The sequence below is a fragment of the uncultured Jannaschia sp. genome (assembly GCF_947494025.1).
Lineage (GTDB): Bacteria > Pseudomonadota > Alphaproteobacteria > Rhodobacterales > Rhodobacteraceae > Jannaschia.
In genome coordinates this window covers 1-48,380 of the sequence record NZ_CANLTQ010000022.1, presented here as the reverse complement: position 1 = coordinate 48,380, position 48,380 = coordinate 1, and the positions used below count along the sequence as shown (strand labels likewise).

49 protein-coding genes and 1 pseudogene are annotated in these 48,380 nt (G+C 67.2%); 35 read left to right on the top strand and 15 right to left on the bottom strand.

Features of this window, described 5'->3' with window-relative positions; translation table 11 throughout:
- The first annotated feature begins 298 nt into the window (after positions 1 to 298).
- On the top strand, positions 299 to 487 hold the full coding sequence (locus Q1B08_RS16885) for a hypothetical protein (protein ID WP_299821504.1): 189 nt from the start codon (positions 299 to 301) through the stop codon (positions 485 to 487).
- A 356-nt stretch (positions 488 to 843) separates the two neighbouring features.
- Here the strand turns inward: Q1B08_RS16885 and Q1B08_RS16880 are convergent, their stop codons facing one another.
- On the bottom strand, positions 844 to 1,137 hold the full coding sequence (locus Q1B08_RS16880) for a hypothetical protein (protein WP_299821502.1): 294 nt from the start codon (positions 1,135 to 1,137) through the stop codon (positions 844 to 846).
- 153 nt (positions 1,138 to 1,290) lie between these two features.
- On the opposite strand from Q1B08_RS16880, the gene Q1B08_RS16875 reads away from it, so the two are divergent.
- Positions 1,291 to 2,583, top strand: coding sequence for an IS256 family transposase (locus tag Q1B08_RS16875; protein WP_299821500.1), 1,293 nt, complete (start codon positions 1,291 to 1,293; stop codon positions 2,581 to 2,583).
- On the opposite strand, the gene Q1B08_RS16870 is transcribed toward Q1B08_RS16875, so the two are convergent.
- Positions 2,568 to 2,924 (bottom strand): hypothetical protein, encoded by a 357-nt coding sequence (locus Q1B08_RS16870; RefSeq protein ID WP_299821498.1) that lies wholly within the window; start codon positions 2,922 to 2,924, stop codon positions 2,568 to 2,570. The two genes, Q1B08_RS16875 and Q1B08_RS16870, sit on opposite strands and share 16 nt — an antisense overlap.
- 70 nt (positions 2,925 to 2,994) lie before the next feature.
- Entirely contained in the window at positions 2,995 to 3,186 is a 192-nt protein-coding gene (locus Q1B08_RS16865) for a hypothetical protein (protein ID WP_299821496.1), read from the bottom strand.
- Between the two features lie 255 nt (positions 3,187 to 3,441).
- Here Q1B08_RS16865 and repA point away from each other — a divergent pair, with 255 nt between their 5' ends.
- The 5 genes from repA (at position 3,442) to Q1B08_RS16840 (ending at position 9,176) form a co-directional block, all read left to right on the top strand.
- The gene (gene repA, locus Q1B08_RS16860) at positions 3,442 to 4,761 is read left to right on the top strand and encodes a plasmid partitioning protein RepA (protein ID WP_299821494.1); all 1,320 of its coding nucleotides are present in this window, start codon (positions 3,442 to 3,444) and stop codon (positions 4,759 to 4,761) included.
- Positions 4,761 to 5,747, top strand: coding sequence for a ParB/RepB/Spo0J family partition protein (locus Q1B08_RS16855; protein WP_299821491.1), 987 nt, complete (start codon positions 4,761 to 4,763; stop codon positions 5,745 to 5,747). Before repA ends, Q1B08_RS16855 begins: the two co-directional genes overlap by 1 nt.
- Positions 5,748 to 5,990: 243 nt before the next feature.
- A complete protein-coding gene (locus Q1B08_RS16850; RefSeq protein WP_299821489.1) occupies positions 5,991 to 7,214 on the top strand; it encodes a helix-turn-helix domain-containing protein in 1,224 nt (407 codons plus the stop codon).
- Between the two features lie 441 nt (positions 7,215 to 7,655).
- Positions 7,656 to 7,958 (top strand): WGR domain-containing protein, encoded by a 303-nt coding sequence (locus tag Q1B08_RS16845; protein ID WP_299821487.1) that lies wholly within the window; start codon positions 7,656 to 7,658, stop codon positions 7,956 to 7,958.
- A gap of 57 nt (positions 7,959 to 8,015) precedes the next feature.
- Positions 8,016 to 9,176 carry a tyrosine-type recombinase/integrase gene (locus Q1B08_RS16840; protein WP_299821484.1) on the top strand — a complete coding sequence of 387 codons (1,161 nt, stop codon included), beginning with the start codon at positions 8,016 to 8,018 and terminating at the stop codon, positions 9,174 to 9,176.
- A gap of 153 nt (positions 9,177 to 9,329) precedes the next feature.
- Here Q1B08_RS16840 and Q1B08_RS16835 read toward each other — a convergent pair whose 3' ends face one another.
- The 4 genes from Q1B08_RS16835 to Q1B08_RS16820 form a co-directional block, all read right to left on the bottom strand.
- Positions 9,330 to 9,866, bottom strand: a complete 537-nt coding sequence (locus tag Q1B08_RS16835) for a thioredoxin domain-containing protein (RefSeq protein ID WP_299821482.1) — start codon at positions 9,864 to 9,866, stop codon at positions 9,330 to 9,332.
- 222 nt (positions 9,867 to 10,088) lie between these two features.
- Positions 10,089 to 10,613 carry a hypothetical protein gene (locus Q1B08_RS16830; protein WP_299821480.1) on the bottom strand — a complete coding sequence of 175 codons (525 nt, stop codon included), beginning with the start codon at positions 10,611 to 10,613 and terminating at the stop codon, positions 10,089 to 10,091.
- Positions 10,610 to 11,194 carry a hypothetical protein gene (locus Q1B08_RS16825; RefSeq protein WP_299821478.1) on the bottom strand — a complete coding sequence of 195 codons (585 nt, stop codon included), beginning with the start codon at positions 11,192 to 11,194 and terminating at the stop codon, positions 10,610 to 10,612. The genes Q1B08_RS16830 and Q1B08_RS16825 overlap by 4 nt, the downstream gene beginning before the upstream one ends.
- A 231-nt stretch (positions 11,195 to 11,425) precedes the next feature.
- Positions 11,426 to 11,653 carry a hypothetical protein gene (locus Q1B08_RS16820; protein WP_299821477.1) on the bottom strand — a complete coding sequence of 76 codons (228 nt, stop codon included), beginning with the start codon at positions 11,651 to 11,653 and terminating at the stop codon, positions 11,426 to 11,428.
- 206 nt (positions 11,654 to 11,859) lie between these two features.
- Between Q1B08_RS16820 and Q1B08_RS16815 the strand changes: the two genes are divergently transcribed.
- The 3 genes from Q1B08_RS16815 to Q1B08_RS16805 all read left to right on the top strand — a co-directional run bounded on the left by Q1B08_RS16815 (position 11,860) and on the right by Q1B08_RS16805 (position 17,071).
- Positions 11,860 to 13,140 carry a hypothetical protein gene (locus tag Q1B08_RS16815; RefSeq protein ID WP_299821475.1) on the top strand — a complete coding sequence of 427 codons (1,281 nt, stop codon included), beginning with the start codon at positions 11,860 to 11,862 and terminating at the stop codon, positions 13,138 to 13,140.
- Positions 13,141 to 13,413: 273 nt separating this feature from the next.
- Complete coding sequence (locus Q1B08_RS16810) at positions 13,414 to 13,614, top strand: hypothetical protein (protein WP_299821473.1); 201 nt, start codon at positions 13,414 to 13,416, stop codon at positions 13,612 to 13,614.
- Between the two features lie 109 nt (positions 13,615 to 13,723).
- The gene (locus Q1B08_RS16805) at positions 13,724 to 17,071 is read left to right on the top strand and encodes a DEAD/DEAH box helicase (RefSeq protein ID WP_299821471.1); all 3,348 of its coding nucleotides are present in this window, start codon (positions 13,724 to 13,726) and stop codon (positions 17,069 to 17,071) included.
- Positions 17,072 to 17,363: 292 nt separating this feature from the next.
- Here Q1B08_RS16805 and Q1B08_RS16800 read toward each other — a convergent pair whose 3' ends face one another.
- The 3 genes from Q1B08_RS16800 to Q1B08_RS16790 all read right to left on the bottom strand — a co-directional run bounded on the left by Q1B08_RS16800 (position 17,364) and on the right by Q1B08_RS16790 (position 21,126).
- Entirely contained in the window at positions 17,364 to 18,260 is an 897-nt protein-coding gene (locus tag Q1B08_RS16800; RefSeq protein ID WP_299821469.1) for a hypothetical protein, read from the bottom strand.
- Positions 18,261 to 18,596: 336 nt separating this feature from the next.
- Positions 18,597 to 19,304, bottom strand: a complete 708-nt coding sequence (locus Q1B08_RS16795) for a hypothetical protein (protein ID WP_299821467.1) — start codon at positions 19,302 to 19,304, stop codon at positions 18,597 to 18,599.
- 16 nt (positions 19,305 to 19,320) lie between these two features.
- On the bottom strand, positions 19,321 to 21,126 hold the full coding sequence (locus tag Q1B08_RS16790) for an N-6 DNA methylase (RefSeq protein ID WP_299821465.1): 1,806 nt from the start codon (positions 21,124 to 21,126) through the stop codon (positions 19,321 to 19,323).
- A gap of 386 nt (positions 21,127 to 21,512) precedes the next feature.
- Between Q1B08_RS16790 and Q1B08_RS16785 the strand changes: the two genes are divergently transcribed.
- From Q1B08_RS16785 to Q1B08_RS16765, 5 genes are all read left to right on the top strand, one after another.
- Positions 21,513 to 22,370 carry a hypothetical protein gene (locus tag Q1B08_RS16785; RefSeq protein WP_299821463.1) on the top strand — a complete coding sequence of 286 codons (858 nt, stop codon included), beginning with the start codon at positions 21,513 to 21,515 and terminating at the stop codon, positions 22,368 to 22,370.
- A 404-nt stretch (positions 22,371 to 22,774) separates the two neighbouring features.
- Positions 22,775 to 23,071 (top strand): hypothetical protein, encoded by a 297-nt coding sequence (locus tag Q1B08_RS16780; protein ID WP_299821461.1) that lies wholly within the window; start codon positions 22,775 to 22,777, stop codon positions 23,069 to 23,071.
- Between the two features lie 175 nt (positions 23,072 to 23,246).
- On the top strand, positions 23,247 to 23,456 hold the full coding sequence (locus Q1B08_RS16775; protein WP_299821459.1) for a hypothetical protein: 210 nt from the start codon (positions 23,247 to 23,249) through the stop codon (positions 23,454 to 23,456).
- A gap of 203 nt (positions 23,457 to 23,659) precedes the next feature.
- Complete coding sequence (locus tag Q1B08_RS16770) at positions 23,660 to 23,863, top strand: hypothetical protein (protein WP_299821457.1); 204 nt, start codon at positions 23,660 to 23,662, stop codon at positions 23,861 to 23,863.
- Between the two features lie 134 nt (positions 23,864 to 23,997).
- A complete protein-coding gene (locus Q1B08_RS16765) occupies positions 23,998 to 24,426 on the top strand; it encodes a hypothetical protein (protein ID WP_299821455.1) in 429 nt (142 codons plus the stop codon).
- Positions 24,427 to 24,600: 174 nt separating this feature from the next.
- On the opposite strand, the gene Q1B08_RS16760 is transcribed toward Q1B08_RS16765, so the two are convergent.
- A complete protein-coding gene (locus Q1B08_RS16760; protein WP_299821453.1) occupies positions 24,601 to 25,104 on the bottom strand; it encodes a hypothetical protein in 504 nt (167 codons plus the stop codon).
- 294 nt (positions 25,105 to 25,398) lie between these two features.
- Here Q1B08_RS16760 and Q1B08_RS16755 point away from each other — a divergent pair, with 294 nt between their 5' ends.
- Both Q1B08_RS16755 and Q1B08_RS16750 read left to right on the top strand, forming a co-directional pair.
- Positions 25,399 to 25,896, top strand: a complete 498-nt coding sequence (locus Q1B08_RS16755) for a hypothetical protein (protein WP_299821451.1) — start codon at positions 25,399 to 25,401, stop codon at positions 25,894 to 25,896.
- Positions 25,897 to 25,941: 45 nt separating this feature from the next.
- Complete coding sequence (locus Q1B08_RS16750) at positions 25,942 to 26,394, top strand: hypothetical protein (protein ID WP_299821449.1); 453 nt, start codon at positions 25,942 to 25,944, stop codon at positions 26,392 to 26,394.
- Between the two features lie 70 nt (positions 26,395 to 26,464).
- On the opposite strand, the gene Q1B08_RS16745 is transcribed toward Q1B08_RS16750, so the two are convergent.
- Positions 26,465 to 26,953, bottom strand: coding sequence for a hypothetical protein (locus Q1B08_RS16745; RefSeq protein ID WP_299821447.1), 489 nt, complete (start codon positions 26,951 to 26,953; stop codon positions 26,465 to 26,467).
- Between the two features lie 878 nt (positions 26,954 to 27,831).
- Here Q1B08_RS16745 and Q1B08_RS16740 point away from each other — a divergent pair.
- A pseudogene (locus tag Q1B08_RS16740) lies at positions 27,832 to 28,477 on the top strand (integrase core domain-containing protein); the annotation flags it as partial.
- A gap of 15 nt (positions 28,478 to 28,492) precedes the next feature.
- Here the strand turns inward: Q1B08_RS16740 and Q1B08_RS16735 are convergent.
- Complete coding sequence (locus Q1B08_RS16735; RefSeq protein WP_299821445.1) at positions 28,493 to 28,792, bottom strand: hypothetical protein; 300 nt, start codon at positions 28,790 to 28,792, stop codon at positions 28,493 to 28,495.
- A 222-nt stretch (positions 28,793 to 29,014) separates the two neighbouring features.
- Between Q1B08_RS16735 and Q1B08_RS16730 the strand changes: the two genes are divergently transcribed.
- The gene (locus tag Q1B08_RS16730) at positions 29,015 to 29,854 is read left to right on the top strand and encodes a hypothetical protein (RefSeq protein WP_299821443.1); all 840 of its coding nucleotides are present in this window, start codon (positions 29,015 to 29,017) and stop codon (positions 29,852 to 29,854) included.
- A gap of 200 nt (positions 29,855 to 30,054) precedes the next feature.
- Positions 30,055 to 30,633: a hypothetical protein gene (locus Q1B08_RS16725; RefSeq protein ID WP_299821441.1), complete on the top strand. Its 579-nt coding sequence runs from the start codon at positions 30,055 to 30,057 to the stop codon at positions 30,631 to 30,633.
- 244 nt (positions 30,634 to 30,877) lie between these two features.
- Here the strand turns inward: Q1B08_RS16725 and Q1B08_RS16720 are convergent, their stop codons facing one another.
- Together Q1B08_RS16720 and Q1B08_RS16715 are read right to left on the bottom strand one after the other, a co-directional pair.
- On the bottom strand, positions 30,878 to 31,081 hold the full coding sequence (locus Q1B08_RS16720; RefSeq protein ID WP_299821439.1) for a hypothetical protein: 204 nt from the start codon (positions 31,079 to 31,081) through the stop codon (positions 30,878 to 30,880).
- Positions 31,082 to 31,471: 390 nt separating this feature from the next.
- Positions 31,472 to 31,786, bottom strand: coding sequence for a hypothetical protein (locus tag Q1B08_RS16715; RefSeq protein WP_299821506.1), 315 nt, complete (start codon positions 31,784 to 31,786; stop codon positions 31,472 to 31,474).
- 355 nt (positions 31,787 to 32,141) lie between these two features.
- Here Q1B08_RS16715 and Q1B08_RS16710 point away from each other — a divergent pair, with 355 nt between their 5' ends.
- The 15 genes from Q1B08_RS16710 to Q1B08_RS16640 all read left to right on the top strand — a co-directional run bounded on the left by Q1B08_RS16710 (position 32,142) and on the right by Q1B08_RS16640 (position 48,346).
- The gene (locus tag Q1B08_RS16710; protein WP_299821437.1) at positions 32,142 to 32,708 is read left to right on the top strand and encodes a hypothetical protein; all 567 of its coding nucleotides are present in this window, start codon (positions 32,142 to 32,144) and stop codon (positions 32,706 to 32,708) included.
- Complete coding sequence (locus Q1B08_RS16705) at positions 32,705 to 33,151, top strand: hypothetical protein (protein WP_299821435.1); 447 nt, start codon at positions 32,705 to 32,707, stop codon at positions 33,149 to 33,151. The genes Q1B08_RS16710 and Q1B08_RS16705 overlap by 4 nt, the downstream gene beginning before the upstream one ends.
- Before the next feature lie 480 nt (positions 33,152 to 33,631).
- On the top strand, positions 33,632 to 34,687 hold the full coding sequence (locus Q1B08_RS16700; protein ID WP_299821433.1) for a hypothetical protein: 1,056 nt from the start codon (positions 33,632 to 33,634) through the stop codon (positions 34,685 to 34,687).
- A gap of 320 nt (positions 34,688 to 35,007) precedes the next feature.
- Positions 35,008 to 35,514 carry a type II toxin-antitoxin system PemK/MazF family toxin gene (locus Q1B08_RS16695; RefSeq protein WP_299821431.1) on the top strand — a complete coding sequence of 169 codons (507 nt, stop codon included), beginning with the start codon at positions 35,008 to 35,010 and terminating at the stop codon, positions 35,512 to 35,514.
- Positions 35,515 to 35,794: 280 nt separating this feature from the next.
- Positions 35,795 to 36,418: a hypothetical protein gene (locus tag Q1B08_RS16690; protein ID WP_299821429.1), complete on the top strand. Its 624-nt coding sequence runs from the start codon at positions 35,795 to 35,797 to the stop codon at positions 36,416 to 36,418.
- Positions 36,419 to 36,503: 85 nt separating this feature from the next.
- Complete coding sequence (locus Q1B08_RS16685; protein WP_299821427.1) at positions 36,504 to 36,926, top strand: helix-turn-helix domain-containing protein; 423 nt, start codon at positions 36,504 to 36,506, stop codon at positions 36,924 to 36,926.
- A gap of 233 nt (positions 36,927 to 37,159) precedes the next feature.
- On the top strand, positions 37,160 to 38,836 hold the full coding sequence (locus tag Q1B08_RS16680) for a hypothetical protein (protein ID WP_299821425.1): 1,677 nt from the start codon (positions 37,160 to 37,162) through the stop codon (positions 38,834 to 38,836).
- Between the two features lie 8 nt (positions 38,837 to 38,844).
- Positions 38,845 to 39,039 carry a hypothetical protein gene (locus tag Q1B08_RS16675; protein ID WP_299821423.1) on the top strand — a complete coding sequence of 65 codons (195 nt, stop codon included), beginning with the start codon at positions 38,845 to 38,847 and terminating at the stop codon, positions 39,037 to 39,039.
- Entirely contained in the window at positions 39,036 to 40,484 is a 1,449-nt protein-coding gene (locus tag Q1B08_RS16670; RefSeq protein WP_299821421.1) for a hypothetical protein, read from the top strand. The genes Q1B08_RS16675 and Q1B08_RS16670 overlap by 4 nt, the downstream gene beginning before the upstream one ends.
- A gap of 614 nt (positions 40,485 to 41,098) precedes the next feature.
- Positions 41,099 to 41,500, top strand: coding sequence for a hypothetical protein (locus tag Q1B08_RS16665; RefSeq protein WP_299821419.1), 402 nt, complete (start codon positions 41,099 to 41,101; stop codon positions 41,498 to 41,500).
- A complete protein-coding gene (locus Q1B08_RS16660; protein WP_299821417.1) occupies positions 41,500 to 41,874 on the top strand; it encodes a hypothetical protein in 375 nt (124 codons plus the stop codon). The genes Q1B08_RS16665 and Q1B08_RS16660 overlap by 1 nt, the downstream gene beginning before the upstream one ends.
- Before the next feature lie 596 nt (positions 41,875 to 42,470).
- A complete protein-coding gene (locus Q1B08_RS16655) occupies positions 42,471 to 42,818 on the top strand; it encodes a hypothetical protein (RefSeq protein WP_299821415.1) in 348 nt (115 codons plus the stop codon).
- 484 nt (positions 42,819 to 43,302) lie between these two features.
- Positions 43,303 to 43,818 carry a hypothetical protein gene (locus tag Q1B08_RS16650; RefSeq protein ID WP_299821413.1) on the top strand — a complete coding sequence of 172 codons (516 nt, stop codon included), beginning with the start codon at positions 43,303 to 43,305 and terminating at the stop codon, positions 43,816 to 43,818.
- Between the two features lie 1,078 nt (positions 43,819 to 44,896).
- Positions 44,897 to 46,090, top strand: a complete 1,194-nt coding sequence (locus tag Q1B08_RS16645; RefSeq protein ID WP_299821411.1) for a helix-turn-helix domain-containing protein — start codon at positions 44,897 to 44,899, stop codon at positions 46,088 to 46,090.
- A gap of 1,215 nt (positions 46,091 to 47,305) precedes the next feature.
- Positions 47,306 to 48,346, top strand: coding sequence for an IS110 family transposase (locus tag Q1B08_RS16640; protein ID WP_299821409.1), 1,041 nt, complete (start codon positions 47,306 to 47,308; stop codon positions 48,344 to 48,346).
- Positions 48,347 to 48,380: the final 34 nt, after the last annotated feature.

The following is a 48,380-nucleotide window of genomic DNA, read 5'->3' as shown; positions in this document are numbered from 1 at the left end:
GAAACGACGCCGGCCGCGCTCAAGGCGCTTCATGAGCTCGGCTTCCGGATCGTCATGGCGACAGGCGACAACGAGCGTTGTTGCACAAACCAAGTTAAGTACTTGAATTAAAATAACTTTATGGAAGACGACGATTATGAAGAACTCAATAGTGTCAAAGCCTTAGGCGGAGGTGTGCAACAACACCGATAGCCGCCGCCATCCCGGGCAGGTGCTCGCGCGGCGCAGGGCCCTGGGGGCATCGAGTCCGGGCGAGCGGGGCTGGTGAGCGGACCGGCCGGGCACGGATGTCTGGCTGATGCCCCTCGATGAGGCCGAGCGCGTGCGCGCCGACTACGCCTACAATAACCCGCGGATCGTGCGCGCCGAGAAGGCGCTGGCGGCCCTGGCCTTGCAGAGAGGCATCGCGCCGGAGGTGGTCGACTGGCCCGATCCGACGCCCCTGCCCCGCGCCGAGGACGCGCTGGACGAACCCTCCCCCTTCTGAAGGGATCGACCCCGCGACGACAGGTGCCCCAAGGATCTGAACGATGCTCCCCAGGCGGGACCTGATCCCCGCTTCAGCCCCTTGGGGCCTACCGTCATGTCGCAGACTGCCTTTCCCCCGCTCCCTGGGGAAGCGAGGCTGGGGCGCACGGGATACCCGGCGGAAGGCGCCCGATCAACAGGTCCGCGCGCTGTTTCGCGCGCCCGACCAGGCTCCGGCCTCCTGCTCCCGCAGAGGCCTGATGTAATCCCTGTGTAACGTTACGGGGCATTGCGTTCGCGTGGCGTAACACAAACCTGCGCCACCGGCGGTGCGAGGCCAGGGCTCAGGCATGCATCCGGCGGGCATTGCCCGCCTCAGGGCTCGAGATCGTCCCCGCGGTCGGCGAGCGGATCGTCCTGTCCGGAGAAGGCGAACATCGCGGCGCGGTCGAGCCGACCGATCTCCTCGCGGAAATCCGTCGACATGAGCGTGACATTGCCCGCGCCGTCGACGCGGACGGCCTGGATCCCGTCGGGATCTCCCGTATCCTCGAGATCGCCCCGCGCCACGGCATCCGCGCGCGCCGCGGCGTCGTCGCGAGCCTCCGCCAGGGCATCGCCTTGCGTGGCGTGGAGGTGGTGGGCCTCCGCCCAGTCGGCGGAGGTCATGCCCTCCCGCACGACATCCGGGTCCGCGGCGTAGGAGGGGTGGACACTGCCATGCTCCGAGAAACGCGCGAAAGTTGGTGATGCCCTGAGGGGCGGCATATCATGGCGGTGTTCAGACGCCGTCAATTCTCAGCCGAGAAAGGGATATGCCACATGTCAGTCGATACCATTACCCCGCTGCCCGATCGATCGGGATTTGGCTCCGATCCATTCACCAACGTCCTACGCGATGGCGCGCGCAAGCTGATCGAACAGGCGATCCATGCGGAGTTGACCGCGCTGATGGCCTCCTTCTCGGGAGAGAAGCTCGAAGACGGTCGCGCGCGGCTGGTGCGCCATGGTCACCTACCCGAACGCGAGGTGATGACCGGAATTGGACCGGTGCCAGTGAAGGTGCCGCATGTCCGCGATCGAAAACCTGGCGCGGACAGGATCACCTTCACGCCCAGCATACTGCCGCGATACCTGCGCAAGGCGAAATCGGTCGAGGAGCTGTTGCCCTGGCTCTACCTCAAGGGCGTGTCCACCGGCGATTTCAGCGAGGCGCTGGCCGCCCTGCTGGGGCCGAACGCCCAAGGCCTGTCCGCCAAGACCATCACACGGCTGAAGACAGATTGGTGGAAGGACTATGAGGCTTGGCAGAAGCGCGACCTCGGCGCGCGGCGGTTCCTCTACATCTGGGCCGATGGCGTTTACTTCAAGCCGCGAATGGCCGAGGAAAAACAATGTATTCTGGTGGTCGTGGGTGCTGATGAATACGGCCGCAAGGAGCTTCTGGCCATGACCCCTCTCGTGACATTGCCTACGGCAATGCACTGCCGGGCAAGGGACGGCTTCCGCGAAAGCACCCAGAGCTGGCGCGAGGTGCTGCTCGACCTCAAGCGCCGGGGCCTGACGCAGGACCCGAAACTGGCCATCGGTGATGGTGCCTTGGGGTTTTGGACGGCCCTGCGCGAGGTGTTCGCCACGACGCAAGAGCAGCGGTGCTGGCTCCACAAGACCATGAACGTGCTGAATGCGACGCCGAAATCGGTGCAGGCCAAGGCCAAGGCGCATCTGCACGATATCTGGCAGGCCGAGACAAAGGCCGAAGCCAACGTCGCCTTCGATTTCTTCGTCGAAGCCTATGGGGTGAAATGGGACAAGGCGGTGGCCAAGCTGGCCAAGGACCGGGACGCGCTACTGACCTTCTACGACTACCCGGCCGAGCACTGGAAACACATCCAGACGTCAAATCCGATCGAGAGCACATTCGCCACCGTCCGCCACCGAACGAAACGCACCAAGGGCTGCCTCAGCCGCAAGACCGGCTTGGCCATGGCGTTCAAGCTGATGATGTCGGCGCAAAAGAAGTGGCGCAAACTCGATGGTCAGAACCGCCTTCCAGAGGTCATCAGCGGGATTGAGTTCCGCGACGGCGTCCGTCAGCTTCAAACTACCGCCTGATCACGCGTCACCAACTTCTGCGCATATCTCCCATGCTCCGACAGGACGAGGATGAAGCCGCGCGTCTCCGCGGCGGGGGCGACCTCGGCCCTCCGGGCCTCGACGATCCCCTGAATGTGGGACAGGACATCCGGGAAGATGTCATGGGCCTCGAAGAGCGCGGTAGCAATGTGTTCGAGATCGGCGCAGCGCGCCTCGATCTGGCGGATATAGGCCTCGCGGTCCGCCTCGTCGGCCGGGTTAGGCCGAACCTGTCGCGCGCGCCGCTCACGGCGCGAGCTCCGCGTCGTCGTGGTCGCGCCAAGCTGCGAGCGTGTCGAGCGCGATTGTGGTCTTGGCATAGGGCTGCATGCGCCGCGTGATCACCCTGTCGGAGCTCCAGGGGACGATGCCCTCGGGCCCCTGGGCGTCCTAGCCTACGAGGTCGACATAGAGCCATCCTTCCTCCGCCATCTCCTCCTCGTCCATGGAGATCCCCTCGTCGAGGACCTCGCGCAGATAGGTGTCGACCGCGGCCGCGGGGTTCGAGGCCACGACGTAGTATTCGCTGTCCTCGGTGCTGCGGGGGACGCGGACGGAGTAGAGTTGCAAGCCGGTGCTCATGGATGGGTCTCCTTTCGTCGGAGATCCTACGGATGGCGGGCGAAAGCCCGAAGCGTTCCGGAAGCCCGGAGGCCTCCCACCGGACAAGAATCGCCGCGCCTCACGCGAAGCAGCCTCGCGGGCACACTACCCCCCGAACCTGGGAAGACAGATCACGATCAGCCGTCGATAGTTCGATCGTGGCGATAGAGGCACAGGGCCGGGAGCTATCTGATTTTTCTTCAACATACTGATACAAGGCTCTTTTGCGTCACCATGTGCAGAATTCGGCAAGCGGCCCTCCACCTGCTGCAAGTGGCGCATCAAAGTTATCTGGATATTCGGCTAAAGTCTGATGTAGGGTCGGAAAAAATGATCGAGGCAGTTATGCACCCATTCGTCGGATCCGAAAGGCTCAGCGCCCAAGGTCAGGTTCTCAGCGACGCACTCGAGCAGCAGGCCGCGCGTTTCCTCGCTCCCGATACGCGGAAGTCCGACAAGCCCCTGCGACGGTTCTTGATCCGGGAGGCTGCGACAGCCCTGCGATTGAACTACAACTCCTTCCGACACTACCTGAAGACCGTCCCCGACCTTCCGGCTGGAACGATCGAATCGGGAAATCGTCGTACCTTCTCTCTCGAAGAAGTCCATGAGATTCAGAGCAAGCTCTACACGGCCGGGAAGATCCCCGTCGATCTGTTTCCGCGAAGGGGGCCCGACGATCAGCTGAGTGTCATTTCCGTCTTCCAGCTGAAAGGTGGCGTCGCGAAGTCGACCTTGGCCGTGAACTTGGCGGCCTTCTTGGCATGGCGGGGATACCGGGTCCTGGCGATCGACGTGGATCCGCAATCATCCCTCTCGGACGTCTTCGACGTGAAGCCGGACCTCGACGGCAGCGCATCGCTCTACGACGTCATGCGGACCGTCGATCCGATCCCCATCACCGACGCCATCCAGTCGACCTACTATCCGAACCTGGACATCCTGCCCGGCTCCCTTTCGATGACGGAGTTCGAGTACGAGACGGCCGCCTCGTTCCGGAAGGTAAAAGGCCAGGGTGGAGCGCCTTGGCACAAGAGGTTCACCCAGGCTCTCGATCTCGTCGATTCCTCCTACGACGTCGTGATCGTCGACACGCCCCCTCATCTCAGCTTCAGCGTCCTGTCCGCGGTGCATGCCTCGACGGGGCTGCTCATGCCGTTCAGCCCCGGCATGCTGGACATCGTGTCGCTCCAGAAGTTCCTCTTCCTCGCCTCTGACACGCTCGCCGCGATCGAGGCGCACGAACCCGATAAGCGCTACGATTTCATGCGCTACGTGATGACGCGCTACAATCCGAACGACGCGGCACAGCTCCAAATCTGGACCTTCATGAAGGCCCATTTCGGAAGCAGTCTCATGGACACGCCCTTCCTGCAATCGACCGCAATCGCGGATGCGGGAAACACGACCGAAACCCTGATCGAGGTCCGGCCTTCCGAATTCAACCGGAAGACCTACGATCGAATCTTCGAGAGCTTGCAGTCCATCGTCCACGACCTGGAGGACGACATCATGCGAGCTTGGGGACGCATTGATAACGAGGAGGCTGCGTGATGGCACGGAAGGCTTTCTTCACGCCGGCCGAGACCGATGATCCCTCGAAGTCCGTTGACCCGGCATCGCCGGTCAAGCCGAAGCGACGCCCTCCGATTGCCAATGGTGGCGCCACGGCACCTCACTACATCGCCAATGCGATCAAGTCCCAGGAAGGCCGGACCTACCAGGATATTCCAGTCGAACGGATCTCCGCATCGGCGATCTCGGACCGGCTGGACGTAACCGAGGACATCGCGTCCTTGATGGGCAGTATCGAAGCCAACGGCCAGCAGGTCCCGATCGTCGTCCGCATCGTCGAAGGGGAGAACCCCTACGAGATTGTGGTCGGTCGGCGCCGTCTCGAGGCGATGAGACGGCTCGGACGCAAGACCATCCGCGGCTTCGTCTCCCGAATGACCGATCGTGACGCCTTCATCGCGCAGGGTATCGAGAACAACGGACGGCTGGAGACCAGCTATATCGAGAAGGCCCGGGCCGTGTCCCTCGCGCGCGATGCGGGTATCGAGCAGACGGAGATCGGACAGTTTCTCGCCACCTCGGCTCCGAACATCTCCGTTATGGAGAGGATCTACCGCGGTCTTGGAGAGGAGATCGTTCAGGCGATCGGGCCCGCCCGGGGCGTTGGTCGCCGCAAGTGGGATGCGGCCGAGAAGGTTGCCGCGGCTCTCAGGTCGCTGGGCGAAGAGCCGACATCCTTCGTCGACAGCGGCGTCGAGGACAGCGTGGAGCGTTTCGAGGCCTTCGTCTCCAGGGGCGAAGCGGCTCTGGAGCCGTCCAGCCCTGCCCCGGCCGCAGCCGCGCCGCGTGGTGTGAAGCCGGAACGCCGAAAGCATCTCGACGGCCGCCTGGCGAGCCTGAGAAAGCCCGGCCAACTGACCCTGAAGGCGACGGGGCCTCTCGATGAGCGGTTCCTGACATTCCTCGAAGAACGGCTGCACGCTCTGCATGAAGAATTTGAAAACGAGCCCGATGTCGAGGACTAGCGCCGCAACCATAAGGTTCCCGACAAGAATAGTCGGGTATCCCCACTTATCCGCGGATAAGTGGATGTCTTTCCCCACCAACCAATAGAGGAGCAGACCCGGAAAAAGTAGTAGCCCCCCGAAACCGAAGTAACGAAGGGCCCCCACCGAAGACTAAGCATCTTCTCGGTAGCGGTATTTCGATCGAATTACAACGCCGGTTTTGGCGGCCGCTACATTTTTGCCGTCTGAAACGATGCCATGATGACACAACTGCCCGCGGCAACGCCGCGCCGGCAGCAGGCCTCCGCATGCCTGCCGCAGACTATCTCCGGACCGATCGACCGGTGGTATGCCTTGGACCTCGTGCGCCAGAACCGATGTGACCTCGGCCTGAACGATCGCGATATCGCCGTTCTCCAGGCTCACCTCAGCGTCCTCCCCAAGGGTCCGCTTGACCCGAGGCGCCTGAACGTCAGCTACGCGGGGAAGCCCGAGATTTCCCGGCGCTCCAACCACGTGCAGGAACGGACGATCACGCGCTGCGAGACCCGCCTAGAGGAGGCCGGCCTTGTCCAGCGCAGAAGGAGCGCAAACGGCCGCAGGTTCCCCGTGCGCATCGCCGGCAACATCGTGGACGCATTCGGGATCGATCTCGCCCCCCTCCTCAATTGTTTGCCGGAGCTCGAAGCGATGTCGAATGCACACATCGTTCGCGAGGAGAAGCAGCGCTACCTGCGCACGAGGATCTCCAATGCTGCCGCGGCATTGGCGCGACACGCGAGGCGGGCCGCACAGATCTGCGCCTCGTCCCTCGAAGGCCTTGTGCGGACCGGGCGCAACCTCGCCCGCAGGACAGCGGTATCACGCGAAGATGTCGAGGACTACGAGGGCCGTGTCGACCAGCTCCTCGCCACTCCAGATCCGTCCCCGGAGGCGGCCCCCGAAGACCTTGCCGCAGGCAGCACGAAAGAAGACAGCGCCTCGGAAAACGCCCTGACGCCACTGAAGCTTGCCCCGGACGGGGGCCCCTCTTGCCATGACACGGCCTCCGCCAGGCGGGTTTTGCCAGACAGACGTGCCGACGATGCCGGTCAACCTGTCCGGCACATAGAGCCTCGAAAAAAAGAGGATAATAGACCTAGCCTTCAAATGGAGCAGCTTGATCCGCGGCAGATCGTAGCCCTGTGGGCGGATTTGAAGGCCCTGCCGGATTATCATCCCGCGCCACCCCGCGACGGGCACGCCTTGGCCCAGATGGTTTTGGAATTTTCAGGATTCCTAGACTTGGACCGGCGCCTCATGATTGACACTTGCGCCCAACTCGGATGGCCGAATGCATTGCGCGTGCTCGATTACATGACCCGACGCTTCGCCTCGATCAAATCCCCGACAGCATATCTGAAGATGATGTTGGAGAAGTATCGCTCTGGAAAGGCTATTGCCGCCGGCGCAGTCCGTATGAATAGACCACTTATCCGCGGATAAGTGGAGATCGGGAGCACTTCGCCAGCGATCCAGGAGCGCCATGATGGCGCCACGAAGGCCGGTCACCGGACTCACTTATCCGCGGATAAGTGGGATCCTCGGGGGAGAAACGACTGGCTCGATCCTGACCTATCTGCGGACAAGTGGCCATCGAGGAAGAGCTACGATCTGCGCGAGCCCCCTCCCCTGCCCGCGCGACACTTATCCGCGGATAAGTGGACGGGAGAAGAAGTTCCCCAGTAATCTTCGAGCAACCATGCGCGTACCATGCCGGCCTGGGGACGTACCCCACCTATCTGCGGATAAGTCGACCACCTGACCCCTCGACGGTTCGGGCCTTCCTTCAGCCCGCCCGGCGCTTCCCTTCCAGCCCACCGCCGGAACTTGCCAGGCAGGCACATGCATTCCTAATGCTGTTCATGTCGAAACGGAGGTGTCTCGATGCGACCACCGGACGATGGCTGCGAAGAGATCCTGGTCAGGGACGAGGACTCCCTCAACATGCACCGCTTCTACAATGTCTCCGTCGAGCGCGACCTCTTTGGGGTATCCGTCTTCCTCGTGCGATGGGGGCGCCAGAGAAAGCCCGGCCGGATCCGGATCGACGCGAGCGGCAGCCGAAGCGAGATGCGCCGCAAGCTGGTCGAGCTCGCAAGCCGGAAGATCCTTCGGGGCTACAGGCGGCTCGAGGTCCGGACGGCGCAAACGCAGCAAAGCGCCCTGCCCCTCTTCGAGACCCGCTGAAGACCGTGTGAGAGTGATCGCGTTGCTTGCCGCATATCCGCGGTCTAATCCTGGATCATGCGCATCGACCGCCCTCCATCGCCGGCCCCGAAGCAGGACGCGAACCTCCTCGACCTGACCGGGGCCGACGCCGCCCTTACCGCCGCGGATCGCGACACGCTCTCCCACCTCTTGCACCGCGGTATCGGCGAGAACACCCTGCGCGCCATCCGCTCCGACCTCGGCTATCTCGAGGCCTGGTCTCGCGCCGCCACCGGCCATCCGCTCGACTGGCCGCCGCGGCCCGACGCCGTGCTGCGCTTCATCGCGCACCACCTGTGGGATCCCGACGAGAAAGCCAGGGATCCGGGTCATGGTATGCCGGATCCTGTCCGCGAAGCCCTCGGGGCCGCGGATGTGCTGCGCAGCAGCGGCCCGCACGCGCCCGCCACCGTGCATCGCAGGATGGCGTCCTGGCGCAGGCTTTGCCGCCTGAAGAGCGTCGAGGGGCCTTTCCTCGAGCCCGAGATCCAGTCGACCCTGCGCGCCGCGGTAAAGGCATCCACCCGCGAGCGTGGTCGCCACTCCAAACGGGTGGTCGACACCGAGCTCGCGACCCGGCTCCTCGACCATCTCGACAGGCTGGCGCGGACCCATCCGGGCGGCGACCGCGAAACCTCGGGCATCCGGCTGCGCGCGCTGCGCGACCGGGCGCTGATCGCGACCATGTTCGCCTCGGGCGGGCGCCGGCGCTCGGAGATCTCGAACCTCATGTGTGGCCAGGTGCTGCGCCTCGAGGATCTCGGGGCAGGGGAGGGGGTCCCGATCACCAGCGTCGGGCTGAAGCTCGGCCGGACGAAGACGACGGACATGGGCGACGACGCGCGGGTCTTCCTCTCGGGGCGCGCCGCGGAGGCGCTGCTCGCCTGGATCGAGGCCGCGGATATATCCGCGGGTCCCGTCTTCCTCAGGATCGACCGCTGGGGGACGGTCTTCGAGACGGGGATCGCGCCGGGGGCGGTGAACGCCGTGCTGAAGGCCCGCGTCGGGGAGATCGGCGAGGACCCGCGGGACTTCTCGGCGCATGGCGTACGCGCGGGCTACATCACCTCGGCGCTGAAGGAGGGCATCCCCGCGCCGGAGGTCATGGAGCAGACGCTGCACCGCTCGATGGACACGCTGATGGGCTACTTCAAGAACGAGAAGCAACGCGAGGGCAGGGCAGCGCGACTGTTATAGTATAACAGTCCCTCACTCCCGGCCGAGCTCGTCCTCCGCCGCGACGACGAGCTTCGAGATCGCCGCGAGGCTCAGCGCGCCGACATGCGTCTCGCCGGCCAGCCGGAAGGACGGGGTGGCGCTGATGCCGTCGGCCTTGGCATGGTGCTGCGATTAGGCGACGAGCTCCTCGGCGCGCGCCGCATCCGCGAGCCCGGCATCGATCGTCGCCCCATCGAGGCCGGCCAGGAGCCCGACCTTGCGGATCTCGGCGGAGATGTCGGCGGGGGTCGGGGCTCGCGCCCAGTCCTTCTGGGTCTCGTAGAGCAGCGAGACGAGCCCGAGATAGCGCGCCTCGGGAGCGGACCGCGCGACCAGCGCCGCCCAGAGGCTGGGACGGTCGAAGAAGACCTCGCGATAGGTGAGCCGGGCCCGGCCGGTCTCCACGAACTCCGCGACGAAATCATCGAAGGTCTCTTCGTGGAAACGCGCGCAATACGAGCAGGTGAAGGAGGCGTATTCGATCATCTCGATCGGCGCCGCGGCAGACCGCATCACCATGTCGGGAATGGCCGGGCCAGGGCCTGCGCCCGGCGCGCTCGCGTCCGCGGCACCGCCTCCGGCGAGCCCGAGCGCGGCCAGGCCGGCCAAGCCGGCCAGGCTGGCGCCGGCGATGGCGGCCCCGCCCAGGATTGTCCTGCGGTTGATCATGTTCGCGCTCCTCGTGGCTGTTCGAGGCCCAGATGCGCGGCGGGGCACGGGCCGGCGCGGGCGGAACGGCGGCGCAATCCACAACTGGATTGCCCTGCGCGATAAACGGAGGATCAGACCGGCAAAATCGGGAAGGATTTGTCGCGCGGGATAAGAGCAGTCTCTCCGACAGCGTTCCCCGACCGCTGTAGCGAGACCATGCCGATGACCGGGCGGCGGCTTTCAGTCGCCGAAGGCGCAGCTCTCGTGGAAGAACCCGTCCTGGAAGCCCTTCGGGTAGCGGGAGAAGACCTTCTCCATCTGGCGCAGGCTCTCCTCCTGGCGCGGCGCCTTCGCCATGTGCTTGCGCTGCCCGCGCCAGCACGCGGGCGAGATCGTGGCCTGGCGGATGCCGCGGATCACCATCAGCCCGTCGAGCAGCACGAAGGTCATCAGCATTTGTTCGCCGGGCGCAGGCTCGGGCAGGACGGGCTCGCCGGTGGCCTGCGCCGCGGCCGGGGTCCAGACGATGTCGAAGCTGAAGCCCGCGAAGGCGGGGCTTACCATCAGGAAGGTCTTCGCCACGGCGATGCAGAAACGGGCCGGGCCGAAGGCCGCCTCGTCGCCCTTGCGGAAATCCGCGAGCGTCATCAGCATCATCTGGCCGGGCATGTCGATCGCCCCGGAGGTACCCGTGCCGAGGAGCTTCTCGTAGCGCGGGCCGGGCAGGGTCCGTCCGACCATCAGGATCTCGGGATCGTCGGTCATGGTGCAGCCTCCGTTTGCACAGCTTCCGCGGCGCATTCGCGCGCCGCCGCCTCGAGGATCGCCGCGAGGCGGCCCCGGGGCGAGAGATCGAAGATCGCGAGATCCGCCTCGGTCTCGAAGACGATCGTGACGGTGTCCCAGGGCGCGTCTCCGGTCCAGACGACGCCCAGTTCTGCCGCCATCTCCGCGTAGTCCTGGTCCTCCTCGCCAAGCGTGCCCCAGGATTCGATGTCCTCGAACGGCTTGGGATATCCGTCGGCGTCGAGGAAGGTCTCGCCGATCCGCACGGCCACATGGCCGAGCGATCGCCCCTTGGCGTGGAAGGCGCGGTTGAACACGCCCACGATCTCCCCCCGGCCTTCGAGGAGCGTGTCGCGGATCGCCAGCGCGGCGGCGGCGCAATCCCCCGAAAAGCCCTTGAACCCGCGGGCCCGGGCCTGCGCCAGGACCGCACCGATCCGGGCGAAATCGACCGGTTCGGTCATGGCGCGCCTCGCATCGGACTGCGCGGCAACCGGCGCGTCAGTCGAGCCGCGCCCGTCCGGCGGGGTCGAGGAGGGCAGGGGGTCGAAGCGGATCACCGATCTTTTCTTTCATGAGGCCCCGCGCGCATCCTGTCGCGCCGGGCCGGAACAGGGCAGGCGGGGCCGGTCACGGGCGCCCGGGGCCCGGCTTCGGCCGGGCCGTGAACTCGCCGCGGCGATGGTCGGGGGCGATCTCGCGGCGTTCGTCTTCGGTCTAGGACCGCCGGTCGGGCCAGCCCATGGCCCGGCGCAGCTTCGCCTTCAGCTCGACCAGGGTCTTCGCCCGGATCACGGCGTCTCCGCCTCGCGGCGCAGGGCCTCGGGCGCGGGGCCGCGCAGCTTGTAGCGATGGGGCAGGCGGCTGATGCGCCATTCGATCCCGCGTGCGCCGGGGCGCAGCACGAGGTCGGGACCCTCCGCGGCCCGGTAGGCCGGCGCGTCCAGCGCGCGGCGGCAGGCAGCGCGCGCGGCGCGCATCGCGTCGGAGCGGTCCGCGCAGGTCTTCGACAGCCGCATCCTGGGCATCTCCTCTCGGGCGGCGGGCCGCGCGGGGGCGATTTTGCGCCGCGCCGATCCGGTGTTCTCCGATGTTTCCGATCACCGTCGATAAGGGGACTTAGCGGCGGTGATGCGTTGCAGGGATAAAACACCAAGCGGACTGTGACAACCAGCCACTATGATGCATAATCATTCCGTAACTACAGAACAGGCCGTCCTTGCCCATGCACCCCGAAGACCCCCCGACAGGCCCCGATCAGCTGCTCTTCGGCCTCCTCGGCCTCGAGGCGCGCGCCGGGCGGCTCGAAGGCGCGTTCGGCGCTGATCCCGAGCTTGGGCTGATGTGGCGGGCGGGAGCGGCGCTGACCGAGGCCTGCCGCTCGGTCGGGCTCGAGGACATCCACGTCACCGAGGGCGACGTCGTGCTGCGCGCCCGCGAGCACCGGGGAACAGATCCCGAAGGCGCGCGCGGCGCCGAGGCCGTGGCCGCGCTGCTGCCGGTCCTCGCCGCGCCCGGCGATCTCGCGCGCGACACCCATGCCGTGCTCGCCCGCTGCCTGCGCGTGAGCCTGCGGCGCGAGATCGATCCCCGCGACGACCGGGACGGCGTGGAGCGGCTGGAGGCGCGCGTCTCCGGGGCGGAGCGGGCGGCCATCGCGCGGGACATCGCCGCAGGTCTCGAGGGCGCGCCCACGCCCTTCCTCGGGGCGCTGCGGGCCGCCACCATCCTGCGGCGCGCCACGCAGGGCGCGGCGCCCGCCGGCGAACGCCTGGTCTTCATGGCCGCCGAGCATGCCCTGCGCGGCGGGGCAGGGCGCACCCGCGAGGCGGCGGCGCCCGAGCCGCTGGCCGCCATCCGCCGCATCGAGGCGGGCTGGATCTTCCTGCCGTCGATCGCGCTCACCCGATCGGGCTTCCGCGCCTGGCAGCCCGGCCGGCCTGCGGGGCTGTGCGATCTGGTAGCCGGCCTCACGGGCGAGCTCGACCGGTCGATCGGGTCGCTGGCGCAGCTGCGCGCATGGCGCGACGGGGTGCGGCGGATCGCGGAGGCGAAGACGAGGCGGTCCCGGCTGCGCGACGTGATCGACCTCGTCATCCGCGAGCCGATCGTGACCACGGCCCGGATGCGCGACATGCTGGAGCTCTCGGACCGCGCGGCCTTCACCCTGATGGACGCGGCCGCTGCGGCAGGCATCGTGCGGCTCGTCACGCCGCGGAGGAGCTGGCGGGTCTGGGCGCGGCCCGACATGGCCGACCGGCTGTCGGCACGGACCCGGCGCGACCGCGCGGGCAGCCGGGGCAGGGCGGCCGATGCCCTGGAGGCGGGCGAGGCGGCGGAGCCATTTGCGCCGCCGTCAGGGGTGGCGCGGGACCCCGATCATGCGGGCGCGGCGGCGTGGGCGCGCGCGGCCGCGCGCGAGGCCGAGGCTCTCGAGCAGCTCGACGCGGCGATGGCCAGGGCGGACGCGATCCTGAGGAAGCACGCGGCGAAGCCGCGCGACTGACATCCGGTTCCCGATCGGGAACACAGGCTTCGCGTCTGCATGGGCTCGCCTGTATGTTCCCGATCGGGAACTCTGACCGCCGCCGCCGCCTTCACCGCGGTCGATGGCGCGGGCGGACGCGATCCCGAGAAAACTCAACGACGCTCATGAAGTGCGTTGTTGCACAAATCAAGGCAAATACTTGAATTAAAAGAACTTTCTGAAAAGCGAGGATTCTGAAGAACTCAATTGTATTAATGCTTTACGCAAAATTGTGCAACAACGCCCGTCGTCGTGTTCGGCGTCGACGACGACCGCAGCCGGCGCCGTCAGATCCGGGCCGAGGCGAGCGACATGTTGCGACGCCTTGGTTACACGGTCGAGATCGAGGCCGGGCGCGACGTCTACGACCTGGATCCGGTCCGGCCGGCCTCCGCGCACGACCGGCTGCGGATGCTCGAGGCCCTGGGCGCCGCCTGCGACCCTGGCGGCTGACCGGCAAAGCTCGATCACCTCTTGACGGCCGCGGCGGCTTTCACCGTCTCCCTTGCCTGTTCTTGAACTTCCACGTCGCCCAGCCGAAAAGGCAGGGTAGGGGGGCCGCATGAATATCCGGCTCAAGAATCATTTCGACGATGCGACTTTCCTGCGGGGGCGCGACTATGCGCAGCGGGGTCATGTGGTGTCGGTCGAGCCGCTGGAGGATGGCGCCTTGCGCGGGCGGGTTTCGAACGGGCGCGGGGACAGCTACCAGCAGCGGATCACCCTTTCGCCCAGTTTGGTAAACGGCATCTGCTCATGTCCAGTCGGACACAATTGCAAGCATGTGGTGGCGGCTCTGGTGATCTGGGCCGAGCGGCAGAACGAACGCCAGGGGCTTGCGGCGCCGGTGCAAAGCTGGCTGGCGCGCGTGAAGGATTGCAAGCCGACGACACAGCAGCCGGAGCCCCGGCCCGAGGACTATCCGACCAATGCCAAGGACCGGCTGCTCTACGTGCTGACGCCCCACGGCCCACAGGTCAAGATCGACATCTTCAAGGGCCGGATCAACGCCGCGGGCACGGGACTGAACAAGTCCATCCGCCGCTATGATGCGCTGCATGCCCTGCGTAGCACCGCTCCAGCCAAGTTCATCCGCCCGGTAGATTTGGAGCTGCTTTCGGCCTTGGCGCAGGCACGGCTGTGGGAGGCATCCTACAGCTACGGGTTGCCCGATCTGCTGCGGCCCAAGGGGGCGGATGCGCTCGCCCTGATCCGCCGCCTGTGTGACACCGGCCGGTTCTTGCATGACAATACCCCTGATGCGCACCTGGCCTGGTCCGATGCGCGGCCAACGCCCCGCCTGGGCTGGCACATGTCGGCGGAGGGCAGCCAGCGACTCGGCTTCGTGGACGAGGCCGGCCGGCCGCTGGACCTGCGAGGCATGGAAGGGGCGGGCCTGTGGCTCGACGCAGAGCAGGGGCGGATTGGGGCTCTGGAACATGACGTTGGCGAAGATGTCCTGCGCCTGGTGCAGGCCAGCCCCGATGTCGTCCCGCAAGAGGCCGAGAGGATTGGGGCGGCGCTGCCGGACACGCTTGGCGGGCTGGCCCTGCCGCGCCCGCGTAACGTGCGCCAGACCCGGCGCCAGGCAAAGCAGCGCTATACACGGCTGACGCTGGGGGCCGAGACCGCGCGCGATGGGTCTCGCTATTTCGGCAGCTCGGTCTCGTTGCCGACGCTGACCTTGCGCTTTTTCTACGATGGTCAGGAGGCGGAGGAAGGCGGACCCGACATAAGAATGGTCGAAGCCGGGGAGATCGTGACGCTCGTGCGTGACCACGACTGGGAAGCCGCCTGCGCCTTGCGTCTCATGGAGGCGGGCGCGTTGCCCCCGGAATGGCTTGAGAACTATTTACCGGGCGAACGCATGATGGCCTGCGAATTCGTCTTCGCGGACGGCGAGATGAACCCGGAGACGTTCGAAACCTCCGACACGCGCGATGCGATGGACTTCGCCTTTCGCGTGGTGCCCGAGCTCCGTCGCGACGGATGGGAGGTGATCGAGAGCCGCAAATGGCCCTTCCGGCTGAGCGACGACACGCCCGTGCTCACCGTTGCCACGCAAACCGAGGCAGGCACGGGTTTCCAGGGCAATGACTGGTTCTCGCTGGGATTCCAGGCGGAGATTGCCGGCAAGCCGGTGGACGTGGCCCCGCTGGTCGCGGCCTTCCTGGAGCAGCTTCGCGACGATTGGGACGAGGTGCCGGATGCCGAAACCCTGGCGCGGCACCTGGCAGCCCGGCCCGTCTACATGGCCCAGGGCAAGCAAGGATATGCGGCGCTGGATCTCAGTCCGCTGGCGCCGCTGTTGCATCTGTTCCTGATCCATCACGCGGAACTGGGGGCGCTGCATCCCTCGGACGCGACTGTTGCCCGGCTGGCCGAAGAGGCGCTCGCCGGCAGCGGCATCCACTTTGCGGACAACGCGGGCATCCTGCCGCTGGCGCGCAGCCTTCAGGCCCTGGCCGAGGCCGAAACCGTCGCGCCGCCCGCCGGGCTGACAGCACAGCTCCGGGGCTACCAGGCCTATGGCGCGGCCTGGATGGGCAGCCTGCTGGAGGCGGGATTCGGCGGCGTCCTGGCCGATGACATGGGGCTTGGCAAGACGGTGCAGACGCTGGCGCTATTGCAGGCGCGTCGTGAGGGTGGCGTCTCCGGCCCGGCGCTTCTGATCGTGCCCACCAGCCTTCTGCACAGCTGGCAGACGCAGGCTGCGCAGTTCACGCCCGATCTGCGGCTGGTGATCCTGCACGGACCGCGCCGCGCTGAGCGTCGCGAGGTGGCGCTTGAGGCCGACCTGGTGCTGACCACCTATCCGCTGTTGGCGCGTGACCGCGACTGGCTGGCGGCACAGACTCGGCCACTGGTGATCCTGGACGAGGCGCAGACGCTCAAGAACCCGGCGTCGCAGGCGGCCAAGACATTGCGCGACATTCCCGCCAAGGGGCGGCTGGCCCTGTCCGGAACGCCCCTCGAGAACTCGCTGCAAGATCTGTGGACGTTGATCGACTGGGTGAACCCGGGCCTGCTGGGTGATCGCAAGCGGTTCCAGACCGTGTTCCGCACGCCGATCGAGACGCATGGGGATGCCTCGGCGCAGACCCGGCTGAACCGCCGCCTCCGCCCTTTCCTGCTCCGCCGGACCAAGGAAGAGGTCGCCGCCGAACTGCCCCCCAAGACCGAGATCCTCGAACGCGTCGACCTCCCCAAGGCGCAACAGGCGCTCTATGAAACGGTGCGCAGCGTCATGGATGACCGGGTCCGCCAAGCGATCGCCACCCGCGGCCTGGCGGCGGCGCGCATCACCGTTCTGGACGCACTGCTCAAGCTGCGGCAGGTCTGCTGCGATCCGGCGCTGGTCAAGTCCGAGGCGGCACGATCCGTGACCGACAGCGCCAAGCGTGCCCGGCTGCGCGAGCTCCTGGCCGAACTGGTCGCGGAAGGCCGCCGCGTCCTGGTGTTTTCGCAATTCGTGGAAATGCTGCGCCTGATCGAGGGCGACCTGTCGGACGCCGGCATCCCCTGCCTGTCCCTCACGGGGCAGACCGCGAACCGGGCCGAGGTGCTCGACGCCTTCGCGCAAGGTGACGCGCCGGTCTTTCTGCTGAGCCTGAAGGCCGGCGGGGTCGGGCTGACCCTGACGGAGGCCGATACGGTGATCCTCTATGATCCGTGGTGGAATCCGGCGGTCGAGCATCAGGCGATGGACCGTACGCACCGGATCGGCCAGGAAAAGCCGGTATTCGTCCACAGGCTCGTCGCCGCGGGAACGGTGGAGGAGAAGATCCTCGACATGCAGGCCCGCAAGCAGGCGCTGGCCGATGCGCTCTTCGATGAGGCAGGCGGCAGCAGCGAGGCCCTGCTGGACGAAGCCACCTTGCAGGACCTGTTTTCCCCATTGGGCGCATGACGTCAGGAGCTTCCCGGCAAGGATGGTGGCGCGTCATAGCGCCGGTCGGAAACTGGGTTCAGCCGGCGCCGTTTGCCTCGCCGCGGCCCGAACCTGTTTGAACCGCGACAGGTTCGGCGCCGCCCTCATGGGCAGCCCGCGGCCCTGATGCATTCTCGCCAGAGCGACCGGGGCACCAACCATAGAGGATGCGCTCTGCGCGCAGCTGTTGTCGCCCCGGATCGGCGCCAAGGTCGCTTCCGCGGAATCGCGGGGAGGATCACGAAATTCGGGCGTCCGCCGGGCCGCAGGATCAGGTAATTTCGGCGAACCACGCGCCAAGAGGGGTGGCCTTCGAAATCAGCTCGAGGCGCTGGTGAGCGCTGATCAGATCGTGGGGGATCGCGCGAACCCGCTCCGCCGTGAGCAGCCGGAAGCGGTCGCGGATCTCCAGCCGGACATCCTCCCGGCTGGTATGGCCGGAGGCGAGCCAGGTGATGTCGATGCTACGGCGCGTGGTGCGGCCCCGCTCATCGGTCATCGTGCCGATCTGGCGCCCGTCGTCGCAGAGCAGGAGCGTGGCTGCCGGTAGCGCCTCGAACAGGGTCTTGATCCGAGCTCTCTCGCCCATCCGCTTGTGCAGGACGATGTCGTTGGCCCGGGCGCGCTCGATCAGGTCGACCAGCCCGACGAGCGCCGCGCCCAGCACCTCCGGGACGTGCTGCGGAAGAATCGAGATCTCGGGAAGGTCTTGTTCAAGGCGAGGGCGCTCCGCGACGGGAACCGAGTGGACCCCGGCGAGACGCATGTCTTTCCACGGCAACTCCAGACCGTAGGCCGCCAAGGCCCAGACCGTCTTCCGGGCCTGCTCGAGCACGTTCGCTTCAGTAAAATGCGGACAGGCCGACCCGCAGCATCCCTTTCGCCCGCAATACCATGAAGCTTTCTGTTGGCCCTGTCGGGTGGTGAGATGTACCGTGGCGTGGTCGACCTTGATGCCGATCGTGATCCAATGCTCCGTCGGGGACCTGAGTGACTGATAGAGGAATTCGAGGCTTTGGGCGGTGCTGCTGAAATCAAGCCGGCGCGCCTGCCTGTCGGTGGTCTCGAGGAGGATGACGTCGAATGAGCCGGGCGCGGCAACGGAATGAGGTGTAGGTGCGGTCATAATCCGGGGTCCTTTGTGATTTTGGTGGTCCGGACAGAACATGGGTCCAATGCTGCGCGGTCGGAAATGTGTGAAAGCCGAGAGAGCGCGGGGTCCGCCGCGATCGAGGGCCGCCCGGTTCGGATCGCGCCGGGGTCCACACCTGTCGCCGTTTCGGCAATGCCCGATTGCGGGTCACCAGAAGGCCAGTATCGGCACCCCCGTTTCGGCAACACGTTGCGATGCGCCGTCCGCTCGCCACGGCGTGAACCGGCCTGCATCATTGCGTTTGCGTGCTACGTCACTCCGGCAAACGACACGACCTCCTGCGCGAGATCCGATGCCCCGGTCCCGGGAGCACCGGTACCGCAGAAACAGATCCGCGCCGTGCCTCCAGGCTCAGAGCGCACTCCTGTCCATGGGCAGAGCGCGGATCTGTTCGAGGATCGCGACATGATGCCCAAGAAAAGACGCCTCCAGCCAGCAGGTCATCAGCCTTACGACATACGCCTCGGGCTGATCATGGTCGTACGAAAAGTCGGGGAACAACGGCATGCGGAACGTCGTCCTGAAGTCGAGCGGCTCGAGCCGCGTTTCCCCGTCTTCGCCCACAACGGAGGCTGTGAGCGTGGACGTCGTAGAGCAGCCAATGATCTTGATATCGAACCCATCTGCCTCGGCATTACGCCGGACGTTCGAAGGACCCGTAGCTTCGAGAAGATCGTGGTGGGCCGCGTTGTATGCGAGAAGCAGAAGGCCGAAACGATCCTGCAGGTCGCTGCCTCGGAAGGCGTCGTCTTCATCGTATTTGGTACCGTCAATCATTTGCGTTTCGGGTCCTTCGATCGGGTTCATCTGGGGCATCGTGCAATCCTCGGTCTGGTGCTTCATTAAAGAGACGGCTGTGGCCTCGGCGGGAAGATGGGTGCGTCTCCGCAGATCGGGAAAGCGGAAGCCGCAAACTTTTTCTCGCGGCAGTGGGCCGGTTCCGTGCTCGAAGCTCTCGAAGGAGAGGATGCTCAGCGAATCGATTGCCAGAGCGGGCGCTCGACCTCCGCGGCCGGAGGCGGTGACGGCCCAATTGCCGGACCTGTCGTTATTCGCCACGTGCGGGCGTATCGCCTCAGAGCATCGCTTTTCCTTCCGGAATCCCGTAAAGACGCGCGCATTCCCGCTCGATACGTCCGTCCGGTGCTTCCTCGGCCATCAGTAAGCTGAGCGGTGCGAGATGATCCCGGTGCGGAAGGGGGAGCGCTCGGAGTTCAGTGGCGGAGATCGCGGTGCTGCCGCTGAGGCAGCGCAGGATCATGTCGGCGACCCGGCTCTTCAGGATCGCCGCGACGAATTCGAGCGGAACGGCCGACGTTCCATCAATCGGCTCGACCAGGTTGAGGTGGTCCTCCACGCCGACGGCGCCGTGCGTCTCGATGAAGGCGCGGGGCAGCAGACAGGCTACAAGCCGCCGTGGCTGTTCGGGCGCTGTCGTGCGTTGAACAAGGATCGCGGGCTGCCGAAGGAGGTCCTCCTTGCCAGCATCGAACCAGACCGCATTTCTGCGCCGGGGGCCTGGCCAGGTGAAACCTTCAGCCGTATCGACGCACTCGGCCCAGATCAGGGGGACCCGCCCGGGCCCGGATGTGGCGGCGGTCCGGCTTTTGAGGCCGCTTCCGTCGACGGATCCCGTGCGGACGCGGTAGCCCCAGTCCTCGAGGCGGTGTGCGCTGTGGTGAAGGGCCGGGGCAACGAGGGCGTGAGCGACGCGGCGGGGGAGGAGCCATGGGGCGGTCGAGCAAGACGGCAGGCGGCCGGTCCCGATTTCCTGAACACGCAATTGGCCCTCGGCCATCTGCACCTCCGACAGCTTGATGCCGCTCGGGTGGTGTCCGCGCTGCCATGTCGCGAGCAGCGTTTCCTGCTGCGCCGTGTCGTAGACGCCTTTGCGTTCCACCACGAAATCGATCGTAGCGGGAGGGGCGTCCTCGGCGAGCCGCTTGCGCAGGATCTTGTAGTATTCACCGCCCAGGCAGCTTGTGGGGGTCAGGAACGCGACGATGCCGACGGGCCTCACGAGGTCGAGCGCTCGGTCGAGGAACAACGCGTAGAGGTTGGCACGTCCGAAGAGCACGCGAGAGAATGCCGCACGCTGCTCGGATGAGAGGCGGACTTTCCCGTATGGCGGGTTGCCGATGATCAGATCGGGGGCCTGGGCGGCAGGGATATTTGCGCCGGAGTTCAGGCTGTCCCTGATCTGGATGATCCGCAAAGCAGGAAGGCCGCAGCGCATCGTCAAGGGCAGGAGCGCCGCGTCGATGATGTTTTGCGCGAGCCACGCGGCTGCGGGGTCTATATCCCAGCCCTGCAGCCGCGCCCCGACGCGCTCGAGGATTTCTCCTGGATCGGAGGACGGCACGGCCGAAACGAAACGACGCAGCGCCGGCAGCAGAAGTGCGCCGGCGCCGCAGGCCGGATCGAGGATGCGGGCGGTGCTCCAGTCCGCCCCCGCTTCGGTAGCTCGTCGCGCCGTAAGGTCTGCGAGCGATGGCGGGGTGTAGAAGATGCCGAACGTTGAGCGCGTCTCTGGCCGAAGGGCCGAGGAATAAAGCTGGCCGAGCAGGTCGGCAGCCGTCTCGACCGGCAGGAAGGCCGCGGCCGAACCAATCCTGGTGCAGAGGCTGACGATCTCGTCAGGCAGGTCCACGGTCTCTTCGCTCCAGAACGGCGCCCGCGGCGCGTGGGCCGGGGAAAGGGCGTGCCAGAACGCGGTGACCGCTGTCTCGAGAACGGCATGTGCCACCTCGATGCCGGCGGCTTCGCCGATGTCTTTCGCAAGCGCTCGCACACGGGCGATGCCGTGCACGAAGACAGGATCAGAGGGAGTGGTGGAGGCCGGCGCGGCCAACGTGGCCTGGGGCGGGGTAGAATAATGCATGGATGATGTCCTTCGTTGAGCGTGAAGGACTTCGGTCCATGTTATCCGGAACGGAAAAGTCGGGCTTCGACAGGCAGTGATCCGGTTGGAGTCACGGCGTGCCTTGGATCGCGGGACCACCCCCTAAGGTCGTTTCGGGGTTTCAAGGCTTCAGGGGTTCCACGGTGATATCCGCGATAGATATCAATTCCTTGGATCCCGCGCTGCCGGGAATGGCCGGGGAAACACCTTGAATGACCGGGAGGAGGACGGGGAGCGGGGGGCGACCCGCGCAAATCGCCGGGCGGGTGGCTGCGATCGGCTGAGAGCTGACGGGCGCACCTGCGCCGATTTCTGCAGCCGCGCAGGCGGCACCAGATCCTTCATACATAGTGAAGGAGACCCTGATGCAAACGACACCACCCGCCCCGACCTCTTCGGCTGCGGGCATCCCGCGCTCCAATCTCTACCGGCTGTCCCAGCCCTTTTTTGACCTCGTGCACAGCCGTGGCTTGGGGCTACAGGGCCTTCGGCTGGTCCACCTTATCGCGCATGCGACACGCCGGAAGGTGCCGAACTGGCACAACTTGACTGTGCAACAGCCGGAGGAGGGGGATCGGCAGGAATGCCTCGAGTTCCGCCGACGGCTTGGGCTTGGGCGCTCCGGGGATAATGGTGCTCTTGCAGACGGCATTGCGGAGTTGAGCAGGACCGACCTGCTTGAGTGGATTTCGTTCGAACACGATCATCACTGGCTTTCCTGGCGCCTGTGTGACGGGCTGTTCGATTTGCTCTTCGACGGGGCGTACGGCTATTTTGACATTGATCAGCTACGTCGTCTCGGGACTCCTCTTGATCTAATGATCTACGGAGAGGTCGGCATCATCCGCGGCATGCAACAGCCGGCGGTTTCGCTTGACCTCGCCAGATATGGCGCCAGCCTTGGGCGCTCGTCCGACTGGTCCCGCCTGCGTCCGGACCTGGTCCGGGCGCTTCAGCGAGCCGCCGCCCTGTATGACTGCGGGTTCCTGCTGCAGCTGGAATGCCGCGGCACGCGCCGCGGCATAGATGTCGTGACACTCCGCGCCCGTACCGTCCGCTCGCGATGGAGTTGGAAAGCGCTGACCAAGAAGCCGCAGGGCGTGCCAGTCCGCAAGGTCCTGCTGATCGACGCCGGACGCTGCCACGAGTCCACGTCGGAGGCGGCGTCGGCCGATGCGAAGACGTTCTTCGGGGCGGGACCACAGACGCCGCAGAAGAAGTGAAGGGCAGGAGAGGAGAAGGGGGCGAAGGTGCCTCCGATCGGGCGCGCTGCGGGTGACGCGCCCGATCGGAGGACCTCCGGCTCCCGAACAGGACAGGGGAAGGGAAGCGTCGCACACCCCAAAAGCAAGGAAAGTGTTTCATGTTCGACCTACCCAAAATCTCACAGTCGCCTCGGGCCACGGCTTGGCAGGACCACCTCGCGCCCGGCGTTGTCGTCGCCTTTTTCTTCCCCGCCCCGGGAGATGAGACCCCGCCGCACTCAAGGCCGTGCCTCGTTCTCGATCTCGAGACGCTCGGTGAGAATCGAATGGTGCTTCTGGCCTGCGGGAAAAATTCTCCGCGTCCCTCGGTTCGGATCAGCGACATCGATATTCGCGGCACGGCGGCCTGCCGGAGTGCCGGGGTGGACGGCCCGACCCGTTTTTGCGGCACGCAGCGCCTGCTTGTGCCGCTCGCGCATGGCGGGTTCGAGATCTCTCCCGAAACCGGCTCGCCCGTTTTGGGCCGGCTCGGCGGACAGTCCTATGAGCGGATGCAGGCGCTGCGGGCGCAAATCCACGCCCTGCGCGATCTGCGTGCGGAGCAGCGACGTCGCCGGTCCGGCTTTCGTGCCGGGCGTCCGCGCATGCGGGGCCGGGACTTCACGGTGGAGACCCGGCATCCGAGGCGTCGCTGGTCGAATGCGGGAGTGAACCAATGAGGGGCGATGGCGGGATGCCCTCGTTCCCGGGCCAGCTCGTCCAGAATGCCTGCGCCGCGACTACGCTCGCGCGCGAGATGGCCTGGATCTTGCCGCCGTGCTCGCTGAAGGGCGGTGCTGCACCCATGAGGTTGCGAAGACTCTGGCTCAGTTGCTCCTGGACATCGACGCTGCCGTGACCGCTGGCACCACGCTTGTGGAGCGTCCCGCGGACAGACGGCTCGTCGCGGGCTGGAACGCTCCGCTTTACGAGCGGTGCCTTTCGCCGGAGGCGGAGGATCTGCGCCTGGTCGCAGCGCCGCTGCGCGAGTTGCTGCGACTAATTCTGAGCCTGCTCGATATGGCTGCCGCAAGGCGGGAGGCGCGACGGCTGCTCAGGATGTAACTCTCGGCTGGCGCAGCCTTTGCGCCAGCCCTTGACCAGCTGGAAGCCGCGCGGCCCTCCGGCCGACATCGTCCGTGGGGACACCTCTTCGATCCGGTCAAAGCCGCGTCCGAAGATATCTTGCGAAAGATATTTTCTCGTTCGTTTCCGGGCGAAATACGTCGAACCCAACCTCCTCCTGTTCGCAACAGGAGACCCCGCACATGCCCGGAAGCACTCCGTCCGCCGCCCGCGATGGCGACGCATTTTACACGCGCGCGGCGACGGCCGCACTCTGCCTCGATCACCTGCGCAAGACTGTGTCGCTCGAGGACATCGCGCTGTTGCTCGAGCCTTCGGCCAGGGGTGGCGGAGGCCATCTGCCAACCATCGAGAAATGCGGGCGCCGGGGGCGGAGGCCGGGCTGACTATAGAGGCCACCCCGGCCTCCGCCCCACAAGAAAATGCCATCGCAGATTTCTCGTCATCCCCAATCGATCCGATCTTCTTCCCGACCGGCGCAGGCCGGTTCCACGTCAACAAAATCTCAAGGAACGATCAAATGAGCCAAGACGACCGCTACTCCGATGCGGAGGTTCACGAAGGGGAACTCCTGCTCGCCCGGGTTCTCGCGGATCTTGCCAAACGCGGCAAGCTTGCCACCGCTACTCCGCCGATGAGCCATCCGCTCGGCTACATGCGGGGCGACAACATCCGGGCCCTCATCGTCCAGCACCGCGGCCATGGCTGGGTTGCCGATGTGCTTTTCCGGGAGGTGCCCGCGCACTGCCCCGAAACGATCGGCACGGCCGAAGCCGCGCCTTTCAGAACGCGCCACAGCGCGATGCGCGCCGGCAAGAAGCTCATCCGCCAGATCATCGAAGCGCCGGTTCCAGCCGAGCTGGTGGCCTGGATGATCGCCGGTCGGCCCGAATGCGGGCCACCGATGCTGATCGGGGACCGGGTGATCTTCTCGGACTATCGCGCCTGAGTTCGGCGCTGCGGACAGAAGGTGCGACCGTGCCCGGTCGCATGCTTGCGCCTCAGGTTGCCCCATCCCAGTCCCATGCGCCGGCGATTTCCGGACGCCGGCAAATCAACCCAACTTCTTCCCACCCCCGACCACGATGAAGAAAGGCTCATCATCATGACTACCTCCAAGAAACTACTCCGCGCGACGTTTCACGTCGATGCTCCTGAACTCGAGCTGCTGAGGCTTGAGGGCGTGACCGGCGCCCTGTCCATTCTTCAGGATGCTGCTCCAGGCGATCTTCTCGGCGTCGCGCTTGGCCATGCCGTCGGTGCCGCCTACTGCTTCGGTTCCGTTACCGAGTATTGCTGCGCCTTTTTGGCTGAAGGCGATGGTCGGACCTGCGACGGAGCCACCTCCGCAAGGAAGACGAACGACCACGTTACCGAACGGGCCATCAGAACGTACTGCCAAACGCGGCGCGGCACGGCGCGCCGTTTCCAGTCCGCCCTCGAACTTCCAGCAGGGGAATTCGAGACACTGCATTTCAGGCATTTCACGGTAGCCATGATCAAGGACGTTGCGGCGGACGAAGTAACCGAGCTCCGGGTATTCCTGGAGCGGCCGCGAACCATGGCGGAAGCGAAGCAGCGCTGCCGGGAGATCCTGGCTCTCTTCGAGTTCCTCGGCGCCTGTCATGACGTGCTTTCCCGGTACCAGGTTGAGATGGCGGGTCCCGAGACGCTTCTCGGTGTAGCCTGAGGCTCGCCGAGCAGTCGCGCCCCTGATCCGGTGTCCAGCTGAGGGAGGAGAGCGAGGAGCGAGGCGGGAGGGAGGCCGGTGCGGAGCATGGACACGGGCAGCGCTGTAGCGCCCGTGCCCATGCCGCAACCGGCCGGTGCGGGTGCTCAGACATCCCAACCGAAAAGGCCCTCTATGTTCATGACCGACCCGATTACTTCCTGGCGCTAGCGGCTTCTTGCGGGCGACATTGTGAGCTTTGTCTTTCCGTCGAGCGAAGGGCACGCCGAGTTCGAGAAGGCCCGTCCCTCATTGGTCCTGGCGATTGACCGAACTGCCGAGGAACCGATGGTGACAATCGCCTACGGCACATCCCGCCGGACCCGGTCGAATACCGGCTTGGAGTTCCACGTGCGCAAGGCCGACGACATCAAAGCGGCCGGCCTGCACAAGCAGACCCGCTTCGTCGGCGCCCGCACCGTCACGGTGCCGCTGTCGAGCGTGCGCTTCGTCGAATGCGCTGCCGGGACTGCCGTGCTTGGACGGCTACCCCAGTCACTGCACCCGCGCCTTGCGCAGGTGGTGGCGGGACTTGATCGTCGCGAAGATCGGGCGAGGCAGAGTCGTGAACGCCGATCTCCCTGGGGCCGTCGCCGACCGTCGACGGGTGCCGTCCGGAACGCCATCGGGTTCGCCTCTGCGCCGTCGCCGGTCCCTGTCTCACGACGCGCGCCTCAGGACTGGAGTTGACCCGTTTCCGTGGACACTCTGAAAGTTTCCCCGGAGGTATTCCCTATGACCCGCTACCGCCCTGCCTATCCGCCAGAGTTCCGGCGCCAGATGGTCGATCTGGTTCGAGCCAGTCGCACGCCTGAGGATCTGTCTCTTGAGTTCGAGCCGAGTTCCGCCTCGATCGCGGAATGGGCGCGCCGCGCCGAGGCCGCTGAAGGCAAGCGCATCGGTACTATGACATCCGCCGAGCGTGAGGAGTTGAACCGACTTCGCCGCGAGAACCGTCAGTTGCGTCAGGAGCGCGATATCTTGGCAAAGGCTACGGCCTGGTTCGCAGCGGAGGACGCCCCGCACTGGCGAAGGCGCAGGCAGCTCTCGCACAGGGTCACCTGTCGCTGGGACGCAGCCCTGACGCAGGAGGAGGTCGCCGCAAATGCCGGGTGGAACCTCGCAGTCGTGTTCCGGCTGGAGTCCCTGAAGGGTCCTCTGTCTGAGGATCATTTCGCCGCGTGCTAGCGTCGGGCCCGCGAGGCGCGGGTTCGGCGGTAGGCACAGCACAGCAGTCGTTCGGAGCGACTGGCGCTGATCAGGGCGTCGCTCCGCCTTCTATCAGCGTCAGGTAAGGCGGCCTCACGCGGCCCCGGAGCGCCGCGAGCAAACGGTGATTGGGTTGGCAGGTCGATCCATGCGGATTATCGAAGGAACGAAGGTTCTCAAGTTCGTTCGCGATCTTCTGGGCCAGCTCCCCCCAGATGGCGCGGCTTGTGTCCCAGCTGAGAATACGGGCATCGAGGTCTTCCTCGCGCGTCTCAAGGACGACGCGCCCGCATCCGGCCAAGCGTCCGTCCCGGTCGAACGGCAACTGGAACGAGAGGCAGAGCAGCTTGGTGTGCTCACTGATCGCGTAGTAGCCATGTTCGCCGAAGCGGGGCGAGCGGGAGACGCCCGAAAGGAAGCCGAACTGGTTCCAGACCTCCGCAATCGGATCGTGGATCAGCATCTCGACCAGATCATCGAGACCGGACACGCATGCGTTCGTCATGAGCTCTTCAATGTCGTCGTCCGTCGGTTTCATTTGGAATGTCCTTTATTGTAGGGCCTTGAGAGGAATGTTGGTCTCTGCCGGAGGGCACGGAAGCGAGCTGTGCAGATTTCTTCCGCCCATGGCGCGCCTTCACTGCGGGGTCGCGAGGCCGTGCCGTGCTGCGCGTTGGCTAAGGCGCTGGAGAGGCTGTCGATGACGTTCGGGAGGTCCGTCATGGGCGCGGCTTTGCTCGACACGTCGAGCACGCCCATCTCGCCGAGCCAGAGCCGCCCGAGTGCCATGCAGATGCTGGCGCGCGGCAGGAGTGCCGCCTCACTCTCCCCGGTCTCCCGCAGGGCGAAGCTGACGAACTGGCGGCTGCGGACGCCACGTAGCTCGTCACCGGCACCTGATCGGGTGCCGTCGCCCGCGCCATGTCGAGCGCTCGCTGCGCCGAGTAGAGGGCGACGAGATCGGACTTGGAAACGGAAGGGACCGCTGCGGCGCGTCCCCGAACCTCGCCGAACTCAAGGCAGCGGAACCTGGCTTCCAGCAGCACCGGATCACCGGTGGCGCGGATGAACAGGTTCGATGCCGGCGCGTATCCACGCGGGACCTCGGCCTCGGCCGGGACCGGCAGGATGGCCCCGGCCCGGGCGCCGACGCGGCGGACGACGAAGTGCGTTTCCTCGAGTGAGCCGACGAAAACAAAGTCCTCATGCGACGTGGCGGAAATCGGTAATGCCCACTCGTAATCGCGCCGTTCCCAGACCTGGAACACAACATTGACCTGCGTCAGCGCCTCCCCGTGCCGGAACGGCTCCGCCGGCAAGGGCATCTCGCTCACGAGGTGGTAGCGACGGTCGAGCCGGGCCTGCATCGAGCCCTTCTGGAGCGATACCGGCAGGATCATCGCGATAACGTCGGCGATCCTGGTCGCGGCACAGCCCAATGCGCGCTGGTCGCTCGACTTCGAGCATGACCAGTTCGCCAACCGGTAGCGCTTCCGCGTTCTCAACGTGGTCGACGACGTCACACGTGAATGCTTGGCTGCCATCCCGGACACGTCGATCTCGGGGCGCCGGGTGGCGCGTGAACTGACGGCCTTGATCGAGCGCCGCGGAAGGCCCGGAATGATTGTCAGCGACAACCATTGCCCGGCAGGCAATTTGCAAGGCAAATCTGCCGAGAGGGGGCACCGAACTGACCAGTAACGCCATCCTGCGGTGGTGTTCCGAACACCGGGTCGAATGGCACTACATTGCGCCGGGCAAGCCCATGCAGAACGGCTTCATGGAGAGCTTCAACGGGAGGATGCGCGACGAGCTGCTCAACGAGACCATGTTTTGCAACCTGGCCCATGCGCGGATCGCGATCGCTGCCTGGGCCACGGACTACAACACCGAGCGTCCCCATTCGGCCTTGGATTACTAAATCCCGGCTGCCTACGCGCGGACCCTGACCACCGCAATCGCCCGCCCCGCTGCGCGAGATGAAAGCTCCGCGCGTCGGGCGATTGCTCAACCTGCGCCCATCGGCGTAAACACCAACCGGGCTCCGGTCGCGGCTGGATGAAAGTTCAGTGGCAGGTCATTCCACGTCCCGGCCAAGTTGCTGGGTCCAGGCGGAGACGTCGCCGGGGCACTGCACCGGGCGGGACGCCTCGAATGGCCTGCGCACAAGCGACGATGGGTCGAGCACATCCCAGAACGTCTCGATCGCGGTCTCGAGGACGAAGAGGGCGGTCGCCGCGGCGGTGGCCTCATCGGCCTGGAGGGCGAACGACCTTGCCGCGGGAAGCCCGTTTGCGAAAGTCTTGTGTGCGATCAGGGGCAGAAGGGAGCCGACGGGCGACGCGTCGCCGTGGCAGGGGATCGGGGTGAGATGCATGGGTCCGGGTCCTCGCAGGTGTGCGAGGAGAAGGTTCGTTCGCTGCGACCTCGGCGGAAGCGACGGCGGACCTTTTGGTCCGGGCGCGAGCGGCGGGGTCGGGCCAGGCCGCCAGCCTGCTTATCGGCGCTTCCGACGAGGCGCCCCGCGCTTCCGCACCCGTCGAACCGGACCAACCTTCGTCGTGACCCGACAGGAGATCACGATGACCGGACGGCATTCATGAGGCCGACCCCCACCGGGCCTGCGGAGGCGGAGACCGGGAGCGGCATTCCGCGCGACAGCCTCTATCGCCTGCCGGAGGGCGTGCTGCGCGCCACCCGGACCTGGCCGCTCGAGCGCGATGCGCTGCGGCTGCTGCACGTCCTGATCTGCAGGGCCTGTCGGGATTGGCGGCAGGGAACCGATCCGCAACCGCCAGAGGGCTACGGAGAGGCCTTCCGCGACATTCACGGCTGGCAGGGCACGCGTCCAAACAGGGGCAACGGGAGGATCCTCGCGGCGATGGCGCAATTGCGGGCCACGGGCGCGTTCGAGGAGATCGAGGCCCGTCACGGCAACCGGGCGCTGCACTGGCGCTTCACGAACCAGGTCTATGTGGCGTTCTTCTGCGATGACGTGTTCGGCTACCTCGATATCCGGATCCTGCCGCATCTCCGCGATGCCCTGACGCTGCGGCTTCTCGGTGAGATCGCCCTCGCCCACGGGATGGAGAGGCCGGTGCTGGAACTCGACGTCGAGGATCTCCATCGCATGGGCGGGCTCGCGGGGCCGGTCTGCTGGAAGACGGTGCGGCGGTCGTTTCTTTCTACACTTCAGACAGTCGGCGCGCTGCATGGGCTGCGCATCATTCTCTGTCTGTCTTGCGAGGACCGGCATGCGGGCATCGACTTGCTCCACATCCGCGTCGAGCACGCCCGGACGAACTGGAGCACATCTGCACTCGGCCGGCTCAAGCCTTCCGTGCGGGAGGTGATCGTCATGGATCGAGCGGGGGAGCGCCGCATGCGCCCGGATGCGCTGCCCGCCTGTCTCCGGGGCCGCCGACGGATGCCAGCCTGACCGGCCCGTGTGGGGCCGGACTGCAGGGGGCTGCCCGCTTCGAACCCGGACGCCAGGTCTGGAATGGGAAGGGAAAGCGGAGGCGGGGACGTCGCCCTGCCGCGTGCTCGGGATGCCACGCGGCAGGACGACGCCCGATCTCCGAAAGGACAGGGCGACCCGATCAGCGCGGCAGCCGCCATGATCCGAGGAGATGACCCATGCCCGACCGCATCACGACCGACCCTGCCCGGACGGGCGACTGGCAGGACCGCCTGTCCGCCGGCGACACGGTGAGCTTCCGCTTCCCCGTGGCCGAAGAAGATGGCCCGCAGCCCAAGGCCCGCCCCTGTCTCGTTCTCGACGTGCAGGACATCGACGGTGTGCGCCATGCCCTCATGGCCTATGGCACGAGCCGCAAGACCCGGAAGAATTGCGGGTTTGAGGTCGAGGTGTGCAAGACGGAGGCGCGGGCCGCGGCCGGGCTCGACCGACGCACCCGTTTCATCGGGGCCCGCCGCGTTCGCGTGGCTCTCGGCGATCCCGCGTTCGTCTGCTGCCGTCAGCGCGACACGCCGATCCTCGACCGTCTCGTCGGCGGAGAGCTTGCGCGGCTTGAGACGTTGCGAGCCCGGTTTGGATCCGATCTTGCCGCAGCGATCCTGTCGGCCGGGGACGGCCGGTCATCGCGGCCGGCGCAAGAGGTGACCGGACGACGGCGCCGGACATGGCCCCGGCGACCGGCGGGCCGTCGGGACGATCGGACGTGCAGGTCCGCGCCTCAGGATCTGCCGGCGTGATCGCACGTCCAGAAATCAGCCGGTCCGCCCCGCTCCGCGAGAAGCGGAGCGGGCGTAGAGCCTGTGGGGACCAATGCGGCGGCGGTGCATCTCCGGAGGAGGTCTGCTCCCGATCCGGATCGAAGGGTCAGGCCTCCTCGATCAGATCTCCGAAAGGCGTGGCCAGCGCGTCGGGGTCCAGTTCGGCGCTGGCGAGATCGAGAGCCTCTTCCGGGCTGATCGGCCGGATACCGGCTCTGCCGACTCAATCGTTGTTGTCACGAGACTCCGCGAACACGGATTTCGGACCACCTTCTCCGTCGAGGAAATAACGGCCCCGCTTCGTCCGGTAGAGGGCTGCAGCCCAGTGATGGAAGTCGGATACCGACTCCGTCGCGCATCCCATCTGGGCCACGAGGATGGCGGTCCCGGTATCGTACTGCAGCCCCGCAACAACCGCTTTCGTCATCTGTCGTCTCCTTCCAGAGTTGCTCGGACATCGTGTCGATCCCTCGAGCAGGAGTTGGGCGCGAGGCGGTTGCGGCGGAAATCTTTTCTGCCGCAATGTTCGCTTCTGTGCGGGCCCCGGCATGCAGCGCGTCCGGGATGCGCTGCAGAGAGGGGTCTCGAACCACGATCGGGAAGACCTGCCGAAGGCCTACGACGGATGGGTGCCGCCACATCGCAGCCTAGCTTCCGCCGGACGGGCGGCTGCTGCCTTGCGCCCCTTCCGTCCCCCAATCCGGCCGACCGCGGCTAGCGGTCCGGCTGATTCAGGGGATTCAAGGGATTCCTCTTGTTCACGTGGTTCAGGGGCGCAATCGACGTCGCCCTTCAACGGGTTGATCCGGGCGAGGCGTCAGATGTGCGGCGTCGGGTCGATTTTTTCCGGAGAAAGGTCGAACATTCCCGGAGACAGGTCGACTTTTTCCGGCGAGGGCCCGAGAACCTCCCGGACGAGATCCGCAGCCCGGATGGTCCGCCGCGGCCGGGGTCCGGGATGAAAACGGCCGGGGCGAGGCATGATCCACTGCCGGGCGATCCCTTGTCTGTCCTGCTCCGCAACCATGCCGACCCGGCGCGGAACTTGTGACGGCTCAGCAGCAGTCCAGCGGCGCCTGCGGCCGTCATCGGTGATGATCTCCATCTCAGACATAAGCACGTGCTCAGGCATCTGCCCAAGCCTCCATGGCTATGCCCAGGTGTCCGGTCGAAATGGGGCCAGTCCACCTTGCGGGTCTGGCGCGACGTCCTCAAGGAAAATGCCGGTGCGCAGGGTCCGCTGATCAACGCGCACGGCTGCCTCGACGTCTCCGCGAAGGCGGTGCGCCGAAGCGCAGGGGGTTCTTCTCGGGGCAGTCCGTGGCACCGCGGACGCAGGAGGAGGGAGAGCAAGAAGACGGAAAGCAGGGGGACTGAGGCTCCTCCGCCCGCGCGCGCTGTCCGTGACGCGCCCGGCCGGAGGACCTCCGCTCCCAGAAACGAGAGGGAGACGGGCGCGTCGCACACCCCACAGCAAGGAGAGCTGCATGTTCGACGCAATCGAGACGACCCAGACGACGACGGCCTGGCAGGACCACCTCGCTCCCGGCGATGCCGTCGCCTTTCGCTGCCCCGCGCCGGGGGAGGGCGACGGCGCCTCTGTCGCATCGGGGCCACGGCCGTGCCTGGTCCTCGACATCGAGACAGTCGGCAGACAGCCCATGGCGCTGCTCGCCTGCGGCACCGCTTCGCCGCGGCCATCGAACCGGTTCACCGACATCGACGTCCGCCGGGCGGCGGAGCGCCGGGCCGCGGGGCTGGAGGCTCCCACCCGTTTCGTCGGCACACGGCGGCTGTTCGTGCCGCTCGGCCACGACGGGTTCGCGGTCTCGCCCGCGACCGGCTCGCCGGTTCGCGGCCGGCTCGAGGGCGCGCTGCGCGAACCGGTTCAGACGGTGCGGGGACGCCTCCACGCGCTGCGCGACATCCGCGCGGAGGCGCGCCGCCGCCGCCCGGCCCGGCACGACAGACGGACCCGGAGGCAGGGCACGGACTTCACCGTCGAGGTGCGGCGCTCGCGCCGACCATTGCGGGCCGTGAGGGCGGGCCAATGAGCGGCGACAGCGTGCAGGCGCCGTTTCCCGGCCGGCTCGTCGAGGACACCGTCGCGGCGGTCTCGCTCGCCGGCGAGCTTGCGGAGCCGCTCCGCCGCGAGATCGCGCCGCGGCTCCCCGAGCCGGAGCGGACGGAGGCGATCCGTCTCGCCGACCTCCTCGCGAGCGGACGGTGCTGCACCGGTGAGGTTGCGGCGGGGCTCGCGCGGCTGCTGGCGGCCATCGACGCGAAGATTGCCGCCGGCACCACGCTGGTCGAGCGCCCGCCCGACGGACGGCTGATCGCCGGCCGCGGCACGCCGATCCTCGAGCGGCGTCTCACGCCGGAGGCGGAGGCGCTGCGCCAGGCGGCGGTGCCGCTGCGCGAGCTTCGGCGCCTCGTCCGGGCCGTGCGCGACTTGGCCGCCGCGCTCCGCGAGCTGAGACGCCTCTTCGGGGAATGACGACCGGCTGGCGCAACCCTGCGCCAGCCCTTGATCCGGACAGGCGGCCTCTCGCACGGACGTCCGCTGGCCCGCCCCCGCAGGATGCGGTGGCAGCCACGACAACTGCCACGTGGTGCTGGTCACCGCCGACGCGATCGGCGTTGTCCGCCCCGATGTTGCCTTTGCGGTCCGAGTCATGGTGCGAGGCGCGGCTGGGAGCAGTTCTGCCGCCTGCTGCCACGGCGGGCGCAGAGCGCGCACAAGGCGATCACGATCCTCTCCCGGTTCGATTGCAAGGTCGAGCTTCCCCGCCTCGTGAGCCCGAAGGCGGGCGATCTGCTCGAGCGGACGGACTGACGCGCTGCGCCATGGTGGACCGGATTTAGTTCGAATTCTCTGCAATCGGTCGAGACAATTTCGGAGGAGACGATCGCCCGCGTTTCCGGGCGGAATCGGTCGGCTCCAGGTCCTTCCTGTTCAACACGGGAGACCCTGAACATGATCACGACCCTCGCCGCCGCCGCCGCGCAAGTTCACGCCGCGGACCAGTATTTCACCCACCCGGAGACCGCCGCGCTCTGCCTCGCGCATCTGGCCGAGGTCGCGCCGTCCGGCGCGGTCGACCTCTACCTCGAGCCGTCCGCGGGCGCCGGCGCGTTCCTGGAGCGCCTGCCCGTCCCGCGGCTCGGGCTCGACATCCGGCCGGCCGCGCCCGGCATCAAGACCCGCGACTACCTGACCTGGCAGACGGCCGGGACGGCGGGGACGATCCACGTGGTGGGCAACCCGCCGTTCGGGCGAGGCGGCGCACTCGCCGTGGCGTTCTTCAACCACTCCGCCGGCTTCGCCGAGGTCATCGCGATGATCCTGCCGGCGTCGTTCGCCAAGGCCTCGATACGGGCGCGGCTCGACCCGCGCTTCGAGCTCGTGAGCGAGCTGCCGTTGCCGGGGGAGGTGTTCCCGCACGAGGGGAGGCCGCATGCCGTCAACGCGGTCTTCCAGGTCTGGCGGCGCAGCGACCGGGAGCGCGCGCGGGTGCGGCCGGTGACGCGGCATCCCGATTTCGAGTTCGTGGGGACGAAGGAGGAGGCCCATTTCGCGGTGCGACGCGTCGGCGGCCGGGCAGGGGCGATCCTGCAGATCCCAGCGACGCCGGGACCCGCCACCGGCCTGTCGCCGTCCTCCAACCTTTTCGTCAAGGCGGTGGGCTGCGACCCGGCGCTCCTCGAGGCGCGGTTCCAGGCCCTCGACACCGCGGAGGTCCGATCGCTGAGCACGGCGCATCCGTCGGTCTCCAAGTCGGACCTCGTGACGCTCTACGAGGCGCTGCTGGCGCTGGAGCGGGCGGCGGGCGCAGCGGGGGCCCTGCAGGTCAGGATGGCGCCGGTGCGTAACGCGACGAAGCCTGCACCGGACGCCGTGCCGGAGTTCGGGCCGAGCTTCGGGACAGACTTCCCGGCGCCGGAGCTCGCGGCCGAGGGCGACCCCGTGGTGCGCTCTCTCCGGGTCGACACCAGCATCGGCAGCGAACTCGTCCCGGACCCGGGCGGCTGAGGCCCGGAACCGGGGCGCGACGGTGCTCCGGACACCGGGTCGCGCGGCGCGGCGGGACCGGACGCCGGGGACGCCCGCTCGATCGGCCTCCGGCCCGACGGCACGTCGCGCGCGCGCCCCGCCGGCGTTTCGACCTGCCGAGGCCGCGGCTCATCATCTCCAAAGGCACCGGGTTCGGCAGGGCGCCTGGGCCGAAAAAGGGTGGGCGAGAAGAAGAGGCCGGAGCGGAGCCCTTGGCACGGGCAGCGCCGTGGCGCCCGTGCCAAGGCCTCGACCGGCCGGAGAGGGGGCGTCGCGACATCCCGAACCCGAGCCCCGACATGTGCAAGACCAAGAAAACCTCCTGCTGGCGCAAGACGCTGTCCGCCGGCGATATCGTCAGCTTCGCCTTCCCCTCGAGCGAGAGGTTGGCGGAGATGGAGAAGGCGCGCCCGTCGCTGGTCCTGGCCGTCGACCGGCAGGATGACGAGACCATGGTGACGGTGGCCTACGGCACATCGAGCCGGACCCGGTCGAACACCGGCTTCGAGCTCCATGTGCGCACGCCGGAGGACGTCGCGGCGGCAGGGCTGCACAAGCCGACCCGGTTCATCGGAGCACGCACCGTCACCGTGCCGCTGCCGAGCTCCCGCTTCGTCGAATGCGCGGGCGGCACCGTGGTGCTCGGCCGCGTGCCGCCGCAGCTGCGCCTGCGCCTCGAGCAGGTCGCGCGCCTCGCAAGCCAGAGCGGCAGCGCCTCGAGACGGAGGGGATGCCGGACGCCCCACGGCCGCCGGCACCGATCACCGCCGCGGCCTGAGCGGACGGACCCGCGGTCGGCCGGATAGCCCGATCCTGCGACAGTCCTGCAAGACCGATCGGTCGTCCTCATCGGTGCCCTCGTGGATCGATCTCACCAGCCGTGGCTCGAGGGAGCAGATCGTCGATGGACTGCGGCGTGCCGCTGTATCGACGCCGCGGCAGGTCGGGCAGGACGTAGCAAGAAAGTTTATCCTGTCCTCGGCGGTCGAACCCAATTCCCGGTCACCTGAAACTCAACCGGGAGACCCCGAAATGCCGAACTGGTGCTACAACGTCATAACCGTCGAGACCAAGGATGAAGCGGAGATGCGGTCCTTCCTCGCGGCCGTCGCAGGCCCGGACGGTGCCTTCGACTTCCAATCCATCCTGCCGATGCCGGACATTCTCGTCCATGTCGCACAGGGTGCGCGAACGTTCTTCATCGATGGCGAGGAGGTGAGCCTCGCGCGATGGCATGTCGTCGAGACTGCCGAAGGCGATGCCGTCGAGGCGCGTCCGCTGACGGCCGAGGAGGAGGCGCAGGTCGAGGCACTGCCTTACACATGCGGCCATGACTGGCGGGTTGCCGTATGGGGCTGCAAGTGGCCCGCCCAGGACGTCGAGGTCGATGTCGACCGTGACCGGGCCGCGATCAGCTTCGACACACCCTGGAGCCCGCCCGAAGGCGTGATCGCCGCGCTCCGGACGCGCTTTCCCGATCTGCACATCGCCGCATTCTTCGACGAGCCAAATTGCCAGGTCGCCGGCTATTACGGAGCCGGTCGGCAGGGACAGCAGGTCGCGAGGCGGAAGCGGCGGATCGAGCCGGAGCTGCGGCGTCTGTGCCCGGGTCCTGGCCGGCCGGGGCGAGGGCGGCATGGCCCGCGTCGGCCGCGCTGCGGACGCCCGGCTCCATCGGCCGCTCGGTGGTGGCCAGCAGGGTCGGGTTAAGCCTGACACGAGACGTCGGACCGGCCGTTTTGAAAGCGGCCGGATTTTCCCTTTGTCCACTCCGTCCTCAACAACGGAGCGCGACATGCGACACGACCCTATTCCTCTCCCTCTCGCGAAGGCGCCCGACGCGGCGCTCGAACTCCTGGACCGCGAGCGCCTGATCCGGCGCTGGCAATGCGGCAGCGACAGCTTTTTTTGGCGGGCGGAGGAGGCGGGCCTGCTCCTGCCCCGGCACATCCGCGGGCTTCTCCGCTACGCCTGGCCGGACGTCTTCGCCTTCGAAGGCGGTCCGCCGCCCCCCGGGCTCGAGGAGACCTACCAGCGCGACCTGCTGACGGCGGCCCAGGTGGCGCGGCTCTGCGCCTGTTCCGAGGCGACGATCCGCGACGAGGTGAGGGCCGGCCGGCTTGCCGTCCGCCGGATCGGACGCGTCTCGCGGTTTGTGCCGGCCGAGGTCCGGCGCTGGCAGGAGCGTCCCACACAGCGCCGGAGACGGCGCCGGTGAGGGGCGTTCCGATGGCGAGTGAGGCCACGGGTTCGGGCGCGCACCTTTGCGCCCGGACCCGACGCGCCGTGGCCCAGCGTGAACGGAAATTCCTCAGAAACAGCGCCTTGAACACCGGATGAACCGAACGGGGGGCGAGGTTTACGGCCCAAACTTCGCCCCCCGTCCCGTTCATCTGGTTGCGAATGAACGGCCCCGTGGGGCGAATGAACACTGAACAAAGGTAATGAACGATGGACCTGTCGAACGCACCCAGACTGACCTCCCTCAACGATGTCCGGCTCCTGCTGCCGGTGATCTACTCCGAGGCATCCGCCAAGGTTTACGCGGCGAGACTGAACAAGGCCGCCAGGCTGACCGGACGCAAGCTGACGCAGCTCCCGGCCTGCGAGCGGGAATGGACCATGATTGCGGCAAAGATCGTCTGGTCCGGCGCGTTCCGGGGTGAGACGCCGGGCAAGCAGGAGGGCGCCTTCGACGCGTTCGTCAAGGGCGTCGGGAACGCCATCGGGCGGGCAAGGGAGCATCTCGCAGAGCCGGTCACGGCCGCCAGCGAGGACGCGGCCTGGGACCGGCTCGAGATCTATGCCCGGGAGACCGAGAACACCTTCGACGAGGACGGCCGGCGCCTCCTGCCCAACATGTTCTCGCTCTCCGTCGCGAACCTGCGGGCGCGGTGCCGCGAGACGCATCCCGCGCGTCTCGATACGCCTGCCGTCGCGGCGGCGCTCGCCGTCGCACCGCCCGACAAGGCCTCGACGCTGCGCGGCTCCGTGGCTGCGTTCAACGGCATGATCCGGAGCCGCGATCGCCATCCGGCCATCGCCGATCTGTTGCCCGGAGCCGAGATCCGCGATCTCCCGCGCATTCGGGACACGCCGCTGGACTGGAGCCGGTTCTCCGCCAACTTCCTGCGCAGCCGGGACAAGGCGATCCGCCTCGCCATCCGCGGCGAGCGTGTGGCCCCGGACCGCTTCGGCGGCAAGCTCGGACCCGATCCCCTGGCCGCCCGCCGGGCGGCGCGCCGGGGCAAGCGGCGCAAGGTGCGCAACGTGGAAGCGCGGACGAAGGCCCATCTCAACGCGCTGAGTTGGCTCGTCCGTCACACATACGAGGATCGCGAGGCAGCTTATGCGCTCGCGCGGATCGAGGACCTGTTCACCGTGGCGATCATCGAGCGCGCGGTGGACCGCTACGTCGAGCGGGCGCGGACTTCCGCCACGCTGCTCGATCCCGACAAGACGTCCACCGGCACGACCGTGTTGTCGACCCTCGAGACCCTGGCGCGTTGCAACGACTACGGCGAGGCGGTGCTCTGGGCAATAGACGACGCGCGGTACGACCGCGTCGACAGCTACCAAGCCCGCGAGATGTCCGTCGAGCGTGAGCAGTTCGTCAAGTTGATGGAACGCAACCCGGACGTCGCCCGCGCCATCGTCGCAGGGCCGCGCCGGCTGATGGCGGAGGCGCAAGCCGCGATCGGTGACTGGGACAGCCTTGGAACGCGCGGGCAGGGCGAGGCGCTGCATCTGTCGATGGGCGCGGCGCTCATGGCGCTGCAACTGGCGCGCTCGGTGCGCAGCCACAACCTCAACACGCTTCTCATCGACGGGCCGGGGGCGGAGCTCCTGCGCCCGATCCGCAACGCCAGGCCCTGGCTCGATATCGCCCGCGGACGGGTCAAGAACCGGCGGCCGATCGAGGGGGAGGTTCCCGCGCGGCAGTGGGAGGTGATCGTCTCCTGGCTGGACGAGGGCCTGCCGCGCTGGTGTGCGGCCAAGGGCATCGACGCCGACGCGAACATCCACCTCGTGCCGGCCCGAACGGCGTGCTGTCGCGCCAGACGTTCAACCGCGTGTGGAATCGCTGCGTGGCCCGGCTGGGCGTGCCCGGGCTGCAACCGCACATGATGCGGCACGTGGCCGCCACGCTGTGGCTCGGCGCCCATCCCGGCGACTACGCCACGGTGGCGGCGTTCCTCGGTGACTCCGTGAAAACCGTCGAGAAGTTCTACGCGCGTGGCGAGGGCGCGGCCGCGGCGCGGATGTTCGCCGAGGTACTGGAGACGATCGACCCCACCCTCCAATCCTACCTCAGGGAGAGCCGGACATGACCCGATCGACGAGCCGCGCTGAGCGCGCCGATGCGCTCGCCGCCCGTCTGGAGGGCGTGCCGCGGGACGTCGTCGCGCGGATGCAGGACCATCTGCGCTACCGGGACTTCGCGCAGCGGGGCGTCGTCGCGTTGATGCGGGACTTCTACGCCCGCCTCGACGCGGCTGGCCTGCCGCCGGCCTGCGTGACGCCGGCGATCTACGAGAGCGTCGCCACCTCGCGCTCCCGGCTGCGCGCGCTGCTCTACGGGCTGCATGCCTTTGCGCCCGACGTGCCGCTCTCGCCCGCTGCCGAGACGAAGAGGCATTGGGATGCCTGGCTCAACGCGCGCTACGGCAAGAAGCCGAAGGTTGCCGCACATAGCCGTCGGATCGGCCTGCCTGCCGATCGCTGGCCCGCCGCCTGGCCCCGCCCCGAGGCGATCCTCGACCGGACCGTCCGCCCCTATGGCAACGCGCTCCGGCCGCTGGCCGCAAAGACGAGGGAGGTCGTGGTGAGCGCGGTCGGCCTGCTCGCGGCGAGCCGCGACTGGGCGAAGGCGCGCGGGGTGGTCGTGCCGGAGACGCCGTCCGAGGAGCTCTTCGAGGCGTTCGAACGCTACCTGCTCCTCGAGCGGGCAGTCAGCTGTCGGACCGCGGGCGACTACCTCGAGCGGCTCGAGATGTACTTCCTGCGCGCGGGCCTTCTCGACGAGGCCAGTCTCACCGCGTTGCAGGAGATCCGCGGCGCGCTCGCGGAGGCGGCGACGGACGCGGTGCCGGGCAAGCGCGCGGTGCTGCGGGCCTTCCGGGAGCGCTTCGAGCTTGGCGACCTCCTGCGCGCCGCCGTGGCGGCCGGGGAGGCGGCGCGGACCCGGCCGGCGCAGTCCACCGCCGCGCTCCGTCTGCGGCAGAAGGCGGTGTTCTATGCGCTGCTCGTCAATGCCGGCGACCGTCAGGGCGACCTGCGCCACGCGCGGATCGGCGTGGAGCTGACCCGCGACGCGGACGGTGTCTGGCATCACGACCTCCGGCAAGGCAAGACCGCGCGGCGGAAGGAGATGGAAGCCCTCTGGCCGGGCACGGGCGCGCTTCTCGACGCCCATGTCCTCGCCGACCGACCGGCCCGGCGGATCGGGGCGCGGATGGCGGAGCTGGATGGCGCGAACCTGCTGACGCTTGGCCCGGACGTGCTCGGGCGGGGCTTCCTCAACCGCCGCCTGGAGGCGGACTTCCCCCTGGAGATGGAAGACGGCGCCACCGAGCGGCTGACGGGCCACCTGATCCGGACGCTGATCGTCGATGCGATCCGCAGGCTGCGTCCCGACGCGCTCTGGGCCGCGCAGCACATGCTCGGACACTCGGACCGCTGGATGCAGGAAACCTATCGCAGCGAGTTCGATGCGAGCGCGGCGGTCCGGGCGATGGACGGCCGATACGCCGAGATCGAGGCCGGTGCGGGCTGAGGGACGGTAGCCGGCGGCTGGTGTCTGTCGGAGCGCGCCTGTCGCCGCGGGGCAGGGGAGGCGAGCCGTTGCGTGCGCGGTCGGTGTGACGCGCACGCAGCGGATCGCCTTTCAAGAAGAGAAAAGAGAGGGGAAAGAGGCGGCCGGACAGGGTTCATACCTTCTGCTGCTACGGGTTGCCCGGGGTCTCACCGGTCGTGCGCGTCGCTCTGATCCAATCATCGTGAAGGACCGCATCCATGCGCGACGATCTCTCATTCACGTCTGCCCCTGCCGACACGGTCGCTGATCGACACAAAGCCCTCGGCCGGCGCGTCATCCTCCCGAGGCAGGGCCGCCACCGCGGCAGGGAGCGACGGCCGTTCACGGTGGAGCACCGGTATCCCCGCCGTCGCAGGCGCGCCCCCCGCGCCTGAGCCCGCGGTCGGAGCGGCCCTGAGCTCCAACCGGATCGGAGCCGCATCCCTCAAGCCTAAGGATGCGGTCCGATCCCCTCGCCGGGCCTGAAAGACAGACAAAGCAACGACGACGGCCGCCTCGCGCGGCGACCGGGCCCGGCGCGGGGCCTGGCTTGAGGTGGCTCGTGGTGAGCTGCCGCCAATGAGGAACATCTCATGTCCCATCATCTCCTCGACGCGCGCGCCCTGCACCGGCGCGCGCGCACTGCCGATGCGTTCGGCGACTGGCTGCGCGACGACCCCGACGCGCTCGTCGACGCGGCCGACCTGCTCGGCGGCCCCGACTGGGCCCGCCGGGCGGCGGGCGTCGCCGACGCGCTTGCCGCCGGCGCCTGCGTCCTTTCCCTGCTGCCTGACCTGGAGGCGCTGCGCTGCCTGCTCACGCTGGAGTTGACCGACGACCCGTGGAGCGAAGAAGCCGCGCGCTTCCTGTCGGTCCATCCGGACGACCCGCGGGCCGACGGGGCCCGCCTCTGCGCGGAGGTGCTCGAACGCGGCCTGGCTGCGCTCAAGGCTCTCGCGGCGGCCGATCCCGCGCAGCGTCCGGAGGCCGCGTGATGTCGGGCGCTGACGATCTCGCGCGCGGCCGCGCGCGCAGTGTCGAGGCGGCGCGGTGGCTCCGTCTGATCCGCTACCAGAACCATGCGAGCGCGCCGGTGTTCTCGGCGGCAATCTCCACCTATGCCGACATGCTCGACCCCGCCTCGACCGACGCCCGCCGCCTCGCGGCGTGCCGGTCGATGCTGGCCGGGGTCCTGCGCCAGGCGGCGCAGGAGCGGCTCGCGGGCGAGGCGGTGCATGCGCAGGACCGCCCCGTCGATCCGTACGGCCTCGAGTGGCGCATCACGCTACAGGGCGCCGTGCTCGAGGCGATCGCCCGCCTGCTCCGAGACGCCGTCGCCGCGTTCGAGGCGGCGCAGGTCGAGGGATGATGCGCGGTGGCCGGCATCCTCGGGGTGCCGGCCGGCTTTGGCCGAAGGGACCAAGCGGATCGATCCGCGTCCGCGCGTTCCTCTATTACTTACAGAGGCGGATCAGACGTCCATCGGAGATTTTTAAGACCACGTCCTTGGTTCCGGTCACGATATCGCAGGCAACGATCAGGCTCCTTTGCCTCGGCATCTCTCCACCGGCTTCAGGATCTTCGAGATCTCGCCGGCAATTCTCATCATGGCGTGATTGCTGTCCATGTTCGCTTCAGCCTCATCGGGGCTGATCGCCCGCCGAAGGCCTCGTTGCCGGATCTTATCCAGTGACACCTTCCTCCCACGTCGCGCCCGAGCATGTTTCTATCCGAAAAACCGCTGCAGGCCCGATCCATAGACTCCTGCCTTGCGGGCGCAATGTGCGAGGTCGTCGGCTGCGACGATAAAAATCACGCCCATCGTTTCCCGGTGCGGCGGGACGATCCCAATGTCCTTCCATAGCGCGAAGCCATGATGATCACCTCCAAAGGAAAGACACGATGTTCATGCCGTCCCCCCACCGGCTCGACCGCCTTACCGCAGCCCTTTTTTGCCTCCTCAGGATGGCCCGCGATTACGATCTCCGCCTCGTCGCGCGCCACCCGGGCGGCCGCGTGGCGATGCGCTTTCACGGCCAGGAGGGCTCGCATGTCGATCTGGTGATGCTGACCCCTCCGCTTGCCGCCGTGGATCGCAAGCTCGTTGTAAAAGAGATCTCCGGTTGGCACGCCCCGACCCGCACGCGGATCGGCCGATCAGACGACCCGCGTTTAGACATCAAGACGGGGTTCTTGCTGCTGATGATCGTGAACATCCGCAAGGAGTCTGTCCTGGACATCCTCGGTCCAGGCGCCCGAAGCGCCGAATGGTGGACCGACGTCGACGACACGTTGCCGCAGCGCCGAGGCTGATGGCGCATTTTGGGCCGTGTCGGGACTCACAGGTTGAGGATCCTGAAGCGCCCCTCGACCAACATCGCCGATTGCCGTTCTGGCGATCGGCAACAGCGGGGCGGCCGGGGTCAGGCTTCGTTTGCTCCGGCCTGTCCAGCGCGCCACGCGCAACCGGTCCTCTTCGACCACCGGCCCGACGACCGCCCGCCCGAACTATTTTCGTTTTGCGGAAAACCCTGAAGTGTGCAGTCCGGCCGCATGCCTATGATGGGGGGCGGGACCGCTCAGCGACCGCAACGACCTCCGACGGGTCGCCTCGGCATCCCAACAACGCAACGCACCGCCGGGGACCCGGCGGGAACCGCGGTTCCCACGAGTTCTCCGACCAGGAGTAGAGCAATGGACGACCGTCATCCCCAGTCGCAGACGACAAGCCCAGCGAATACGCCGGACAGAAGCAGCAAGGCGCCGCCGGAGATGGCGGAGGAGATCGCGCGGGCGATTGCCCGGGACCAAGGCGCCTTGGCCCACCATCGACGCGTTGCAGGAGCGCGTGGCCGCGCGGCGAAGCTTCCTCATCGGCGTGCTGCGGACATTGCGCGAGGAAGCCGCGCGCCAGGAGGCGCAAAGGGCGGCGGCGTCGCAGATGCCGGAGCACATTCGTGCCGCCGGGGTCGCGCTGGCGCAGACCATGTGGGTGGAAACAACCCCGGATGCACGTCACCGCCCTCGGCGAGGTGGAGGGAGGATGCTGGCCGAGCAGGCTCGTCACGAGGCGGAACGGGAAGATCTCTGCAAGGTCCTGGATGACGTCGAGGAGCAGGCGGAGGAGCTTCGGCAGGACTACAAGAGGTCCCTGATGCAGCTTGCGCAGGAACAAGAGGCCCGCCTCCGCGCGAAGGCGGAAGCCAACACGCTCCGGGCCCTGATCGCGCGCCATCTCGGCAAGCGACCCGAAGTCCTCGGGCAGGATGCCGCGAGAAGTGCCGTCCCAGAGATCCCGGTGGCAGCCGAATGACGGGCGCGAGGACTTTCCCGCCCATACAGGGCGGCGCGGCGTTGACACCCTGTCCCAAGAGTCGCAAGCGCATGACCGAGACCGCCGTTCCTGCATTGTCGAGGGAAGCGCGGGTTCTGATCCGGACCCCTGAATATTCAATGATCGTGCCAGGACGCCCCCGGTTTGCCGGCCTCAAGCCGCATCCGGCTGCGGCTGAAATCTTGGAGGCCGTGCGATCTGCAGACTCAGCATCGAATCGACCATCAGGCTTCGGACGAACGAGAACATCTGCAGGGGACCTGCCTTGGATTGGTTTGAGACCCTGCGTCCTGAGCGCCAAGGACGAACCGACGGCGACGACACGCAACCGCCGTCAAGGCTGATGTCCAACAACGCGGGTGATCCGGACCAGGAGGCGGGCATCTTGGAGCGTTGTCGGGACACCTAGCCCGTTCGGCGGCCGGACGATCGGCACGGTTGCTACCTGCCCCTCCATCACGTCCCGCGCACGGTGCCTTCGACCCGACTGGACCAATTGTCTGCCGAGCCTCGCCGCGAACTATTTTCCGTTTTGCGGAAAACCCTGAGGTGACCTTCCCGAATCCGTGTCCATAGTGGGGAGCGGGACCGAATCAGACCCGCACTGACCTTCGACGGGTCGTCGGCATCCCAGAAAAGAAGCGTGATGCCGGCAACCGGCGGGGCCCGCAGGTCCCACCGATCCGGGCGAAGGAGACAGACATGTACCACCCCGCCTCGCAGGCGCGACCAGCTCGGTTGAGCGATCCGACGCATACCGACGGTCGGACCCTCGAACTGGCGCATCCATGGATGCGCAGAGCCTCGGTCGTCGTCGAGAGACGCTAGCGTCTCCGTTGGAGACCTCGCCAAGCGAGAACAGCAGCCAGAACTGAAAAGAAACCCCGCGAGGCGGGCGGCCAGCACGGGGTGCGGAAGGACGGCAATCCTTCGCAGGCTCTCTACGCAAGCGAGCCGCTAGCACCCCCGAGGACCCTGGACAACGAAGAACGCATCTTGTGCGAACGATGATCCGCGGCCTGCCGTCCCTCCTGCCTTGCCGAATATCGAGCGAAGAATGAGAGCAGAGACGACCCCCCACCCGCCCCAGCCGTTCCGGCCGCGGGCGCACGCGACCCTGCCGGAGAACTCGACCAAGAGCAGCCTGCTGAAGCTGGTCTCCGCCGTCGCCCACCTGATTGGGCTGAACGCGACGGACCTGAGGGTGCTGGCCCGGATCGCGCAGAAGACCCGCGCGCTGGACTACGCCGACCCGGCCCGCAGCCCGGTCTGCTTCGAGCGCCAGATCGACATGGCCGCGAGCATCGGGCTGAGCCCCGAGCAATGGCGGCGGATCGAGCGCAAGCTCGAGCGTCTCGGACTGATCGCGCGGGAGACGGCGGCGAACGGCCACCGCGGCCGGGTCTCGGGGTCGATCGGCCTGGAGAGCTGCGCGGGCCTGTCGCTCGAGCCGCTCATCGCCAGGCTGGACGAGCTCCGCGCGACAGAGGCCCGCCACGTCGAGGAGGGGGAGCGGCTCGCGACGGTCCGGCTGGAGATCAGCAAGACGCGCCGCAAGCTGAAGCGCTTCGAAACCGATCTTGGCGACCATCCCCTCGTGGCCCAGCTCGCTTCGGAGCGAGCGGCCTGGGTCTCGCCGCGCAGCTTCCCAAACTTGGCAAGCGCCGAGGCACATCACCGCGCGCTGGAGGGACTTGTGGATAAAGTCAGGAAAACCATGTCGTTGCCGTCCCAGGTGACCGGCGCGGCAGTCACGGATGACCGATGCCATATACAGTCTAGAAGTAAGACCTTATCTGAATCCTGTAGGATATCTGACGGCTCCGACGAAGGCAGAAAGAAAAGGCGTGGGGCGTCCGATGCGGACGTCAACGAACGATTTATCGTCTGCCTCACGGTGGCCAAGCTCCGCTATCTCGCCTCCGACGACCTGCGCTTCTACATCGATGGCGCCCCCGGCGGGGGACGAGGGGCCGCGCCGACGCTCTCGGACATCGAATGGGCCATGCTGCGGCGGCTGCGCGATCTCGATATCCATCCCTCGGCCTTCAAGGAGGCGGTGGAGGCCATGGGCTGGCTGCGCGCCATGCTCGCGGTCATGGTCATCGACCGCAACCGCGAGCACCCGACCAGGCCGATCCAGAGTTGCGGCGGCGCGCTCCGGGCCTTCACGCGCCGACACCTGCAGGGCGCGCTCGACCTGCGCGCCAGCATCTCCGGCATCTGGGGACGGGAGGGCCGAGTGCCGTGAGCGGGGGTGGAGCTGAACGACGGCAGAGCGTGCGGCGGGGCAGGGACCTCGCCCGCCGTTCTCGGCAAAGAGTTCCTCGGCCGCGGCGACGATGTCGTCCTCGGATACGATTGCGTTGCGTCCCATTCGATTGCACCTCGTTGCGTTTCGTTCGGTGCCGCGACGAGGCGCGATCGCCCGCGCGGCGATCGGGATATTGGTCCATCGATCGGTCGACGAAGGGGAAGCCCGTGGGGCGAACGTCGTCGGCACCGTTCCACGGACCGCGTCAGCAAGGGTGCGCGCGGCTCGGCTTGGCCTTCATTTCCGACCGGGCGGCGATGGATGCCGCACAGAGACGCCGATGGTGACTACGGGCATCGTGCGACATCGTAATCTGGTGGGATCGGGTCTTTGGGACTCGCCCCCGCGGATCCTCCTGTGCACGCCCCGGTCGACGGATCGGCCGAGGAGGAGATGCGCATCCGCTTCGCACACCGGCCGCATATCACTGAAAAAGAATTTTTCTTGGACAGTACCTTGCGAGAAATATTGCGTCGGGCCCCGATTTCTTCTTTTCCCGTCCCGGCGATGGAGCCATCTGAAACTCAGGCGAGGGAACGATACTTTATCGGACGCTCGCCGGAGCCGCCGCGTAGGCGGAGGGACTGCGCCACACGAGCCGCCGCATAGGCGGCGGCGCTGCCCCCGATAAGCCACCGCATAGGTGGCTGAGAAAGTGAAGAGGAAGGTGCTCGCACCTCCCGAGGGACCGCCGGCAACGCGGTCGCGTGTATCGAGCCGCCGCATAGGCAGCTGAGATGAGATCGGTTCCGGCCTCGGCCAGACCTCCGCGACCGCCGGCACGCCGGTCGCATACCGAGCCGCCGCGGAGGCGGTCGGGCCTCCGAACAGGAGGCCGAGGAGATGATGGTACGGGGCGCGGGCCCCGTCCGTCGGACGAGCCGTCGCACGGGCGGTCTGAAGACCAAGCGAGGCGGCCTATGCCCCTCGTCATGGCCATCGTCGCCCGCATCAGGCGGTGGCCATGTGTGTTGAAACACGACCGAGGCCCCAATGTCCAGATGCCGTAATGGGGCCCGTCGCGGATCGCCACGGTCACGGCTTGCAGTTGAGGCTGGAGAGAGGTGTCGTTGCCCTTGGCACGCATGGCGTGTCGACGGGATCGTGCCATGAGGCGCGTCCCAATTCCCGGTCAGGAAGAAGGACAACGACATGAACGCGTTTATCGGCCTCGACGTTTCGCTGGCAAGCACTTCAGCCTGTGTCATCGACGAACGCGGCAAGATCCTGAAAGAAGCCAAGGTTGACAGCGAGCCGGAGGCGTTGATTGCCTTCCTGCGGGGCCTGTCCAGCTCGGCAATTACCACAAGTCTCGAGGCGGGTCCGCTGTCGCAGTGGTTGCACAGGCACCTCACGGAAGCCGGCTTCGAGGTCGTGCTGATGGAGACGCGACAGGTGAAGGGTGCGCTTAAGGCCATGCCGATCAAGACCGACCGGCGGGACGCGGAGGGGATCGCCCGGCTTTTGCAGATGGGCTGGTTCCGCCCGGTGCACTGCAAGTCGGTATCGGCCCAGGAGATGCGGGCGGTTCTGACTGCGCGCAAAGCGGTGCAGAAGGCGGCCCTCGATCTGGAGATGGCGTTGCGGGGGGTTCTGAGGAATTTCGGCCTGAAGCTCGGCAAGGTCAGCAAGGGGCAGTACGAGGCACGCGTGCGCGACCTGGCGGCCGGCAACGCCATGCTGGAGACAATGTCGGAGGCGCTCCTTCGCGTCCGCGCCGGGCTGCGCGCGGAACTGGCCGGGCTTGAGCGTCGCCTGCGAGATCTGGCGAAGGAGGATGCCGCCTGCCGGCTCATGATGACCATGCCCGGTGTGGGGCCGGTGGTGGCTCTGACGGTTAAGTCCGCCATCGATGATCCCGGGCGGTTCCAATCATCGAAGGATGTCGGTCCGTGGGCGGGCCTGACGCCCGGGCGCTATCAGTCCGGGGAAGTGGACGTCGTGGGCGCAATCACGCGCGCAGGCGATGTCGGCTTGCGCACTGCTCTCTACCAGGCGGCGACGGTGATGATGCATCGTGGCAAGCCGTCCTGGTTGAAGGCGTGGGGACTGCAAGTCGCCAGACGGCGCGGGACGAAGCGGGCGGTCGTCGCGATGGCGCGGCGCATCGGGGTGGTTCTGCATCGGATGTGGGTAGATGGCACGGAATTCCGCCTCACACGCCCTGATGCCCCAACCTGCGCCGCCGCGTGATCGATAGCTCTCTCACGAGCATCCCGACCTGATC

Coding starts and splice junctions, on each gene's coding strand:
- Q1B08_RS16845 (WP_299821487.1), top strand. CDS start 7,656: ATGCGACCACCGGACGATGGCTGCGAAGAGATCCTGGTCAGGGACGAG.
- Q1B08_RS16840 (WP_299821484.1), top strand. CDS start 8,016: ATGCGCATCGACCGCCCTCCATCGCCGGCCCCGAAGCAGGACGCGAAC.
- Q1B08_RS16705 (WP_299821435.1), top strand. CDS start 32,705: ATGAGCGGCGACAGCGTGCAGGCGCCGTTTCCCGGCCGGCTCGTCGAG.
- Q1B08_RS16870 (WP_299821498.1), bottom strand. CDS start 2,924: ATGCCAAGACCACAATCGCGCTCGACACGCTCGCAGCTTGGCGCGACC.
- Q1B08_RS16665 (WP_299821419.1), top strand. CDS start 41,099: ATGTCCCATCATCTCCTCGACGCGCGCGCCCTGCACCGGCGCGCGCGC.
- Q1B08_RS16660 (WP_299821417.1), top strand. CDS start 41,500: ATGTCGGGCGCTGACGATCTCGCGCGCGGCCGCGCGCGCAGTGTCGAG.
- Q1B08_RS16770 (WP_299821457.1), top strand. CDS start 23,660: ATGCCCGGAAGCACTCCGTCCGCCGCCCGCGATGGCGACGCATTTTAC.
- Q1B08_RS16830 (WP_299821480.1), bottom strand. CDS start 10,613: ATGACCGACGATCCCGAGATCCTGATGGTCGGACGGACCCTGCCCGGC.
- Q1B08_RS16645 (WP_299821411.1), top strand. CDS start 44,897: ATGAGAGCAGAGACGACCCCCCACCCGCCCCAGCCGTTCCGGCCGCGG.
- Q1B08_RS16730 (WP_299821443.1), top strand. CDS start 29,015: ATGAGGCCGACCCCCACCGGGCCTGCGGAGGCGGAGACCGGGAGCGGC.
- Q1B08_RS16750 (WP_299821449.1), top strand. CDS start 25,942: ATGACCCGCTACCGCCCTGCCTATCCGCCAGAGTTCCGGCGCCAGATG.
- Q1B08_RS16700 (WP_299821433.1), top strand. CDS start 33,632: ATGATCACGACCCTCGCCGCCGCCGCCGCGCAAGTTCACGCCGCGGAC.
- Q1B08_RS16655 (WP_299821415.1), top strand. CDS start 42,471: ATGGCCCGCGATTACGATCTCCGCCTCGTCGCGCGCCACCCGGGCGGC.
- Q1B08_RS16880 (WP_299821502.1), bottom strand. CDS start 1,137: ATGACCTCCGCCGACTGGGCGGAGGCCCACCACCTCCACGCCACGCAA.
- Q1B08_RS16670 (WP_299821421.1), top strand. CDS start 39,036: ATGACCCGATCGACGAGCCGCGCTGAGCGCGCCGATGCGCTCGCCGCC.
- Q1B08_RS16735 (WP_299821445.1), bottom strand. CDS start 28,792: ATGCATCTCACCCCGATCCCCTGCCACGGCGACGCGTCGCCCGTCGGC.
- Q1B08_RS16885 (WP_299821504.1), top strand. CDS start 299: ATGCCCCTCGATGAGGCCGAGCGCGTGCGCGCCGACTACGCCTACAAT.
- Q1B08_RS16850 (WP_299821489.1), top strand. CDS start 5,991: ATGACACAACTGCCCGCGGCAACGCCGCGCCGGCAGCAGGCCTCCGCA.
- Q1B08_RS16800 (WP_299821469.1), bottom strand. CDS start 18,260: ATGTTCTGTCCGGACCACCAAAATCACAAAGGACCCCGGATTATGACC.
- Q1B08_RS16715 (WP_299821506.1), bottom strand. CDS start 31,786: ATGCCTGAGCACGTGCTTATGTCTGAGATGGAGATCATCACCGATGAC.
- Q1B08_RS16855 (WP_299821491.1), top strand. CDS start 4,761: ATGGCACGGAAGGCTTTCTTCACGCCGGCCGAGACCGATGATCCCTCG.
- Q1B08_RS16680 (WP_299821425.1), top strand. CDS start 37,160: ATGGACCTGTCGAACGCACCCAGACTGACCTCCCTCAACGATGTCCGG.
- repA (WP_299821494.1), top strand. CDS start 3,442: ATGTGCAGAATTCGGCAAGCGGCCCTCCACCTGCTGCAAGTGGCGCAT.
- Q1B08_RS16790 (WP_299821465.1), bottom strand. CDS start 21,126: ATGCATTATTCTACCCCGCCCCAGGCCACGTTGGCCGCGCCGGCCTCC.
- Q1B08_RS16710 (WP_299821437.1), top strand. CDS start 32,142: ATGTTCGACGCAATCGAGACGACCCAGACGACGACGGCCTGGCAGGAC.
- Q1B08_RS16685 (WP_299821427.1), top strand. CDS start 36,504: ATGCGACACGACCCTATTCCTCTCCCTCTCGCGAAGGCGCCCGACGCG.
- Q1B08_RS16745 (WP_299821447.1), bottom strand. CDS start 26,953: ATGAAACCGACGGACGACGACATTGAAGAGCTCATGACGAACGCATGC.
- Q1B08_RS16875 (WP_299821500.1), top strand. CDS start 1,291: ATGTCAGTCGATACCATTACCCCGCTGCCCGATCGATCGGGATTTGGC.
- Q1B08_RS16865 (WP_299821496.1), bottom strand. CDS start 3,186: ATGAGCACCGGCTTGCAACTCTACTCCGTCCGCGTCCCCCGCAGCACC.
- Q1B08_RS16690 (WP_299821429.1), top strand. CDS start 35,795: ATGCGGTCCTTCCTCGCGGCCGTCGCAGGCCCGGACGGTGCCTTCGAC.
- Q1B08_RS16820 (WP_299821477.1), bottom strand. CDS start 11,653: ATGCGGCTGTCGAAGACCTGCGCGGACCGCTCCGACGCGATGCGCGCC.
- Q1B08_RS16835 (WP_299821482.1), bottom strand. CDS start 9,866: ATGATCAACCGCAGGACAATCCTGGGCGGGGCCGCCATCGCCGGCGCC.
- Q1B08_RS16815 (WP_299821475.1), top strand. CDS start 11,860: ATGCACCCCGAAGACCCCCCGACAGGCCCCGATCAGCTGCTCTTCGGC.
- Q1B08_RS16725 (WP_299821441.1), top strand. CDS start 30,055: ATGCCCGACCGCATCACGACCGACCCTGCCCGGACGGGCGACTGGCAG.
- Q1B08_RS16785 (WP_299821463.1), top strand. CDS start 21,513: ATGCAAACGACACCACCCGCCCCGACCTCTTCGGCTGCGGGCATCCCG.
- Q1B08_RS16805 (WP_299821471.1), top strand. CDS start 13,724: ATGAATATCCGGCTCAAGAATCATTTCGACGATGCGACTTTCCTGCGG.
- Q1B08_RS16765 (WP_299821455.1), top strand. CDS start 23,998: ATGAGCCAAGACGACCGCTACTCCGATGCGGAGGTTCACGAAGGGGAA.
- Q1B08_RS16720 (WP_299821439.1), bottom strand. CDS start 31,081: ATGACGAAAGCGGTTGTTGCGGGGCTGCAGTACGATACCGGGACCGCC.
- Q1B08_RS16760 (WP_299821453.1), bottom strand. CDS start 25,104: ATGACAGGCGCCGAGGAACTCGAAGAGAGCCAGGATCTCCCGGCAGCG.
- Q1B08_RS16640 (WP_299821409.1), top strand. CDS start 47,306: ATGAACGCGTTTATCGGCCTCGACGTTTCGCTGGCAAGCACTTCAGCC.
- Q1B08_RS16695 (WP_299821431.1), top strand. CDS start 35,008: ATGTGCAAGACCAAGAAAACCTCCTGCTGGCGCAAGACGCTGTCCGCC.